Source organism: Methylovirgula sp., assembly GCF_037200945.1.
Classification (GTDB): Bacteria; Pseudomonadota; Alphaproteobacteria; order Rhizobiales; family Beijerinckiaceae; genus Methylovirgula.
Genome location: NZ_JBBCGP010000001.1, coordinates 2,647,484 through 2,705,154, shown reverse-complemented (window position 1 = coordinate 2,705,154; position 57,671 = coordinate 2,647,484). Strand labels below are relative to the sequence as shown.

Here is a 57,671-nt window from a genome sequence, read left to right as displayed (position 1 = left end):
CACGTCAAACTCAGCATCCAGCATCACGCCGGCAGCTGCGGCATCGACCATAGTCTCTAGTCTACGGTAGGCAGCGAACTCCTCAGATATGGGCTGCGCCTCGGAATACCCTTCAACTAGGGCGCCCAAGCCAGCAGAGGAACTACATTGCGCCATCGTCGCCAGAAAATTTGGCATGTAGAACGTGTCCGCGTCGGCCTGGACGAGTAAAGTTTGGTCCTCCGACATACCCCGTTGCGCCGCTACGCGCCGCGCTTCAAGGGCACCCCGATGCCTCGCGGGCACAAACCCCCTGCATGGCTCTCGGACCACAAGGACCGACCCTTTTGGCGAGCCTATGGCGATGCGTTCCATGGACGAAACAGTTCCGTCTCGAGAACCATTATCCACCAGCACTAATACCGATTCCACGTCGGGCAAATCGGCGCCGGCACCGAAACCGAGCGAACGGCAGACCCCTTCTACACTTTCTTCCTCGTTAAGGCATGGCACGGCAACGATTACGAACATAGGACCCACCGTAGTTCTTGCCCTCGCACGGGTCAACAAAGTAATAACGTATAATTATCCACCAATACGATTATATTACATAGCCATATTTGTCTGACCGCCGCAGAAATCATACTATAATCTAAAATTACTTCGATTATCGAGGTAAAAACCTGAATATTTTCGCGCTTGTGTAAAATACAGATAAGGTCTATCTTAAATCTTGGAAAAATAACGAATCGAGGAGTCAAGTTTATGGATACGAACTTAGGCTTGGATGTAGCGGCGAAGGAAAGCGTTGCCCCGGATATCCACGACAGAGAACGCTTAGAGGTGCTGGACAGCGTCACCCTTTCTCGCTTGATGGAGGAGGTCCGCAACTCTCCCGTCGAGCCGTCCGCGTACAATCGAACTCACAACCGCCACAACCGCACCTAAGGGCTCGGGATCGACCGAATGCTTCGTGTCGGAACCGTCATCGTGAAGTTGGCTAGTAGGTGCAATTTAGGTTGCTCCTACTGCTACATATACGAGATGGCGGATTCGGGGTGGATGCATCAACCAAAAATAATGTCTGCTGAAACTGTCCGATTGTTGTCACGGCAATTATCGGCGGTCGCAGAAAAGCAGCAAGAGCCCTTCGAGGTTATATTCCACGGTGGCGAACCACTTTTGGTTGGCCCCGTGCGATTCGAGAGCATTTGCCATGAGCTGCGCGGGGCGCTGCCTTCACAGGTTAGCCTAGGATTGCAGACCAATGGCGTGCTTCTCTCAGAGCAGATCATCGGCACTTGCGTCCGATACGGGATCTCGGTCTCCGTGAGCATCGATGGGCCCGCTGCCGTGCACGACCGGCACCGGCCTAACCGACGCGGATATCCAAGCCACTCATCTGTGTTAACGGGGATTAAGCGTCTCCAAAGCTTTCCTGGGTCTCAAGGCTTGCTGACGGGATTGCTCGCGGTGGTCGACCGGGATAGCGACCCGATCGAGGTTTACGAGTTTCTTAAGTCGCTTAAACCGAACGGCATCGATTTGCTCTTGCGGGATGGGAACCACGACGTTCTCCCGCCGGGCAAATCAAGTATCCACTCGACAGAATACGGAAGTTGGATGGCCAGGCTGCTGGACCATTACTTGCGCGATACGGCGCCAGTTCCCGTTCGGGTACTTGATGAAATGCTCAAGTTGTTAATGGCCCCACCTGGACGTTTCAACGGTCGTAAAGAACCTGAGGACGCCGTCCTCGTCATCGAAACGGACGGCAGCTTGAGCAAAAACGATACCTTGAAGTGTGCATACGAGGGGGCTGACCGATTCGCAAAGGCCCGGTCTGTCCATAACGACTGCTTGGTCGATGTCTTATGCTCCGCAGAGTTCGAGGAGTATTGTCTCGCACAACCTCCTAGCAGCCAGACGTGTCTTGCCTGCCCAGATTTTGGACCGTGCGGAGGAGGCACGCCAGCCCATCGCTGGGCCAGCGAAAACGGATTCGACAATCCGAGCGTCTTCTGTGCCGACCAGCGATATCTTGTTGCCGCGATGCGGCGGCACTTGGCTGTCTTCGGGAGCACGGCCTGATGGTTCCGCATTTCACGCAGGCCTCGCTGCGAACCGAACCATTTCCGCATGCTCCAGTGCCGGGGATACTGACGCCCGCACTTGCAGACAGAGTTCTGGCTTGGCTAAGGGATGAAGCACCGTGGAAGCTCAGAGTCGAGAGCTTCTATCAGCAGCATGAAATTTGTCTTGAGGAAGCCGCCCTGCCGCCCTCGCTCTCCTGTTTGTCGTCGAATGAGTTCATATCGGCGGCGGAGGACGGGCTAGCCCGCCTTTTCGGTGAAACACATGGCTTGGTCTTGGCGAACGCCAGTGCGCACCGACTCAGTGGCGGCCAGACGATAAAAATACATAATGACTTTATCGGCGACGAGGAGAGTCACCGCCTGCTTATACAGGTCAACGCCGGGTGGAAGCTCGAGCACGGCGGATTACTCATGCTATTTGCCGGTAGCGACCCATCGGACCTCCGCGACGTCTACATTCCGGTCCACGGAAGCGGCTTTGCATTCGAAATCAGTGAATGTTCCCACCACGCGGTGTCGTCGACGGTCGCGGGTGAACGCTTTACTCTCGTGTACACGTTCCGTCGGGGCTCCAGCCGGGGCCAGAAATGACGGTCCCCGTGTCCGGGTCCTTCGCGGCTGCCGGCGCGGCCCCTTGGATGCCCGGCCTCGCGGCTCGTCTGGCGGCGGCAGAATGGATACGGATAGAGAGTGCGCTTGGACTCGACCGCGGCTCTTACGGGACCGCAAGATACGTTCGGGCCGATCGATCGGCTGCTAGGCACGTGCTCAATGATATTGTTCCGCCCGCGGAGTTTGGCACGCGTGGCCGGGTCGTGGTGGAAGAACTCGATTTGGATATCTCGGCGCCATATCGCGCAATGGGGCTCGACTTCGTCACCTCGGATGACGTCGTTCGTACAGGTGTAGTTCCCAGGCTAAATGCCGCGCTGTCGATTATCTCGTCGATCCCGGACTTAGCATCTGCGCTTGGCGACCTTCTTTGGGCCATCCACGTTCTGAAGACTCCGGACGCAGATTACGATGTTAGCCACAGCGACCCAGGCATTCCGTTTTCGGTGTTTATCGGCGTATCGGCCGAGCCGGGACCGCTAGACCGAATCAGGCTCGCAGAAGAGCTCGTGCATGAATGTATGCATCTTCAGCTCACCCTGCTGGAGGCTCAGCACATCCTCGTCTGTGCGAGCGAGGAGCGGCTCCCATCTCCTTGGCAGGGTCGCCTGCGCCCAACGCGAGGCGTCCTCCACGGATTCTACGTATTTTCAGTGCTCGACGCCTTTTTCTCTCGTCTCGCGGCGGCAAGCGCCGTGAATCCGATAGAAGCGGCTCACGTTAGGGCGCGGCGTCACGAAATCGGGGCCGAACTCGACGTTGCGGCTAATGCTCTCGCGACCTCATATGAGCTAACCGAAGACGGCAGGATCCTAGTATCAGAGCTTACTTACCCGGATGCGATGACCGCGCGGCACGAACGGCGGAAATGAGCCTGCTGCGTTGCGCGGCCTCATGCGGTCGCTTTAGGGCGCGCTGCTATCTCTCCCGCGGCTGTCCAGTGCGCCTTAATCGCAAGACGGATAGGGCAACGAGATATTCACGAGTCATCCCACGTCTCCTGGAGAGCATGCCTAAAAATCCCACGCGCTTCCCTCTGACACTGCTCATAACCTAGATCAAACATCCTGACGGAATGCGCCAAAAAGTCGTCCTGATACTCGTCGAAAATGTGCGCGCAATAATACCGCACAGATGCTTTTGCGAAGTCCAGCAACGGAATAGTCATCCTCCGCTCATAATCTAAGTGCGCAACAAATTTATCGCGATATGCAAGCATGTCTTGGCAATATGTGACGTACTTTTCCTCCGATAGCTCTGACCCAGGGATTGCCAACAAAGGGACGGCTTCTGCCGCGCCCGATCTGGACATCAGCTCCGAGTGCGGGCGCCGTCGTCCGCGATCAACTGCAAATTTTGCCGCTAAAAACCGGAGGCTCGGTTGAACCGATTGGACGGCGCTCCCGTGCGCGCCTCCTGGTTCCTAGAATCAGTTCTGATCCGCAGTAAAATTAGGATATCTGAAAGAAAGAAACCATGGACTTTTCAAAGACGTCTTATAACAATTTCACGGGAATTAGGGGGCGAGATTGAGTCCTTACAGGCAAAACAATCTGGGTAGATACGACACTCCTGCCTGGCTGTCGTCGGCCGTCGTGGCGGCCCTTCCGAAAAAGACACCCAACAAGGTCATCGACATCGGCTCCGGAAGCGGATCTCTCTCCATCGCCGCTTCGCAACGCTGGAAGAAAACGCAACTCCTGACCGTCGACATCGACCACCGCTCGGAAAATGAAATCATACGCGTCTTGGCCAAAGGCAATAATCATCGGCACGTCTTAGCTGACGCGCTTTGCCCAGAATTGCATCGGGCCGTTGGTGTCGATGCGGGGACAGTCGACGTCATCCTTTCTAATCCACCTTACCAACTAGCCCGCTGGAGACCCGAATTTGAAAGCATCCTCAATCGGGCTGGCCTCAGCAAACAGGCAACTTCGGCCAAGGAAGTCACGCTCGATCTAATATTCCTTGCGCAGGCTCTTTACCTTGTACGTCCAGGTGGCCATCTAGGCCTCATCGTGCCAGATACTTTCGTTAGCGGCAGCCGAACCGCCGGAACACGAAGAGCCATAGCCGAAACCCATTCAATCGAACGCGTTATCCAGCTTCCCCGAGGCGCGTTTCGTCGGACCGACGCCCAAGCCTATATTTTGATTTTGACGAGCGGCAAACCGACCAATTCCATCGTTTTGGAGCGTGTTTCGCCTGAGGGGTACTGGGATCAACCCATCACGGTCGCGGCATCAACTGCCGAAGATCGACTCGATTACACCTTCCATTTATACAATATTGTGCCGAAATCCGGACGCGAGACGTCGCTGAAGGACCTCGGAGTAAGCGTGACGCGTGGTAGACGGTCATCGAGCGAGGTCCGCTTGTCGAATGGAATCATTTTCCACACCAGCAGTTTTCCGACCCTTCCGGGCGGGACGGTCCACCTGAACCAACCCAAAAACAAAAACGTCAGCGAGGTGACGGCGAAGCGCGGGGATATTCTGGTTGCGAGGGTCGATCGAAAGCTCGAAACAAAAGTTGCAATCGTCGAAAGCGGGGAAGCACCGATATCTGACTGCGTTTTTCGACTCCGCTGCAATTTGCGTCTAAGGCAACGTATTCTCGACGGTCTATCCTCAGACTCCGGACGATCACAAATGATTGCACGGTCGCGGGGTGTCGGCGCACGTAATTTATCTGCGACAGAACTTCTCCGGATACGGGTATAACTTCGAGGCGTCTCCCAAGAAAGCGTACCCGAAATGAACGAGCAAGACCAAGAACTAACCGCTCAGTTGGAGGAGCGAGCCGACTACATTCCTTTAGATCGGCTCGAACAGGAAACCGTCGTCACTGACTTTTATGAAACTGTCCACCGAAAGCTCATTCACACCGGCACGAAACTTTTAAGCGGGCCACGAGGTTGCGGAAAAACGCATCTCATGCGTTACACTTACCTGCGGTGTCAAAAGCAAAGCACCCTACCCTTTGCAGTCTATGCGTCTTTTAATCGTTATTACCGGCTCGAACCCCTTCTTCAACGAAAGCCGTCGGCGGTCGCAACATTTCATACTTGGGTTTTAGCTGTCATTTTGCGAGCTCTGGCAGAGAGTGTCCGAGACTTCGACATACCGAGTCGCGAAACGACGTTTGAACAAGTCGTGGGCATGTCTGCCGATGAGCTCCGCAATATCATCAGCAAAATCGAGCGCGGCCAGCAGCTCGAAGAATTCGAAGCTGCTGATGCAAGACAGATCAGCATTCCATTCGTGCAAGACGCTCTCCGTTATTTCACGGAAAAGGCCGGACGTACCCGCGTTATCCTTCTTCTGGACGATGCCGCGCTGACATTGACGCGGGAATATTTGCACGACTTTTTTGATTTAGTGAGATCCATAAAAACGAGTTCCATTACACCAAAGGCCTCTGTTTACCCCGGCACGACGGAATACGGACCTAACTTTCACGCCGCTCAGGAAGCCGAGACAGTTAATGTCTGGCTCTCTCCAGACGACCAAAGCTACGCTTCGACGATGCAGCAAATCGCGCAGTTGCGTATTTCTGGCTTCAGCAGCATTCCAGTCGATGTCGCCAAGTACCTGATGTACGCAGCATTTGGCGTGCCTCGTGCCTTTTTAATGCTCTTGAGAGGGTTTCAACAATCATCCGGAGGCACGACCCAGGCAATCGTAAACAGACTGATCCAAGAGCATGCGACTGCTCGAGTTTCCGAATATTCGTCCCTTCGCCTGAAAATGCCAAAGCTCGCTTCGATAATTGAAGCCGGTGGCACAATCTTCTCACGCCTCGTCAGCGCGCTGAAGGACTTCAATGACAACGTTGATGCGAACGGCGGCAAAATGACGATGGTAGTCGGCGTTCAAGGAACCGAGGACAACGCTCCCGTAGAGCGCATTTTTAGCCTCTTGATTGAAGCCGGCCTTCTTCACGAATTACCGTCTGTTTCTCACGGCGAAGGCCGAATATATAGGCGCTTCATCATCAATCTCGCGGTTCTCCTCAATGACCGCGTTTTCTCGACCAAAACCCGGGGCACCTCTTTCAAAGCAATCGTTGAAGTAATTGAGTCCGATCAAACTTCGAAGCATCCGGTGCGCCGCTCAGTGAGCACGTTAGTCGGTAAGGAACTCCAGGATAAGCTCCACCCCGATTTACCTGCATGTACGAGATGCCATACCGAGCGACTGTCGACGAACCAAAAGTTCTGTCACAATTGTGGGGCTGAGCTCGTCGACGTCTCTGCATTCGACGAGTGCATGAAGATTCGTGTCGCCGAGGTCCCCGGACTAACCGGATGGACGAAGGAGCGTCTCGAAGAAATCGAGCGATTCAACACGATCGGCGACTTCCTCGCCGAGCAAAATCCGGTCTCCAAACTCCGGCAAATTCGTGGAGTCGGGAAACAACGCGCTAACAGGATAATCCAACTTATCACTGGATACGTGGACGAGTACCTGTCGTGAGAACTCCACGAACCACGACTATTACACCACCGCCCCCGATGATACATCGGCTAATAACGCCTCCTGGTGCACCCCTTCCGCCGCTCGATACGACGACGTGGTTCGCCGGAGGCGGCGCTCCCGACAAAAGCAGCCCAATCGATCATTTTTATAAAAACTGCGACGGCATAAATAAGCTCGTGATACTCCAGCCGTACCTGAACAAGACCACGCCACTGCCGAGCGAGTTAGCCACTATTTCCATTCTCGGATACATGTCAGCCTTCGAGAGCTACCTTCGCACAATGCTATCTCGCCTCATATCCTTCGATGAGTATGCGCGGTTTGTCGTTGAGCGGAAGACCGTCACGTTTGGCGCCGCTATGCACCACAAAGCCGATCAACTTCCCGACGCTCTGTTAGAGGGAACATCCTTCGCGAGCCGAGATAATATCAAAGACGCGCTCAAGGAATACTTGCGACTTAAGCCACAAGACGTTCCAGACATTGACAAGCCGCTAAAGGACTTTCAGCGGATATGTGAAATGAGGCACTGCTGCGTGCATCGCTTTGGTCGTCTTGGCTCCAATAACGCAATTACTCTTGGGCTGGCGAACCACAGCAATTTGCTTGACGCAAGCATCCTGCTCGACATCGATCAGTTGCAGGCTATTCTATTGTCCCTTCGGATACTAGTTCGTACAATCAATACGAACTTGTTCACCGCCATTATTGAAAGAACCACCATCTCCGAAATAAAGGATGAAAGATTTCCGTTTTCATACCCGGTCAAATGGACTTGGCGCTGGCCCAGCGATCGTGCCAGGTTTCGTAGGTATTACGCGCTCTTCTCTAGCAATGATGTAGCAAGTCCTTCGCCTGATGAGCAGCTCGTTTATAAAAGCTTTAGAGATGAGTCTCTGCGCCGACTTAGACCGAGCCGTGCCAGCAGGACCCCATGAGTTTTGCTCCCTACTATTGCCGCTCGGCCTAAGACCTCCTCTGAAGCGGGAGCTTGCCATGGGGTTCGGTGACGACCGTCAGATCGCGTGAATGAAGGTCTTCAAGGAGAGCGCGGCAAGCGCGCGCATTGGCTATTGCCTCGTCGAGGGCAAAAACTCTGGCGAGAACGTCGTTCGCCCGATCAATAATTCTGAGGCCCGCGACGCTGATCGGCATTCCTTCATCAGAATTAAGCTTGTGATTTCGCCTCGACAACCGCGATGACCCCGGTGGGTAAGGGGTGCAAAAAATATTTTTTGGAGCTCAAAAAGAGGCATCAAAAAGCCGCTCGAAAGCGGCGCCAAAAGCGCAAATTTAGCAAATTCAAGCGCGGAAGCCGCCTCGCGGCGGATCACCGCAGATACAAATCTTCCCAAAAAGAGTCAACCCCAGTGCGGAAGCCACTGAATTCATGAGCCTTTCCGTATCGATAGGCTCTGGACTCTGCGGCTCATGTCAGGAATTGTCTGGTTGCAAATCCATCAGGAGCAACTGACCACCCCGCTTCAATTTCCAAACGCCAAATGAAAAAGACGCCTCCGGAGGGAATCCGAAAGCGTCTTTTAATTCCGCCGCTCGACCAAAGCCCACGAAGCCCATCGAGCAACTAGCCCTCCGGCGAGCCGCCAGAGAACGGGAAAACTTTGCCTGCTTTCCCTCGGAAATGCAAGCGCAACGTCGCCCCGGCTCTGGGCTCGTCAGCATCGAGCCAAACCAAACCATGACCGATATTCTTAGTTCGACAAGTTGGACGCCGCCGTATTCCACCAGTTGGACGCCGCCGTCCGCATCAACCGCCAGCCGTCTCCCTCCCGTCCGCTCTCGCGGCTCCAGCCGCGGAACCGTACTCAACTTCAAAGCCAATCGGACCCTCTGGTACGAAAGCTCGCTCGAACGCAAGACCATTTATGTTTCCCTGACGCGTCCCGACGTCGTCAACATGTGGGATCAGCCACCCCAAGTTACCTACGTCGACGCCGAGGGAAACACTCGCCACCATACCTTCGATTTTCTCGTCCAAATGGCCAGCGGGACGCGTATCGCGGTCGCCGTCAAACCATCCGAACGGGCGGAACATGTGACCGACATCCTGGAGCGCATTGCTTCACAGGGCGCAGTTACTTATGCCGACCGCGTCACCCTCATCACCGAACGCGACCTGCCGAAATGGCGCGTATGGAACGCGCAATTCCTGCATTCTGCCATGTGTGAACGTGCCGACGCCGACGACAACGTCGTGAGAGAGATCCTCGCCGATGTCATCGGCGATGTGAAGATCGGCGACATCATCAATCGTACCGACCTCGGCGGCCGCGGCCTGCGCGCTGTTGCGCGCCTCCTCGGCGCCGGCGAACTCAGATTGACCCTGCCCGGCCGCATCAACCGGCGGGCTCTCGTGACCAAGGTCTCCCTCCACGCCGAAACCCGGGAGGCCCGCTGATGTCCACGCCACGTCCCCACAAGCTGCGCTTCAGCCACTTCGACCGGATCGTTATCGCGGACAAGGATTACCGTTACGTCGAGGCTGTCACCGACGGCTATCTCTTCCGCCGCAACGACACCGACCTTGTCGAAACTTTCTCTCGTGATCAGATCGCCCAGCTCAGACTGGAGAAGAAATTTGGTGTCGACCGCGACTTCTACTCCATTGAGAAGGCACGCGCTCGCGGCGAAAGCGATCTCCAGTTCCTGAAGGATCTCCCGCTCGAAAAACAAAACCTCATTCTTTGCCGTAAGGACTGTGTCGACGCTTTCTTGGAGCTTGAGAAAACAGACCCATCGGTCACTCGGTCAGATGCTGCGATGCCGGCAGCCATCGATCGGATTATCGTAACCTTGCAGCCAAAATGGGCAGTTATGATGGCCCAAGAACGAAAACCAAGAACCGGCACAATTGCCAAAACATTCGATCCGCCCCGCGGCGCAAAAGCATGGCGGACGTGGCTAACGCGCTACGAGAACTCCGGCGGTGATGCTCGCGCTTTGCATCCGCGTTATCACCAATGCGGCGATCGGACACCGAAAGTCGCCGCCGAAACCCGCCCGATTATGAATAAGCATGTCCATTCGTATATGGATGAGCGGCGCCCGTCTAAAAGGAAGTGCTTCACAGGCTTCCTCCAGGCAATCAAGGATATCAACGAACAACGCCGGATCGCAGACCTGGAGCCGATTCCAACGGTTTCGAAGAATACGTTTTTCGCAGCCATCGACCGGCTTTCTAAATTCCACGTCTATGCCGCCCGTTACACTCTAGAGGCCGCCAAGCGCAAGTTCCACATGTCCTCCGGCGGCATCGAAGCTCGGCGCCCGTTGGAGCGCGTCGAAACCGACGAATGGCATATCCATCTCCATACCCTGTTCGACGAATTAGATCTGATCCAATATCTTGAACCGGATGAAATCGCGCGTCTGAAACGCTGCCGTTGGCACCTGTGCATTGTAATCGATTGCGCCACGCGCTGTATTCTCGGTGCCTCGATTGCCGCGACCGCCACGCCTGAGAATGCGTTGCGTGCACTTCACCTCGCATGCATCGATAAAACCAAGATAGCCATCGCCGCTGGCGCGGTCACTCCTTGGGACATGCACGGAACCCCTGATTGCGTCAGCGCGGATAACGGCAGCTCGTTCGTTAGCACGAAATATCGCATCGCGGTCAGCGACCTCGGGTCAAACCCTGACTATCCTCCTGCCGGCTTTCCGGAGTTACGCCCTAAGGTGGAGCGTTTTATCCGGACAATCGACACCAAAGCTGCGTCGGATTTCACCGGACGCACTTTCTCGAACATCGTTGAGCTCGGTGACTATCCGGCCGAACAGCGCGCCGCCATTACCGTCGAGGAATTGTGGGACGTTTTCCTCCGGTATTTGGTCGACGAATATCATAACGAGCCGCATGACGGACTTTTCGGCGAAACGCCGAGGAATGCCTGGCTTCGCCTGACTGAAGACTATGGTGCTTCGCCTCCGCCAACGGCAAATATGCTGCGTGTTACTTTTGGTACCGCGCTTACGCGGACCATTGGCGATTACGGCATTCGCGTGCTCGGGCTCTGGTACCAATCTGAGGAACTTCAAACATGGCGGCGGCAATACGGCGACGTCAAGATCGATATTCGCGTAGACCCGGAAGACCTCGGTGCCATCTCCACTAAGCTCGGCAATTCTTGGATTCCGATCAACTGCCTCGCCGACTGGGCTTCGGGCCTTGATGTCAGGACATGGATCGGTGTCTGCGCGGATCTCCGCGCCCGCTTCGCACGCGAGGCTGAAGTCGCAAGTCACGTTGTCCATGACGCCGTTTGTGCTCGACAGGCACTCAGTCAGAAGGCGATCAAGCGCGCGGCCTTGGGTCCGACAACGCTGTCGAGTGAGGAAATCGAACTCGCGGAACGCAACCTCACCCTGAGTTTTCGCTGGAAGGCGAATGTCCCCGATCCGAGCATCGATGCGGATCGTGATCCCCTGCATGACGCCACGATGCCCGTCGCAACCGCCGCGCCGTCGGTACCGCCCACCGCAGCGGCGCCTGAGTTGAATAATCCCCCCGTTAAAAATTACCAGATTGAGGACTAGAAGTCGTGACCAGCAATACTCCTGATGATGTCGATACCATCGTCGACGCACTGCGGAATAAATTCGTGAGCATGCCCCGCGACGCCCAGCTTCGCGACGCATTCGAGCTCTTTAATTCGCATAATCGGAAAATACACGAAATCGACCGGCCGCTTCAAAACAGGGAAGCCAAGCTTCTCGTCGTGACAGGGCGCAGCGGCGCAGGAAAGACAACCTCCCTTACACGGTTGTTGTCAAATCATCCCGATTTTCCAGATTACGCTGAACAGCATTCGATTCGTAAGGACAGCGATTCCCCCAACCAATATGCCCTCTGGCCGCTGTTGACGGTCACAGCGCCGTCGCCCTGTGTGCTGGTTGAACTCGCTCGGACGGTATTGACCCCTCTTGGCTACCCGCTTGCTCGGAGCACACAAGGCGCTGCCGCGTGGGCGCACACGCGGGCCCACCTGCGCATGAAGGGGACGAGGATTCTTCATATCGATGAGATGCAGCACGCGACGGAAACCAAAAACGTAACTCAAATGCGGGAAATTGCTAACACTATCAAAAGGCTTCTCGTCGATCCTCAGTGGCCTGTGTCTGTCATGATTTCAGGCATTGAAGACCTCAACGATTTCCTGAATTTTGATTTTCAGCTCGCCGGCCGCGTTTTGCAGACCATTCGTTTTGAGTCGATATCACCAATTGACGATGCTCGAGAGATCGCCGCTATCGCCAGCGACCTTTGTTCTCGTACACGTCTATCTCTGGTCGCGCCAGACCAGGACCAGCAATTCTGGTCTCGTTTGATTCATGCGGCAAACTGCCAATTTGGGAAATCCGTCGAGTTTTTTATTGATACCATCGAACATGTTCTCAAGCGAAATTCCCTTAATGGCGATCACCGAATGATGATGGAGGATTTTGCCACGGTATACGTGCGAAAGCGTGCGTGCAGACCCGCGGCCAATCCTTTTATCGCCCCGGATTGGAGCCTGATTGACACTTCGAAAATTCTACAAAAGGCGCCGTCACGGCCTGATGATGACCCGTCGCCCACGTCGCCTGCCAAACGGCCGCGTCGCAGCAAACGGAAATAACCAAGACCGAGCCAGGGTCACCTTCGCCTCCAATCAAACTAAACAACGACCGATATCGTCACGCCATGCACTTCGCGCCCCGTCTTAATCCCACCCTCCCCTTGATGCCTGGCGAATCTCCCGCGAGCTTCGCCTCGCGCCTCGCGAACATCCATGGCATAGGCAGCGCGCGCGAATTTTGCCTAGACATGGGATTTCAGTTCCAAGGCGTTGTCGACGGAGCAGAAGAGGCACTCACGGCGCTGAGCGAACTATCGGGCGCATCCCTGGATAGTCTCAGAATAAACGCCATCCGCCGCGCCGGTGGGGTGTTTTCCATCGGCACTCAGCGGTTAAACAAGGCCTCTTTGCGCCGAGAACGTCTTCACGTTTGCCCGTTATGCCTCAAGGACGACATCGAGACATCCGCGGTACCGGCAGCCTTTGCGGTTTATGGCCGCACGATATGGTTGCTCAACCATATCAGGACGTGTCCTCTCCATCACTTTCCTCTCGTCAAAGTATCCGAAAACACGCTAGGGCGCCTCCACGAGTTCTCATTCTCCATTCAGCAAATGTGGCCTGATCTCGAAATGATCATTCCGCGTTTTCACGAGCGCCGCCGGTCTGAACTTGAAACTTATCTTCTAAACCGAATTCTTGGTCTTAAAAGCCGGGCGGAATGGCTCGACAACCTCGAGTGGTTTGCCGCGGCAAGGACATGCGAGATGATCGGCGTGGTCGTTGAGTTCGGGCGCACCCCAAACCTGAACAGCTTCACCGACGATGATTGGCACCGCGCTGGCATCACGGGTTTCGACATAGCCGCTGGGGGCGAGGCAAGCGTTTGGTCGCTTCTGAGTGACCTTCAAACGTCCTATAACTACAAAGACGCCCACGAAGGACCGCAGGCATATTTCGGACGATTGTTTCAGTGGCTCGCTTTCGGCACTCAGTATCCGGAATACAGTCCTGTACGCGATCTCATGCGACGCCATATTATCGAGAGCAGCCCTGTCGGACCTGGCGACATCATTCTCGGCAAGCCCGTCGAAAAACGCGTGATCCATTCGGTGATCACCGCATCGCAGGAGAGCGGGGCTCACCCTAAGCGGCTTCGAAAACTGTTGGTCGCGGCCGGTATCATTCCTCCTGGACTTGATCAATATCCGTCCGGCCGCGTTTTGTTTAATGCATCCTCGGCTGAAGGATTTATCGCCCGCGCCGTCACCTCCCTCAATCTCAAAGAGGTTGAGGCTCATCTCGGTGTCGGCCGCGCCCAAGCCAAACTGCTTTATCAGAATGGCTTTATCCTTCCTTGCGTCCCCGAAGGAGCGGAGGGGCTTGGCGATCTCGCTTTCGCTCGCGACGACCTTGACGCGTTCCTGCGACAGCTATTGGAAGGCGCGGTTCCCTTCAGCGATCCTCAACCACCAATTTGCTCCATCGAAAAGGCGGTAAAGAGAGTTAACTGCAGTATCGCTGAAATTGTTCAGCTCATTCTTGGGAAGAAGCTACGATGGCTGGGATTAGATCCAGCACAACACGGCTTCGCCGCATTGCTGGTCGACGTCGAAGAGATCAAAGAACTTGTCCGGGGCGAATATCCGGGCGGCGTCCCGATTTATGTGGCTCTCGAAAAGCTAAAGACGACCGAACGTGTAGCCAAATTGCTTATAGCCGGCGGTCATCTAATTACCGTAGCGGCCATAAGCCCTCTAAATAGATGTCCCGTTCGACTGATCCCGAACGATAGTCTGGAGGGATTTCGCGATCGTTATATTTCACTTTATGAGCTGACCTTGGTGACGGGTTATCACCACACCAAGGTCAAGAGGCTGCTTGATGCGCGTGGGCTTGAACCCGCCCTCACCTCAGACAGGTTTGGCGCGACATTCTACTTTAAAAGCGATGTCGCTTACCTGGCGAGATAAAACCGGAGCTGCCGATGCGGACGCGAGTCGACATGGAGGTCGCCAGCTTGTGACGCGACGAACATCATGCGGCCCTACGTCATTCCGGCTCGGGTTCTGTTGGCCCGCTCTTTGCCGCGCTGGAAAACGGATCCATTTGATCTGCTTCTTCCAGAGCCCAACGCGCCCATTCTTCGAATTCTGGGATCTGTGAAACTTGTAAAGCGCATCTTGCTTTCACGTATTCGCGTACGAGACTCGCCTGTCGCCAGTTCGTAGCCTCGATTAGCAGTCCATCGCGCCTCGCCTTCTTCTCGGCGGCAATCCGTTCACGCTCCTGGCGTTCGGCCCTCTCCTGCGCTTTACGTCGGGCCTCAGATTCTTCTGCTTCGCGTTTTCGCTGCCATTCGGCTCTTTGAGCCTGCCATCGTCGCGATTCCCGCTCACTTACAACCGCGAGACCGATCACGATTTCGGTCAGCTTCTCTTCTAGTTTACCGTTATCGTCATCCTTCCAAACCGAGACGATATCAGGATGATGCTGGCCGCCTTCTGCACGCAATTCTAGCTGACCTTCCTCGTCCTCTGCCTGTCGATTACGTCCCATGCGCTTCTTGAAAGAATCCAAAGTGATGCTGACGGCAGTAGGGCCATGAATTGATATCTCGCGCGCCTCCCTATCTCCTATATGAGCATTTCCACCGCCGGTGCGCGCGAAAGCGCGAAAGATTGAGTCTAGAATGCGGAGGCGTCGTCGTTCATAAGAGGAGTCAAAGAGCGGCTTATCCCAATGAAACGAGCTCGACGCCATTTTTTGACGAGTCGCCTCATCGCGCTTCAGCAGTTTGGCGATAGCTGGATCCGCGCGTGTTAGGTCGCGCGATAAGACCACTTTGCCGAGTCGGCGACGGAACCGCTCGGTCAGCACATCTATGCTCTCTTCTTCGCCATCGACGCCTGGCTCTCCGCTGATGCGTGCTCTCAGCTCGGGTGTCAACACACCAGTCATATCAATGACGTTGACCGTGGAAAGATCGCGCGGAGTAAGAGGTGTTCGTGCAACCTTTTGACCAGCGCGCAGCTTGTTCCAATATCCACGCTCCGGAATTGGTATGCCCGCATTGCGGCAGTGTTTGGCTATCGCCACGTCAGAGATGCCGATCGACTTGCAAAGACGACTTATGGCCTCCGACCAAACTAAATCATAGAGTTGCTCTCGTGTTAAGCGTAACATAGCTTATCAGCTTCCCGGGAATAGATCGCGTTTACACGAGTTTGACTTGTCGACGATGCACGAGATTCTCTCTCTGGGTGACCCTGCCCCCCTCCGCGACATCAAAACAAACTCCACACTATTTTTCTTTCCTGCCTTTGTGTGAGCTCAAAGGAACGCCTGGCTGTCTACATCGATCAAGCAGAAGCTATGACCTTGAGCGGCCGAAACCCACCCCGTATTAAGTGATCGCTTGCGGCTGCCAAAACATTGGCAAGTGCGTTGGGTAGATTTTGCTTCTGAAGTCCGGGCTGCACGGCGATAAATTCAAACTCGATCTGCGCTGCCGCTGCGTCAGTGAGTATCTGCTCCATGGCATCGAGATCGCCTCGGATAAATCTATGGCTTCCAATGCGACTGTTGAATCTCCGACGGACGTGGGTAAGAATCTTTTGTTTAAGAGCCCAAGGCACCGACTTAACCGCTTGTGCTGTGACTTCATAAATGTCCGCCACGCGATGACCCGCTAGACTGCCCGTTGCGCCTTTGCAATGATAAAATTTTATAATGAGCCTATTGGCCTGTTGTTCTATAGCGATGAAGTCGGCAATCTCCCCTGTGCCGTGATCATAATAGACAACTGAATTTACAGAAGTGTTCAGCTGGTTTTCGAGGCCGGCATGGATAGATATCAGACCATCGCCAGCAACTCCAAATTCCCGTTGGATGTCAATATTTGCTGCAGCCCAATCGAGCGTTTCTATGAGCGAGTCATCAAATGGCGGCAATGCATCTGTCGGAGCGCGAAGCAAACTATACCCATCAACGAGCGATAGGTCTTCCGTGTAGAAAATCGGCATTTCACTATTTAAAAAATCTATTAGGGACAAGGTTTCCCGCTCACGCTCGATCTGGACGTCCGGCTCGTTGGGCGTGAGAGGCTCAACGAACCGATTCGTTTCAAAAGAATAAGTAGCTTTGTATTCCAGCCCGCTGCCATGGCTCAACACGATGACGATCGCATCTTCCGTGGAGGCCGACACATCAACTGTCAGGTCGCAATCAAGGAGCTGAGTGACCATTTCACCCGACGGCAAATCATACCGGAGCTGTGGCGGACTTTTGTAGACGCTATGGCGCCAATCGACCGCAATAATGCCTTCGGGCAGAGTATCAATCTCCTCGCCAACATCCAGCAGATCGAGACCAGAACCCGTAACGGGGGTACGATCGCTGCTGATTCGGCTCGCCAGTTTTTCACACCATTCGATAAGATCTGGAAGTTTGGCGCTTTTGTTGCTCCAAATCTTTGATGCGCTGCTCAAGCCAATTGTGACAAGTTCGCCGTCATCCGACCCGCGGCCAAAGGCATGGCCGCGGTGATAAAGTCGCGCGTCGCTTCGCCCGATCACCTTATCCGCGTTGGACCCAGCAACAATTCGATATGACTCAGTTGTATTCGAAGCGACGCGATTACGCATCCCGACATTGAAAAACTCGGGCGCGGTAATATCGTTAAGCGCGCGATTTAATCGAACGAGCGGCAATGCTTTTGGATCACCGGCAAAGGATTCTACCAGAAATCTATACAGGCCTTCGCTGCGGCGGGAGGCGCAAATGAACAAGAGATTAGACTGCGGATCTTGGAAGAAAATGAAAAGATCTGGCTGAACGCACGAAAGACGATCGTCCGTAGTCCAACGCGGAAGCGTCATTTCGCGGGTTACGTATATCGAAGCGTTATGCGCTTCGCTGATCGCCTGATAGACGATCTGGAATGCTTCGGGGAACTCAACGGGTGTTCTGATGTCGATGCTCTGATCGAGCTGATAGATTTTCACATGATAATATGGCTCAAGAACATAAAGGGATAAGTCGGATAGGTCTGGCGTGCTCAGGTCGGTCGGCGCAAAGGACTCCAGCACCTCCCGCGTCTGCGCCTCCTGATGAACCCTAGTTGCGCTGAGATTTTGCACCATCTCCTGCCAGACGGCACGATTGTCATAGAGCCGCTCGGCTTCGATCTCGATCTCGGATGGTATAGCCAAAAAGGTTGCTGGGCCGAGATTTTGCCCCGCCGTGCGAGCAAAGCGGCCAATAAATTGCAGAGTAACGCTGAGCGAGCGGTGCGGCGAGTGGATGGCGGCGATCTTCAAACTCGGAAAATTAAAACCCTCGCCGAGCATGTTCACGCAGATAATGCCGTCGAGCTCCCCTGACTCCAACTCCTCTATAACGGCTTTGACATATCTCAGCGACTTGTCGCCGGTGACAATCTTCAAACGCAGGCTGGTATGATCTCGGTAGATGCTGAACAGTTCGATCGCCCTCCGACGGCTGTCGGTGCGAACCATAACCCTGTGCTGGTAGCTTGCCGCTTGGTCGGCCCTATATTGCCGCTCTGCAGCCACGGCGATCGCCGCATCATTCGTTTGACTCGGTTCAGGCGTGACCGGCTGATATCTTATTTCTCCAAAGACGCCGTCCTCAAAGGCTTTACGAAGATCATAAGTGAAAATAAAGCGACCTTTGATTTCCCGCTGATCTTGCCGAAATGGCGTTGCGGTGAACAGTAGTCGCTGAGCAGAGCTAAAATGGTCGAGCACGGCCTGCCATGTGCGGGCCGGACTGTGATGGGCTTCATCTACCAGAACTAAGTCGAACAGATCGGCGGGGGGAGTTGCGATGTCCTCGTATCCGGGACTGATGCTTTGAACCGTTGCGACCACGACGTCGTAAGCACGCATCGCCTCCCAAGCTTCGAGAGTTTTCACTCGCTTTTTGACGCTGTAAACCTTTGGTGAGGAGACTTCATCGCCAAGGGCTTCCGCTGCGCGCAATGTCACGAGTGAGGCGATTTCTTCCGCTATCTGTTCGCGGACAAGCCGGCTCGGCGCAATGACGAGCACCCGCCGCGCACGCAACACGAACGCCGCCGCGATCAGAACTGCGGTTTTGCCGGAGCCAGTAGGCATCGTGACGATGCCGGGATCGGAGCGGTTGGCAAAATGCGCAGCGGAAGCATGAATCGCTCCCAGTTGCGCGAGGCGGAAACCTGGCGTGTCGTTCGCCTGCAAAGGGTAACGAAAAGAAGCGTAGTTATCGGCGAAATACGACATGGCATAACCAAATTTGATATATGCCAAGTATAGCTCAGCTTTAGATCAAGGTGCAGGGTCCTAGGCCCCTGTAACCACAGGTATTTCTAAAGCCACGGCCGGGGTCGGAATTGCCCCGTCGTCCAAGGCCGAGCGGAGCTTCGAATTTCTCGTAGAAGCCCCCGTCCCATTGGCAGGCGGGGGTCCCCAAAACTCGATAATGAGATTTCCAGCCCGCGAGTTGGCCTGGAACCCTTATCCGTCAGGAATGGCGCCCCGTCGCAGCCAAACACATGAACGTCGGCAATGTCGTCCCAGACACCCGGGCCGCCATACCGTTTTCAATTCGCCGAGGCCGCCGACCGCCATCCCGCTCATTTCCCCAGGGTCATCGAGCCCCTTGCGGCAATACTTTCATTGTATTTGCGGTAACACCGGACGAACGATCGAAATTTTTACTCTGATAATTCAATGACTTAAAAATTCTGGTGCGGACAAACTTCGGTGGTCGTTACAAGTGTAGCGGATACCAAAGATTGTCCGCTGTGAACGTATGTGTGTCCGCAAATCCAAGGACAGTTTGTCCGCAAAGCAAAAACGCCCCGGAATCCGGGGCGTTTTCAACTTGAACCGCTCAAGGATGTGATCGTTCAGCGCTGCTCGGCCTCCAGCGCGGCGTCATAGAGATTGATCCGTTGCCAGAAGCCTGTTTCCGAGTTTTGGGAATCCAAAGGATATCCGGAGGCAAGCTCCGTGCTGCGGAGAATCACCCTACGCTCGGCCACCGGCAAGTCGGGACGGAGTGTTTCGAGCAGGACCTCGACGCCATCCGGCACCAGCATCGCCGCGTCCTTTGTTCCGATCTGGGGCAAATCATAGGTCAAGGTGAAGCGATAAAAGATGCGCTGAGCTGGGGCTCCCCAGGGATCCGATTTGGCGTCACTCGGCTTCGCGCACGCCGCGAGCTTCTCGCCGCATTCCTTCTCGAGCGCTCCGCGTAGCTCGTCACGCGCTTCGACGAACAACGCATGATATTTTGGATCATTAAGGTAATGCGCCACATTGCGTTCGGCGATCATCCGGCTGCCGATCACGTCGAGAGGATAATGGACGCCCAATACGATGCGGGAATAGCCATAACCGGCAGCGCGGGCGATCAGCGGCAGAAAACGCTCCGGGAGCATTTCGGCGAGAAGCAGACCGTCAGTGTAACCGGTATTGGTGTGGCCGCTCGGGAAGGCTCCGCCGGTCGCGCCATAAGGAGCGCCATCCTTGGCGACATAGGCGTCCTTGACCAGAACGATGGAATTGCCGTCGATCAGGAACGGCCGTGGATAGTTGAAATAGCTCTTGGCGGCGCCGGTGCTCACCTCCGTCGCCTTGATCAGGGCAGCGGCCTTTTTAATTTCACCCTTTTCATAAGCCCGGAGAAACGCGTCACCCAGTCTCGCCCCCAAGGCTTCCGCCGGGAAGAATAGAAATGGAACTTCATCGGCGTCGAAAAGGGCATGCTCTTGCTGAGCCGCGATGGCGTCATGATTGATCTCAGTGGCGATGATGTCATTTTGATCCAAGATCCAGCGCGGCAAGGTGATGAACGGCGATAGGATCTTGATGCCGTCGGCTTGAGCGGCCTTGGTTGCGAAATCATAGCCGCTCGCCTTGAGCCATTCGAGGTCGGCTAATGCGGAACTCTGCCGCGCTTTATCGATGACCTGCTGCGATAATGTCTCGCCCTTGGTCTGAAGCGCACGGACGAAATCTCCGTGCTCACGTTTCAAGAGCGCGTTATAGGTGGGATCTGTATCAGCCGCTGTAACAGAATCCGCAATTGCGCCGGCGGCGATCAGCGTTGTCGCCTGCTCCTGTGCCGGTGATATTGAGACCAGAATGATACTGAAAAGCAGCGCGACGCTGCTTGCTTTTGCTAATTGCATGGACGTCTCCAACCAATCCTCGAAACCGGCTCGCACAGTTCCCAGGGCAAGTTAGACGTACAGTTTGACAGTTATATTTGCAGGAACTTGGCCACGGCTCTGGATGTGTCGCACCCGCGCCCTGCAAAACACGCGATTGGGATTGCGATAGCAACTCGAATGAGGCTCAAAAGGAATTGTTCCGGCTTATGTTCCACCTTAACCTCGATAGTTCGCACTCGGCGCGGGAAGGGCCGTCTTAAATGTGAATTCGTATTTATTTGATAAAAACGGCACGAGGCCGATATCTGCAAAATCTTTGATAGCCGTGTTGGTTGAAGGAGGGAAGCTTCGCGAAGGGTCTCGCAGAATACGAATTCTCGCTGCAGCGGAACGTGGACGACACAAAGAGCATTACAAGGTAATCGCCGAAAAGAGGTCAGGATGCGCATGAACAAGTCAGCTTTCGGAATTGCCGTGTCAGCGCTCTCGATCGGCCTCGGTGCGACGGCATATGCTCGGGACATGGCGAGCGACCATTATCATGCTAGGCATTTGACGGGTTTCTCTCGGGCAAGTGGCGTGCGCGGGTATTACGCCGAGCCCGCCGCCAGCTACGCTCAACCCTGGTGGTTCGGTCGCACAGGCGCAACCGACGTGGGCTATTGGGGCGGCAGTTCAGGCGGGATTCCCGGCACGGGCGCCGCCGCACACGGCGACTATGGTGAACAGCATCAGCCTGGCATTCTTCCGCAAGATCGCCCCTACCCGCTCTGGAGCCTTTCCGGCAATCCATATCGCTAGCCCGTATCTTTATAATCCCTTGGAAACCATGAGCTTTATCGTGCTCGTCGGCTGTAACGACGAAGTACGTCGCTACTTCGTTCTTTCGTGGAGACCGATATGCGCCGATGGAGATTTCGCACGTTGAACGAGATCGATCCACAGGCTTGGCTCGCCGACCGCCTAGCGCGCAGGCCAAACCACCGGAAGCAGACCACTCAATTATTGTCATGAGCTTGGATAAAGAGTCCGCCAATCTGCACAAGCCGCGGCTAACTAACGAATGCGTTCGTTAATCTTGCTTTGCCAAAGCTTTTCCTTTTGATTGGGATCAGAAGGGAAAGCTTTATGGTAAGGGAGGATTTTGCGCTCGCCCCTACGAGCAAGGCCTCGATCGTCGCGACGATCGGCCTGCATGGTAGCGCATCGACCTGGGTTTACAATATCGTCCGCGAGCTTTTGCTCGCAACCCACGGCGTCGATGCCGCCAAGGCCTGTTACGCCGATCGGGTCGAGGATTTGCCGAGTGATTTCGGCCCAGAGACGCCGGTTGTGATCAAATCGCATCATGGCAGTCCGGAATTTGACGCTTTTTTGCGGGCACATGAAGCCACGAAGATCCTTAGTCTGCGCGATCCGCGTGACGCCGCTCTGTCCATGGCGCAAAGATTTCGTACGCCCCTGCAACATACGGTGCACTGGTTGCTGCGCGACTGCCGCCGCATGGCAGGCGTGTTGAACGACGCCGATCTCGTGCTGAAATATGAAGATCGGTTTTTTGATCAGCGCGCAGCGGTGGACAAGATCGCCTTGTGCCTCGGCGTGACCGTCGATGCCGCTAAAACATCCAAACTCTTCGATGAATATCGCACTGAAGCGGTGCGCGCCTTCGCCGCATGCGTTTCCGACCTCTCCCCGGAACGCATCGACGAGACCAACGCATCGAAATATGATCGTATCACCCATATTCACAATATCCACGTCGGCGACGCGCAAAGCGGCAAATGGCGCCGCCTGCCGCGCAAAACCCGGGACGATATGACCAAGGTTTTTTCGCCCTATCTGCGTCAGTTTGGGTATACGTTGTGATGGACCTGTGAATCGGCGCTGGATCCAACGGGAGCTGACACCCGTTCATCGAGGAATGGGTTGGTATTACGGGATAACGCGTCACAAAGGGGCATTCGTCGTCGCAGCGCGGTCCCCTCCGTTCCTTGAGATCAGCGCGGCAGCGCCATACCTCGACTTAAAATCCTAGATCACAGCTACACCGAAATAGACCATGTGGAATTGCCTGAAGAAGGCATGGTTTTAGATATCATGGCGTTGACAGACGACGAGTGCCGATCTTTGCACGCCAGACAAACATCCCGGCTTTGATATAATCCTCGTGAGTTGATAAAACCTATCGTGAAGAAGACGAAAAAGATGACGGAGATTCTGCGAGAAAAACATGCTTTGCGGCGGCAAGAGCGGCGTAACGCCGCCGAGCGCCTACATAAACGCCCTAACTTGGAGCGCCGCCGTTGCTTCTAACGGTCCTAGCTCCGCCTTCGCGATTTGCCGCTTGGGCGCTTTCTGCGATCCGATCGCTTGCCGAAGCCGCGCTCGGCGAGCTGGATTACATTCGCGTCACGACGATGGATCAATTTCGTCTGGACTGGCATCAGCGGAAAACAAAAAATGTGATGCTGTTCGCGGATTTCCCCGATGTCGATCTTGCGCGCGTTCTTGCCAAGAATAAAGGGCCGACGATCTTTCTGCACGAAGACCCCGTCGCCGTCGCGATCCATTGCATAGCCTTCTCGGCCCAGACGCCGATATCAGCTGCCAGAATGGTATCGGCCAGCTTCTCGACGTTGCATGACATCGCGCTCGCCTGTCCCAGCCTGATCATTTTGTCCCGGGATCAACCCCCCGACGCACTACTTCGCAGAGCCGCCGAGTTCTTCTCTCTGCCCGTTGATGACGAGCAAATTGCCGGAATTCTGGCAAACGTGCCGTTTCCGGCGGAGATTCCGGCAAGGCCTTCAGCTACGAGCGCAGCGAACGCTTTTACGGTGCTACCGCTCTCCGATGATCTCGTCTGCTCATTGGCCCCCTTCGCCTCGATTTATGACGGCAGTGCGGTCAAATCATTCATCTGGCCGCGATCTTTGTTCCTAGGCGTCGACCAACTCGGCGCGCCAACGGATATTTCGCTTGCTGACGAAATCAAGCTCACAGGCCCGGCACGCATCCTCTTCTACGGACCCTATTTTCATCTGCCGACCGGCGAGTGGATTCTTGCGGCGCAATTCCGTGTTTTCGAGAATTCTTCTGGCAACCAACTCAATATCGAGGTCATGGCCGGCCTCAACGTCGTCGTCCAAAGAAGGACTAGGCTGCCCGCACGAGGCTCGTATGAATTCAAACTTTCTTTCGCGGTCACCGAACCGCGCGATCCAATCCAGCTTCGGATCGCGATCATGGAAGGTGCAATCGAGGGGATATTGATCCTGGATCAAGTGACGATATCCAGACCGGAACCTGTCGCCGCCGATCTCAGTCCGGCCGTTTCAATACCACCCCTGCTCGATAAGGCAACTGCGAGAGCTCTTCAAACGACAGCGCCTTGAGGCTACCGTCTGGTTCGATATCAAACGGCATCAACCCCATCGATTCCAAACTTGAAAGATAGCTCGAAACTTCGAAGCCCGCTGCGATAAGCTGACCTGGCGACCACTCGACCACAATTCTAATCTGGGGGTTAGCCGCAATAGTCTTCTCGGCGCCTTCGAAAACGAGCGGCTCCGCACCTTCGACATCGATCTTCATAAAATCGACGCGGCCGCCCAGCCTCGGCAAAAGATCATCGATTGGAATACATTTTACTGTGAAGGGCTCGCTTGGCGCCTCGCCCATACTCTCGATGAATTCAGCGGGAAGCTTCGCTATGCTGGTATTGGCAGACCGCGTGTTGCGCCGGTGTAATGTCAGTTCAAAGTCGTGCTTTCCGGCAGCCGCATGAATGACTTCGGCATGACCGAATCCGTTGATAAAAATATTGTCGCGAGCAAGCTCGAAAACATGAGCGTCGGGCTCAATACCTATGACGCGACCCTGGGGGCAAAAACGCGCCATCAGGCCGGTGAAATAACCAAAGTTGGCACCGACATCTATGCAATGGCTGCCCGGCTTAAGAGCCGAAACGAAAAAATTCGTCAGTTCCGTCTCATAACCTCCCGCAACAATAAACCAGGGGCTTAGAAGTCGATCATCGGCTTCCACGAGATAGGCAATCTGACGATCGGCAACGACTGTCTTCGTGAGGACCCGATTGCCACCGACATAGGTTGCCCGGGCACCATGGCTGAATATTTCTAAACGATCGAGTTTCAGTTCGACTGCCGCGAGCCTCGCCCGGACTTCGTCGAGGGCAGCCAGACGCGCCGCGATCTCGTCGAGCTTTCTGCCGAGAAAGCTATTTTTGAGGAGATTATTCAGAAAACTCATTTGACCTGACGGCGGACCGACCAATGGTTTATTAGACATTAGAGCTGAAGACAGACCTTGATAAACAGCGACCAGCAGCTTACTAAGGACGCCATTTCCTTCTCAGTTAGCTTCCGCCGCCCGGTTAACAACATCAACCGGCATGACGACTAAAGCGTCTCATAAATTTTAATTGCCAAGTCAATATCATCAAAGACGCGCCCGCGTCCCGATTTCAGAATGAGGGCTTTAGAGCAAAAGCGTCTGATCGTCTCCAGATCGTGACTAATTAGAATCATGGAACGATGTAGCCTTTGAACAAAGAGAGCATCGTAACATCTGCGATGGAATCGCTGATCGCCAACAGCGAGCACCTCGTCGATGAGAAAGCATTCAAAATCTACCGCCAAAGTCAAAGCAAAGGCGAGTCGCATCCTCATTCCGGAAGAATAATTTCTAACAGGCAGCGACAGGCTTCTTCCGAGTTCGGCAAAATCATCCACAAACGCGATCATATCGTTCACGTCACAGCGATAGAGTCGCGCGATAAAGCGAACATTATCGAGCCCGCTCATGTTGCCTTCAACGCCGCCAGCGAAAGCGAGGGGCCAAGACGTGAAAAGACCCCTATGCAGACGGCCCGAAGTTGGAGGTTCGACACCACCGATGATTTTCATCAGGGTCGATTTGCCCGCCCCATTCTTGCCGAGGATTGCGATCTTCTCTCCGGAGCCGATGCCAAAGCTAATTCCATCGAGAACGCGGCGTACGCCTATGGGCGTCTCATATTCTTTCACCACGTTTTCTACGATAAAGCGTCGCGCACCAGATTTGCTTGACGGATTTGGCCGCTGTTCCTCGCCGTGCTGCACCGCGGATGGTAGTGACAAGTCTTGCGCGACCAAGTGGCCCGCGCCTTGACGGTGGCCTAAAGACACACCGTTCGTCCTTACGGTCACGACGCCGAGTGCTCCGTTGCGCTACGCCGCAGCGAGCGTTGCACGGACCAAATCCCAACCGAAACGGCGACAATTCCCAGAAACCACAAAGACCGCTCGCGTCGTTCCGGCGTATCTGGAAGGTTTGGCTCGCTGATTGTCTCCAAATAAAGATGTTGCTGCTCCGCTCCCTGGTCCGCGTTGTTGAGATTGCTCTGAGCGGCCTCCAGAGACTTTGCAGCAAGATCCCGTTCAAGCACCAAACTCTCGAACTTAGCCAGATTTGCCGCCGTGGCTCCCGACCCGGCGCCGATTCGATTTCGCAATTGGTCGATTTCGTCTCGATAGGATTTTATTTTGAGCTTCAAATCTATTGCACCGGGGCTCGAAGGCATCATCGCGGTCTGTTGCTGGAACTGAGCCTCAAGTTTAGCGACCTGCGTCTCAAGTTGCCCAATCGTCTCTATTGCGACCAGCGACTCTTTAGAAGGATCTATGGATCCACTGGCATTTCGAAACTGCGTCAGACGCGCCTCGACATTGGCGACTTTTTGACGCTCCTCATCAACGAAAAGATTCGCATACCGTACGGCATCCTGCTGCGCCCGAACGTTCAATCGATTGATGAATTGCTCGGCATGCCGAAGTATCGCGGAAAGCAACGTGCGCGCATCCTGTGGTCGATAGGCATCGGCACGAACTGTCGTAATAGCCGTTCCTTCGTTAAGGTCGACGTGAGTCCAATTCTGGTAGTGCCGATAGAGCCGATCGAAATCGTTCCGTGTATAGAAATTAGGGAAGCGCGTAATTATGTCGCTCTCCGGCCGATTGAAGATTTCCAGGAGATGATCATCCCTAACGAGTTGACGGACCATATCACGCGTATCGAGAAATTCATCGACGACATAGGTCTCGTCGCTCGATCGAGACATGCCTTGGCTCTGAACCAGTGATTCGAGACCTTGTAGATTGCCGCCATTAGTCCGCACAACGAACTTGGCCTCCGAGACATAATAGTTTGCAGCGACGATAAAAAAATAGAAGAACGCCACCGCTGCGGGAAGTCCAACAAAGAATAGAATATCGTGGAGGCCACGCAGGAAGGCTGGTTTTCGCGGCTTGTGTGGCCCCTCGAAAAATTCGACAAGCGCGCCACGAGACTCGAGCGGGGTAAGCTCGATTTCCTCGATCAAGGGCGGGGAAAACTGGGACGCCTGCGACAAATCAGAGCCTATACGATGCTGCAGTAAGATCGGAAATCACTGTTCGTGCTCCCTGACGCCGACAGATAGAATCCAAAGCACGCTGAACACCGAGAAGGTAAGGACGAATACGGTCGCTATCGCCCGCAACCGCTCCGGTTCCGTCGACTCGTCGGGACTGTTCGGCGTCGAAACCTCTTCGATATAAAGCTCTTGTCTTCTTGCTTCCTGCCTTGCGAGCTCAAGCGAGTCGATAGCCGCCGCAAGGCTCTTATCGGCAAGGCCGCGAGTAAGAGTGAGACTCTCATAATCGGAGACGTTCTTACCAAGCGCTTCACCGCCGCCTCTTACTCTCTCGCGCTCCGCCGCGATCCGGTCGCGTAAAGCGTCAACTCTGGCCGTGAGGACGGATTCCTCAGGCGCCGCTGGAGAAACCAAAGAGTCCTCGCGAATCTGTGCGAGGGTTTGCGTCAGGTCGCCCCAAAGTTGGGCAGTCGTCCATAGCTCCGAATCCGACTTGCGCGTCGGATCAATGAGGAGCGTGCGATTTCGGAATTCCGTCAGTGCTGCTTGCGCCGCAATCACCTTCGTCTCGGCGTCGTCGACATCCTTTTGCGTTTCGGCGATCGTGTCCCGCTGCGCCCGTAAATTCATGCGATTGGCAACATCTTCGGCAAGCGAAATGAGTTCTCTGTCGACTCGAACAGAATCTTCAGGCCGAAAGGTCGCAACGCGCAGGGTCGATATGCCTTTGGAGCTATCCTCAACCAAAGTCACCCGCTGCAGATAAAATCTGTAGAGCGATTCAAAATCGTCACGTTCCCACAATCGCGGGAATTTTGCGAAATAATCTCCTTCGGGCCGTGCGAAAATCTCGCGCAACGGAACGCGAGCCAAGAGAGCTTTGACAGCGTCTCGCGACAGAATATAGGTACCAACGATATTCGTGTCGTCCACCGCACGCGAGATCCCAAAAACATTGAAAAAAGCATCAAGCCCGGAGACTCGTGAACTCGACACGCCGCGAACGATAAATTTCGCCTCCGAAACATACTGGGGCGACGCAAGCACGAGGTAATAAAAGCTTGCGCAGACATTGGGAATTAACACGACGAAGAGAAACGCGGCGCGGACAAAAAAGTCCCGTCTCCGCGCCTTCGCGACAGCCGGAGCAAGCGCCCCTAGGCCGCCCGAGTTCCATCGCCCCCAGGTCCGTCCAGAGAATGTTTGAAAGCTTTGCCAAGCCACAGCGGTTTACTCAATAAGCAATGTATATAGCGAAAACGATAAGCGCATTTTTGAAGTCACATTTCCTTCATACTTGCCTGCAGCTTAATCTTTCCCGTCGCATAAGCTTATATTTATATTTGCCTTAACTAGCAATTAGCTTAGCCTGTTTGTCTTGGTTCCGGATGTTCCATGCTTCGGCCGTTTTGGGCCGCGGCAGTTCTGAGGAGACCGGTGAGCGATCCGGTCGGAGCGTCGGTGCAGGATGCACTTTCACGCAAGTGCGATCAATGGAAGCGGGGTCAGCGCCGGCATTGATGCCCTTTCCCGCTCAATTGGCATGAGGTCACAGTGAAGCCGCGTGTGCCACGAATATTCGAGTTCGCCCGCTGTTCGCGGTCGAAATTCCAATGCTACGGCCCGCAATGTGCTTTCAAGTTTTGACCGGAGTGCGCGCGGGCATTAACGTCGCGCGATCTCTCCTTTCAGCGTCGCAGCCGCAATGGCACCTGTAAAAAAAGGCCGCTTTCCATTCGGACGGCGCGTCAAAGAACTCTTTTGGCTAATCAGTGCCCCGCCCAGGTCGAGGCTGGATGTCAGTCCCGCGAGCACGCAACTGCGCGATGTGCACAATCTTGCACTTAACATCAAATTCTTTGGCTATGAGCTTGCCAAGCAAGTTGCAGAGGCGATACCGCCGCGCACCAACTTACAGCCGATTCATAAGGACCTTCCCTCCAAACCATCGACCCAAACCGATTTGGAGAGTGAATGGGCCGCGTATTGGTTTCAGGAGCTTAGGATCCCGGTAATATTCCATCGTAAATTGTGGGAGTTCGCCTACGTTCTACAGGCACTTCACGATACCGATATGCTGCGCGCCGGACGACACGGGCTCGGCTTTGGCTGCGGGGCCGAACCGATCGCCAGTTATCTTGCCGCCCGCAATGTGGATGTCATCGCAACAGATTTGCCGCCGCAAAGCAGAGTGGCGCGCGGCTGGCTTGAGAGCGGGCAGCATGCCTCCACGCTCGATTCAATGTTCCAGCCCCACTTGCTAAACCGCGAGACCTTTGAAGCAAGGGTAAGCCTGCGCTTCGTCGATATGAATGACATGCCAGACGATCTACGCAATTTCGACTTCTGTTGGTCAATTTGCGCTTTGGAACATTTGGGATCAATCGAAAAAGGCCTTGATTTTATCGTCGGGTCAATCGAGACGCTGCGGCCAGGCGGCGTCGCCGTTCACACGACCGAGTTCAATTTTCTTGACGATGAACGCACTCTGGACAATTGGCCGACCGTCCTCTTCCAACGCCGCCATTTCGAGGCTTTAGCAGCAAGATTGCACGCTCTCGGTCATAAGATTGCGCCATTGGATTTCAATGTTGGAACGAAACCACTCGATCGTTTCATCGATCTGCCGCCTTTTGCCCATGATTGGCCAGACCGTCTACGTGAATGGGCCGGCGAGCCGGCCCATCTCAAATTAAGTATAGATGGCTTTGCCTCGACCTGTTTCGGGTTCGTCATAACCAAATCGTCTTGATATGGCCGGCCCTTTTCGGGTCATCTCAAGGATGGGCGCAACCTGACGGGCATCCAAATGCGGGATCATCAAATGTGATCACAGGGACCAGCGACGTCGTGCGAATGAAATCGGCAACGCCTCGGCTTTTTGGTATTCAGTGAGCACCGAGCACAATTTCAAATTGATCGACTTCGACGAAGGGCCATGAATAATGACAAATAATTTCCGCTCTCAGCTCGGTGTCATCCATGCGCTTCTGGTTCGCGATGCGTTGAAAAGATATGGGCACGAAAACCTGGGCTTCTTCTGGGTCGTCGCCGAACCGCTGGCCTTCACGATCGCCATTATGATCCTCTGGAACCTCCAAAGCCACGAGCACAGCAATTTGTCGATCACAGCCTTTGCGCTCAGTGCCTATTCCATGTTGACGATGTTCCGGCATCTGAGCCAGGGCTTTGTTCACGTCTTGCACCACAACATGAATGTATTGTTTCACAGTACCGTCAAGGCCTTTGACTTGTTCATGGCGCACGGCGTGCTTGAGACGATCTCATGCCTCTCGACCTTTTTCATCGCCTATGTTCCGTTGGCGCTCCTTGGCATAATCGACCCTATACGCGATCCCCTGCTCGTTTTTGGCGCATGGTTTCTTACGGCATGGTTTAGCTTCGCATTCGGCATCACGGCAGCGGGCCTTACCGCTCTCAACGATGTTGTCGAACGGCTTTTCCCAGCGTTCATGTATGTCACGCTTCCTCTCACGGGTGCGTTTACGATGCAGGACTGGCTGCCGCCGAGAGCGCGCGAAATCCTTCAATACTCGCCGCTCGTCAATTTGATGGAAATGTTTCGCTGCGGGCTCTTCAGCGAAGATGTCATGACCTATTGGAACCTGCCTTACGTCCTCTGCTGGTGTCTCGGGCTCACGGTGATCGGTCTTTTGCTGATCGAAAAAGCCCGTAATTCAATCGAAATGAGCTGATCACTTCGTCAGCTATTTCGATCGTCGGATACCGCTCGCGCGCTGTATCAATTCGCAAAACCGATATTGTAAGCTCGCCTCTTCAGAAGAGCCCGAGGACGCGTTCTCGACCTGGACGCTGTCGTCTTTGGTCGTGCGTCCATCAAGCGCTTTCCACTGGTCCGGCTTCTCCCATTGCGTTCCTGGCATTCGGCGAACGTTAAAGTGTCTCTATCCAAAAAGAAACGGGGGGAATGTTGCCGTGGTTATTGTAGTAAAGCGGAACCGGCGCAGGGCATTTTGATAAAACGGCATTGGCTAGCTCTCGAAAAGTTGGCCGAGTGGCGACATAGTAATTAGGCAAAACAATTTTGAATGGAAGCGACGGGCATAATAGCATAGCCGCCAGGACATATTGCTCAGAGTAAAGTCGATACTTCCAAACAGGCGGATAGTCATCGGGCAGGCATATATCGTGTATGTGAACTAACACGCCAGGCTTGAGCCGTGGCAGTATTTCAAGAAAGAAGACGGTTACATCAGAGTTTTCGAACGCACGGTGGGAGCCATCAAAGAAAAGAATATCCCCGCCATGCAATTGGTCAAAGAGGGTTACGTCGCAGGTTTCTAAGGAAGACCGAACCGTTTCGTCGCAGATGGCGTCGATTTCTGCGCGCGGATACGGATCGACAGAAACCAGCCGCGTGGCTAGTCCAAGAGAGCTTATTGCGTATCGCGCGAAACGCGTTGAGAACCCTGACCCAATCTCAACGTAGAGTTTGGGCTTTCGAAGGGAAATAAATCCAACTAACGACGCTGCGTCCAAGGTAGAAAACCAGTGATTATTCCAATTTGGCAGCTCAGGCCTGGCCACGTCCACATCGATCGGGACACCGTTCAGAAGATCACCACATGACGCAAGCTCTTCCAGGGTATTCCGGTACGTCTCGTCGAATTTTTGCATCGCTTTAAGCAAGCGCTCATTCTCGGGCAATCCGTGCCCCCATCTCGGAGTCGGCTCAATCGGATAATAATCCTCTACCGTGCTACTCCAAGCGAATGACATCGATTGATCTCCTGGGGTGTACTTGAGTGTCCCATGCCGCGTGGCGCAACGCTACCGGATGACGCGCGGACCTTTTGCGAAAACGATGCCCGAAGGTTTAAGCTGCCGGCTTGGTGATGCGACACTTATTAGACCCGCTGGGCGAACATTCAAATGGATAGAGGCCGAGCGGTTCGAAGAAGTCGTCAAAAGCCCGGCGCACCTCCACCCAACCGCCTTCTTTCTGATAATCGTCACCAATGAGAATTCCACCCGGCCGTAAAATTGACCACCACATCTCCAAATCATTGCTAACCGCTCTGTAATCGTGCCCCGCATCGATGTGAACACAATCAGGCACAATTCCATGGCGCCGGATAACCTCGAATGCGTTAATCGAATCCAGAGGAAGAGGAACAACATAATCCGTCAGCTTGTTCGCGCAGATATTTTGCATAAACGTCCGCATCAGCTGAGACTGACCATTGACAAAGTTTAAGTTGTCGAACCATTCCCTGATCGTCCAATGGTCCCAGGATCCAAGCCAAGTATCAACGGATATGACGCAACCATCTATCTCGGAGGCCCGTAGAGCCTTTGCAAGGCTTATCGTCGAGCCGCCCTTCCAGACGCCCACTTCGACAATAATGTTTGGCCGAAGGGTTTTCACGGCTTCGTCGAGATAGTGATGTTGGCTTCCCCATCCCTGGGGATCGTCCGCATATAGCCCCACCGGAAATCCCTGATAGGGATCTACCCCATGCCAGATCTTCTCAATAAGACTCTTTCCGATGGTGGGCTTCGCCGGAGAGCTTAGCACTTCGTCGACTGTAATTGACATCATTGCGCCCCGTTCCTCTTCTGCAGCTTCAACGTGCGGTCATAAAATGACCGCAAGACACCTTGCGATTGTTCTCGAACCTCAACGCTAACGAGCGAACCGGAGACTCTGGTATGTTTAGACTCGACGATTGTCCTAAGTAGAGTGGAGGTCATGCGGCCATGAACGAAATTCGTCGTATCCTGACGCCAAGCGGTCGCGCGTCTTCGTTACCGCTTATCATCGAAGCTGGGCTACGTGCCTCCGGCAGGCTTATCCTCAAAGTGATCGAACTGGCCTCTGAGTGAAACCGGGTCGGAACGTTGACCGTAACCACTCGCGGGTCGAAATCCTTAATTTCAACCGTGGCCAGTGTCTCCGCTCCGAGCCAAAAAAACATCCGTTGGACGGGAACCGTTTCACCGAGATTCGCCCCTACGATACTTAACCGTAAATTGATTCCATTCGTTCTTGGAGGAACCGGAATGTCGATCACCACCTCGGGCCCAATCGTCCAAGAAAAGTTGGCGTCCGGCCCTGAGAAGCCGGATTTAACGCAGTCAACCCGATGCAGTTCATCGTAGCTCAACACCAAGTATGGAGGAGCTCGCTCGGGGTCAACTTCAGGGCCAATCTCTGACAAGGAAATTTTAGATTGTGTCAAAGGAAAGCTCAGCCCATCGCCAAGGCGAGCTGAGAGACCTAACAGACCGGCACCAAGCCAACTCGCAAATCGCGCAGGGAGATTAAATTCGCCGGATATTATTGGCGTCCACGCAACGGAACGCTGAAGGCTTAAGTCTGGTTCAGATCGTCCCGGCCGCGAAGATTCAATTATCAAAGGCCGCTCGCCGTCAAATTTTCTCAACGCGAGCGCAAATTGCACTGTGTTTTTAAGTATGTCGAAATTAGCTTGAGAGATCGAAGGAGGTTTCGTGACCTTTTGCGCCGGAGGCGTGAATGGCCGGCATTCAGTCATCAAATCGTAGAGCTTTGTGTAGAGGCCACTATCCTCGTCATTCGAAGCGGCATCAGAAATGCTCGCATCGTTTTCGGGATAGGAAATGCTTCCCACCCAATGCATTTCGCAATGCTTTACGGTCGCAAAAATTGATAAGGAAACCACTTCATAAGCCAGACCCGCAAAGATGTGTCTGAGATCCAAATGGTATGCGCCCCGCAGGCTGGCGACCAAATCGCCATCCTTGTCGGGAGGACTTTTCTCTGCGAAGGCATCGATCCTCACTCGCCGAGTCAATTTCTCGCCGGTGGATGTTTGTGCGACTAATTGAAAGCCAATTTCGTTGTCGGGTTCACTGAAGCTGAGTCCTTGAGGGAAATTCAGCAACGAAGTGACCTTGATGGTTCGGCCCGGGGTTTCAACAGTAGGCGCGTTCCAAATTCTGACACCGGATAAATGATCAATCGATATTTGAAAAAACTGGTCCCTCATTTTAACGCGGGGCAGTTGCGACGCGTCACTTGTGAATCCGTCGTGATTTTGTTCACCAACGAATTGCCAGATTTTATCGCGGTCGCCGACTCGCATTTTGCGCCCGAAGATCAGATCACTGCTGTCGTCGGCAAAATGCTTCTGTACAAGATCGAAGCCGACCGCACCTGGCTCGCCCTCCCACAGCCGGAGGTTTGTTTCGGCAACCTCCTGTTCTTGCCCCTTAAGCAAATGCAGAAGGACGGTTTGGAAGAAACTCTCGTCGGGGGACAAGGTGGATGAAAACAGATTGACTGCGTCGAAGTAAATATCGGATGCAAAAAGCGCCCTTACATGGTCACGGCCGAGTGTGAACCATGAGCGGTGACCACGCAAATTGACCTTCCCAAAGAAGCGCCTTCGGGCGAGCGCTTCCTCCAGATTGAGTGGTCGAATTGCAAGTCCCCTCGTACTTGGGATTTCCGCCGAGCCAAGACCCTGCCGCGTCCCCCATCCGAAGAGCGGCATAGCAGTTAGCGACGTGGCTTTTGGATTACTCACAAGCCAATCGTTGGTGCAATCGACGATGCACGGCCCGCGCTCCTGCATAACCAATTGCCACCCGTCTGCCTGACGCAAGGTTTCCAATTGGACACGCGGCGCCAGCGGGAATGTGACGGCACCGGCAGAATTCTTTAGTGAGACCATGGAATGGACGCCACGATCACGAAAGCCTTTGAAAATTGCCTCAATCCTGTCGGACGATTTCAACGGCACACAGACTTCGCTGAGATTAACGTACCAGTCACAGTCGGTACTCTCGATAAAGAACCGCATGCCGTTCGCGGTGGCGGCAATCTGACTGAATGCTGCCCAAACGACTCGGTGCAATTGTGAGATTGAAACGTTTACTATGCCACGGAAATGCCGCGCGAGGTCATCGATAATATCTCGATCCTCTGAATCTACTGTTATGTAATAAAAATCTGAGTCTCGATAAATTGCTTTTATTAGATTTTTGACGTTATCAAACTCGTGATAACAGACGATGTGATAGAAAATCATATTGGCCGCTCACCTTGCGAACTGTAACTAATTTCTCTGGTTTTTGCAGCCGCTTTATCCGAAGCAATCGAGTAAGCCGGTTTAGCACGCAAAATCACCGGCACTCGCGACCAGGCTTTAGAACTCACCCATTTCGCTCATAGCACTTTCTTACCTTGAACATCATTCTCCGGATCGCTCGCCCGAACGAAGCGATCGTTCGATTGTTGGCGCGAGAGACCAGAACGAATCTCGGCCGACGTCATCCAGGAGGGTGGGATCGCGTTGATATCAACCGGCGCGCCGGTTCGAAATCTCTACCCCGCCAGATGGCTGCAATCCGATGTCGGGGTCGGGCATCTCCCCAGCTGCCGCGGAAGTGTTAGCCGCTTCAACATCTCCCGCGTCCGTTTGCGCCAAGATTGCGTCCTGCGCTGCCTTGGACGCCTCCCTTTCGGTCTCCTTGGTCCATGCACCGGACGTGAGAATGCCGCCGGCAAGCGCTTCGGCGAAATTGAGCCGAGCCTTGATATCGGCAGCCGCGCACGCATAGAAGCCCCGCAGACCGAGGCCGACTGTGCGGCTATCGCCTCCATCGGTGATCGAGCCCAGGTTCTGGATGCGGTCCGAGCTTACTGTCATCGACACAACGCCGTCGCCTTCCGGGACGAAAGTCGCAGGAAGCCACTTGGTTTCTGCGGCGGCGATACGAACGTCGAAATACTCGCGGCCATTGATCGTGACACTGGCATAAGTTGGCGCACCGGGGACACCGCTGATGCCGATATGAACCCTGACTGGCGTGCCCGTGGGAAACCGGCCCCGGATTTCGACCGCAGCGCTTTTTGCCCAGACGCCCCAGTCTTCGGGTGTGTGCCATTCCGTCCCGGCGCGCAGAGCCTCACCCGAGACCAGCCCGGGCCGCAACCGGCGCGTGGTGTTACGGCCGAACGAGTAGAAGCTGCCTAGTTCGATATGGGCGATTCCAGTCTTGTCATCAGCGGGGTCGCTCCCAGCGAAGCGTTGCACGATTGCGGCACTGATTTGGTCTCCCACCTCGCGCCACGATCTTGGCCTGAACTCGGAAGTGATCTTGCGTTCCAGGCCAAGGCGCTGGTCCGCGTTCGTGATCAAATCCCGCAATGCCTCGACGAGCGCCGGCTGCGAGCCAGCCTCGAAATAGACCGCAAAGGGACCACCAGCCTCGGGTAAGGACGAACTGTCGGAGAGCACCGGAACCTTGCCATGGCAAAGCGACTCTGTAACTGGAAGGCCCCAGCCCTCATAATGGCTCGGGAACAGCGTAAAGAGGCAGCCTTCATAGCAGGCTGCAAGTTCGGCATCGGACAAGCCATGCAAAAACAGGACGTGACGAGCAAGTTCCTCGTCGGCGGCGACGCGCTGAAACACGTCGTCATTCATCCAGCCGCGTCCGCCGACGCAGACTAGTTTCGGCAGCCGCGCCCCGAGTTCGGATAGTAGTCCGGCCCAGGCATTGATCGCGGCCAGATGATTTTTGCGCGGCTCGATTGTCGAAACAAAGAGAGCGAAGGGCTGCCCGTACAAGCCTCTGGCCCGCAGCAGGTCCTGAGTGATTTCCCGGGTATCGGCAGGCCTGCTGAATTTAGCATCGAGCGGGATGACGACGACGTCGTCCTCGCGCAATGAATGCCCAAGTCTGGCGGCCGCAGCGATGAGATCCGCCCGCGTCGAATTGGAATTGGTTAGAAATAAATCGGCATGATCAAAAATGGCCAGGAGCCAGCCGATGTAATCTCGTGTCAGTTCCCCGACCACGAATTGCGGCGCCACGATGGGTATGAGATCGTGGACGAATGGGATGAAGCGGATGTGATGATCTCGCTTCGCATTCCGGATTTTCAGCAAGTGATCGACTTGCCAAGACGTGCCAAGGCTGATGAGACAGGCACCCAACGGGAATTGATACTTACGATCAGACGCGAGCGCTATTTCCAGCTGCGACGTGGCGAGACGCCATTCTGGTGCGCCGCTGTCGCTGCCGGAAGTCGCAAGGTTGATGAGCGCAAGGAAAAGCCGGGTCGGAATATGGGCCCAGCGTTCGTGAAACGCCGTGCAGATTTCGACCCGGCCTTGTTCGCGATAGGCGATGGCACGGATGATCTCCAACTGCACGCGCTGGATTCCCGTCGGGATCCGGCTATGTCGAAAATGATGGACGAGATCAGAGGCATCGAAAACCAGCGCCAGGCCAGAATCAGGAATCTCCGCCGAAATGGATTCAGTTTTGGGCGGCAAGGCACGTAAGAGCGAGATAGAACGATCCAGGACCGCGACATCTTCCGGCTTTAAATCTGTTTTCCGCAGCCTCTCGAATACGGCAGCGACAGCTTCCGCATCGAAGGACGCCCCAGAATCGGGCTTGATGGTTTCGGGGCCGAGGTTTGCGAGGCGATCCATCACCGATTCCAGCCGATGGGCGGGCACCGATATGCCGCGAGACGCGAGACCCTGGATTTCTCGTAAGGCGTCCGTTTGAAGATGATCGAGTTCCAGTGCTCTCATATACGCATCGGTGGCCTCGCCCCAACGGTTCGTGATCTTGAGCAGATGGCCAAGCTGGAGATGACTATCAGCCATACCCTCGTCGATATCGATCGCACGCCGGTAGGCCGCCTCCGCGGCTTTGACGTCGCCGCTTTCCTTGAGAGCATGACCATATTGCACCCATATAGGCGCGCGATTCGGGGCCAGGCCGACGGCCTTCGCGTAGGCCGCGGCGGCGTTGGGCCAGTCGCGTTCATCCCTGAGCGCGTCCGCACGCGAGATTAATTCGTCGATGCTGGAGGGAGAACCACTTCTGACCAGACGCGACATTTTCTCCAACATCCGCTCTACCTTTTCGACACTCCTGGCGAATAACACGCGCCCGATATTCGCCCGACCGCCCGCTACACGCCGACGAAACCGAGTTTCTGAAGCATTTATGACGCTTCCCGGAGCCTGTTCTGCGAGAGATGCAGCCTCTGGTCCGGCCAGCGTGCCTGCGAGCAGCAGTCATCGTCCTGGCTTGCGCCCGGGCCTAATCAAAAGACGACTGAGCGCGGACAAACGCGAAGACAGAAAGCACCTTTTCTATTTTAAATGCGTGGCCGCTTTCGCCGCGGGCCAGCGCCCTGTATTTCTAAGGCCCCGCCGGGGGCCCGCTCTTGATTTGGCTATGCAACCTGCGAAACCGAACGATGACACGCGCGATCGCTTTTGATGTGACCCACTTGACGCACCGCGTCCACTACCCGGCTCCCGCAGGTATCGAAAAGGTGGACATGGCCTATGCGCGATATTTCTCCGATAATCCTGGCGCCCTTACCGCGGCCGTCCACTATGGTCTTGGAGAGCCTGTTCTTTTTGGTCCGGGGCACGTTGGAAAAATAGTGGCCGCAATTGGCGGTCGCTGGCAGGAAAATCTACCGGTCGAGGACGATGAGAAATATCAGCGCATCCGCTCGTGGCTCCTAGGTCTGACGAATGTTTTGCCGCGCGAAAAAAAACGCGAAACCATTCGACTTTCCCTCACCGCGAACGGTCTGTCCCTGCTCAGAATGGCAAAACAGTCACTTCTACGTGACCGAGCGCAAAGCCTTCCCGAAGGCGCAATTTATCTCAATATCGCGCAGCACGGGCTGGAATTCGATCTGTTCTTCGAGTGGCTCACGCGGCGCCGCGATCTGCAGAAGGTATTCTTCATTCACGACCTTTTGCCGCTGGATCATCCGGAGTTTTGGCCGAGCGGTCATAAGGCAATTTTTCAGAAACGGATCGATTGCGCCTTAAAACATGGAACCGGTTTTCTCACGTCGAGCTTCAGCGTGAGGAATCGTCTGCAGAAAGAACTTTCGCTACACGGTCGCCGGCATGTGCCTATTTTTGCGCATCCATTGCTTCCAACGCTGAACGCCCTGGGCACACCGGATCTCTCTGATGGCGATTTGCGTGATATTCCATATTTCTTGATGATAGCGACGATCGAGCCGCGTAAAAATCACCTTTTAATTCTGAACATTTGGCGGGAACTTGCCGCGCGGGGTGGCGCCGTACCAAAACTAATATTGGTTGGTAAGCGCGGCTGGATGAACGAGCATATCTTGCACGTCCTCGACCAGGCGAGCACGCTCTCCGCTCATGTTGCAGAGGTCTCTGGCCTCGGCAACGCGGCGTTGAAAAAACTAATCGTCAATGCGCGCGCCGTTTTGATGCCATCCCACGCTGAGGGCTTCGGCCTCCCAGTTGTAGATGCCTTGAGCGCCGGTACACCTGTCGTCGCCTCTGATATCCCGGCGCTGCGAGAAGCCTCCAATGGCAACGCCATTTTTCGTCATCCAATCGACGCGGCGGGTTGGCTGTCGGCAATTGAGCAGCTCAGCGATAGTGCGAACGCTTTTGCTGGCGACGCGCGCGCCGGGGCCGCTGCATTTCAAACCACGAGTGCGCCTGAATATTTCGCCGAGGTGAAGTCTTTTCTTTATGCTCTCAATCGGACGTAATTCAGAATTCATGCCCTACATTTCGCCGGCCAGCCGCAACAAAAGGACCATAACTGCCGATGCATCTCTGGCTGTTGTCGGAAGCGCCAAGCCAGCCGGTCCTATCGGTCATTGAGATAGAACAAGCGCCGCTGCTGGCGGCCCATGCTCTCCTCCGCAGCAGCCTTCATCATGGGCAGCTGCTTTCTTCGGCCACATTCAGGAAATCGGTCGCTACAAGTCATTGCCCTTGTCTGCTGGCCTCTGCGTATGGCCGATAAGCTCTATAAGTTGCCCAAACGCACTGAGCCTGCCAGATTGGCGTTTTTGATATATGACCGATGCAGCAAGATGGCGATTGACCAACTCCTCCGCAATCTTAGATGCGATGCAAAAGAAAAGGCGCTCATGAAAGCTGCTTATGAAAGGGCGCTGGCGGCCGCCCGCCTACATCCCGACGATGCGGAAACAGACCTGATCGCGTCTCGTATTGTACATATCGTCCAACGCGGCGAATTGAATCTTTGGCGTATAGTCGATTTTGCGCTTCAAGGCCTACGTAAGTCCTGACTTTGTGATCTTGCCTCAAAGTGCGTCTAGGGTTCGCTCATTTCTGGTGAAGCACCTCACGAAAATTGGATCATGTTTAGAGATTTTCGGGCATGGATTCCTCAAGTGGGGGACCGGGAGTCGGACGAGGCCTTAAGGTTTTCGGAGGCGCAGAAGCCATTCATTCTGAGGAAGACGGAGCCGCGCTCACACTCACGCCTAGAGACTTATAAACTGCAGCCAACCTTCTTTGGTGTTCCTTGGGCGAAAATTGGGCGGCGCGCACTTTTCCTTTGCGCGTCAACTCCTCTCGCAGATCTTGATCTTGATCGAGCCGCCGAATCCCTTTCGCGATATTGTCCACATCGTGCGGCTTAACCAATACGGCAGCGTCACCGGCGACTTCCTCCAATGCTGCGACGTCGGACGTGAGAACCGGTGTCCCGAGCAGCATCGACTCGATAACCGGGAGCCCAAAGCCCTCATATAGCGAGGGGAAGACGACCGCTTTCGCGCCCCGGATGAGTGCCACCAATTGGGGAAGAGACAAATAGCCCAGACGCTGAATCCGGCGCTCCCGTAGGATACGACCCTTCCGGACACGATAATTATCGCCTTGCGCTTCCTCTATTCGCGCAAGGTCGGATTCGTATTCCCAGGCAGGGCTTCCGGCTATTACCAACGGGCACGACGTTCCTGACGCGAGGTGGCCATCAATAAGCCGAGCGATATTTTTCTTCGGCTCAAGAGCTCCGTAAAACAGGAAATAGCCGCGATACTCGAGATCGAACGCCTGCTGGACAAAATTCGCGATCTCATCATCGCTCGGTGCAAGCACCGCCTCGGGAAATGCAACTGATTGATAAGTATTGGTGATCCTGTCCTTAGGAACTCCACAGATCTCGATCAGATCACGGCGCGACGCCTCAGAAACCGTAATGATATGATCGGCGGTGCGGCCCAGATGACGCACCATGTTGAGGAAGAACTTCTTATGGTCGAGCGTCGAATACGGCATGCGCAACGGAACGATGTCATGGATCGTATAAACATTGGCGGCGCCCCGGACCCTTAGTGGAATTGCTTGGGTTGTATGAAAAACAGTCGGTATCGCCTTGGTATGAACAACCGCGCAGCTGCCGTAGCGCAGAAAATGATAGCGGGCGATATCGTTAAATAGGCGCAGTGCGTACGCATTGCGGAAGTTTGCAAAATCGCTTTCGGAGCCGCGCGCATCTATTACAACGCCGGAGAGCGGCAGGCGCCCAGGACGAAAGCCTCGCGGTGCGCCAATCATCCATCGCCAGTTCAATTCGATATATTTGGCGAATGGCGAAATCTTTCGGTTTCTGGCATCGAAGAAGCCAACCTCCGCCAGAATATCATCTCGCCGGTCTAATTTCGAATAGGTGTGAAACAAGCCGTCGACAGCAAAACCGAGCTCGCGCGCAGCGCGAACTACGTGACGCGAATAAGTCGCAATCCCGGTCGGTGCGGGAACAGTCATATTGAATAGTTCGAAGAGAATTGACGCGGACATAGGTTCAGCCTTCAGCCACGGCCCTAGATATCGCGAAAGCGGACCTCTATAAACCAGCGAGAAAATTCTCGATCGTCGCGAAATATTCTTGCCAGGTTGCACCGACGGCATCGCCACCGGCGATACCGTGTGAACCGCCGATATGATGGGCGCTCATATAGCTTTCGATCGTTGCGCGCCATTCATCGCCCGCGTGCGGGCTGATCAGTTTCACCCTGCCCCGTCCGATCTCGCGAAAAACCGGAATGTCCGAGGCGACTACCGGCACGTTAGCCGTCAACGCCTCGACAACCGGGAGACCGTAGCCCTCCGCGAACGATGGCATCAGCAAGGCGACCGCACCATCAAAGAGGCGTTTGAGTCCGGCCGTCGAGAGGCCAGCGACATGCCGGACGTGGCCGCGAATAATCTCGGAGTGTTGGAGGAGGTCCGCGACACGCTCGTTTTTCCAGCCGTCGGCGCCTACCAGAATGAGTTTGGGCGCGGCAGCGCCCCAGCGATGGATGAGTTCCTGCCAGACCTGTAGCAGCAGCAAATGGTTCTTGCGCGGCTCAAGCGTGCCGCAGGCCACGAAATATTTCGCATTTGCAAGATCTGGATCGCGCGCAGATCGACGTGAAAATACCCGGGAGGCGGGAATTGGCGCAACCAGGATCGGCAGATTGCGCCCCAACTTGGCGAGATGACGGTCGAGCGAAACCCTTACAGCCTCGGTCGCGACAATCGCGGCGGCGCCGAAGGTGGCGATGTTCTGCAACCGCAACTGATGGCGTTGGTATTCGCCTTCGCGAAAATATTCCGGTGTCTCGATCGGCAGAAGATCATGGATAAAAAAAACCGGCTTGATGTCCGGACGCCGCTTAAGCCACGCTAAATAGCTGGTGATCCAGATCGGAAACTGGCTGACGTTCAGATAAATCGCCTTCTCGGGCACCGACCGGATCGGATCGCGGCCGGAAGGGGACACGAACCGCCGCGCCAATCGAGCCGGTGCTCGTAAAACGCCGTTTCGGCGCCCGATCCCGACGGCCGAGCCAGAATCGGCGGTGGGCATGCCACGCAGCCATTGTACGACGCTTTTATAAGAGATGTCTCCGTTGCGCACTTCGCGGTCTTCGCGCCAGTGGCAGGAAATTTCAGCGACGAGCTTGCGTGCATCAAGCGCCGTAATGGCGCGTGGCCCAAACAACGTCATCATCAGCCCCGACGCCTCAGGCAGCCGAGTGAAATAACGCGCATAGGCCAAGTCGACGCGATCAATGCCATTCGGCGTTGATTTCAGAAAGCGCGCGGCAAGCCGCGTGACGTCATAGGTTACCGACATCGAGATATCGCTCTTGCGCGGCTTGAACGCATCGCAAAGATGCATCTAACGGCAACCTGCCTCGACGCAGACCTGGGCGGCGGAAAGCCCAGGCGACATCGTACCGCTGGCGATGCCCATGACTTTCTGCATGTCGGTGAGCGGCGCGTTCGAGACATACACCAAATCCCGATTGCGCAATTGAAAGCTCTGCATCGCGAAGAGGCTGTTGGGATCGCGCATATTCAGCCGATAGACGACAGGGATCTGCGGCCCCGGCAGGGATAGGTCTGGGTGCAACAGTCGCACCACGCTTTCCGGCTCGTGACGTACGACGAAGATGCCTGTGGCGTCCGAGCGGGTATCAACCAGCCCCCCGGCCTTGGCCACGGCCTGGGCCAGAGTGATCCCTTCGGCATCGAAGGGAATTTCATCATTCTTTCCGGTCGCGCCATAAGCGATGAAGGTCTGAGGGTCGTGAATGAGTGTCAGGACGTCGTCCGGCCGCAGATAGATGTCCTCGCGCGCGTCAGAAGCAACTCGGCTCAGAGGAACGCGCGCTGTAACGGTGCCCCGGGACAGCTGGACGTAGGTTTCGTCAACAGGCGCCCGAACCCCGCCAGCCTCGGCGATGACATCCATGATCCGATCGCCGCGAACGCTGAGCGGGACCCGGGATCCGTTCGTCACCTCGCCGGTGACGGTCACCGTTGTGCTCACCGCATGAGTCACGTTGACCACAACCTGCGGCTGGATCGCTTTGCCCTTCAGCGCGTCTTCTATGATCTTCTGGACGCCGCGCGTCGTCCGGCCGACGACGGGAACACGCCCGGCATACGGCACGGAGATCGCGCCGTCGCGTCCAACGACCTGGCTCGGAATGACGGTATCGCGTGATCCCGTCGAAAGGCTTTCGGCATCGGAGGTCGCCGCCGCCGAGAAGAGACCGTTGGGGCTCGCCTCCCAGATCAAGACCTCGACACTGTCACCGACCCCGATGCGTGGCTCCTGCGACGGCCGATAATCGCCAAATCGCGCTTCAAAACTCTCGCGATTCTGGCCCCGCAAAATGCCGATCACCTGCGGTGTGATGTCGACGAGTTCATATTGCGGCGCGCCGGAGGTTCCCTTCTTGTCGACGATATCTCCGGTGCTTGGTCCAGAATTGGGAATCATGGCGCAGGCGCCAAGCCAAGATGTCAGGCTGACGATCAAAGCGGCGCGCGCTATCATGCGTGACAAGGTACCATCCAAAACAAGGGCTTGTTGAAATCCGTCGTCGAACTCCCTTAGTGTTCAGTCGCAACCCCGCGCCTCGGCCAGCACTATTTGATTCGCGACCGGCGCCGGATCCTGCACACTCAATTGCTCAATCCCTTTCATCATCAGGCTGAGGAAAACCCCGATCGACAGCAGGCCATTGGCAATCAGCGCCAAGTCATAGATCGACAGCGCATGGCCGAAGACGAGGAGATGCGAGGGACCGTAAATCAGCATGAGGCCCGTCAGAGCGATGAGACTCAACCGCGTCTCGGTCGGGCCGCAGCCGAGAAACGAAAGCTTGTGCACGCCGTTCACATGGTGATTGAGGAACACGAAGATGCACAGCATGAAATAGCCGGCAAGCGAGAACAGCGCAGCTTCCATGTGGACATAGGGACTGAGGCCGAGCCCGATCATGATCATCAGGCAGCAAAAGGCGTCGCTCATACAATCGAGGAAATAGCCGTAGCGCGCCCTGGCTTGACCACGATAGCGGGCAAGACTTCCATCGAGCGAATCACCAAACCAGTTGGTGACAAGGCCGAGGCCCGCAACCCAGAGGAACCCAGGATTGTAGCCACTGGCGGCGAAACCGCAGAACGTGATGAAGGCCCCCGCAAGCGCCACCACCGTCAAATGATCAGGCACAACAAACGCCGGCATTCGTGCGCAGAGCCAAGTCAGCACCTGCGCCTCGCGCGCCGCCAGATAGCCGGTATTCGACCTACGGCCCAAAGAACTTTCCATAACGACCCCCGTTTAGATCTCGTAGCCGAGACGGCTGATTTCGGACTGAAGCACTTCAATTGCAGGATCCAGATGCTTCAGATAATTGCGGTAGCGGTACTTCGACTTGTTGTTGATCTTCTCGCGTGCCTGCTAGCATACGCCCGCGCCCGGATATTTTGTTCGCGCGAGGCCGTCGAGACGTAGTTCCGCGGCACGGGAGTTCCGCTCATTGCTCTCGAAGGAAGCAACGTTCCGCACGAGCCGCGCGCAAGTAACAAGCTGTCGCTTGCGTAGATCGAGCGAAGCGAGAGAACGGCCATCGGCGTTGCCCGCGGGAGGTTGGGCCGGCAATATAGCGGAGATCCGCACCGGGAAGCCGCGGCGCGCCGCACGGTGAAAACACGCCCCCTCCCAGATTTGCATATACGACGCCACCGCGGCTCACTTTCGAGACAATCGAAAGATTCCGCGGCGCAGGACACCGCGGAAACAAAACATAAGGGCGCATTGCAAACGCCCCCTCAGCCATCAAGACGATTGTGGCGGAGGGAACCCGCAGAAGATTCTCTAAAATGGGAGCGTTGTCGGCACGCAGGCGCACCTTCGGCTATTGGCCGCCTCAACCGAGGAGCACGATCCCGCCAGGCAAATCCGTCGCACGAGCGCCGAACAATTGTTCGACCTGGGCGATGAAGCTGTCGAGTCTGCCGATTGCAAAAGTGCCGTTGACAATGCGGCGCGCTAGGTCGCCGTTGGTGATGACGATCAACCCCGGCCGATAGCGGTTGACCTCTTCGACGGCCTCGGCGAGCGAGCGGTTACTGATGACTAGCAATCCACGCTCCCAGGCGGTCGCCTGCGCAGGATCGATCGCAGCCGGAGCGTCGGGCCCTGTGCGGGCCGAATAGGAAACCTGCCGGTTTTGTGAGACCTGGACGCGATGGCTGTCCCACTCGATGGAGGCGGAGCCTCTGAGGCACGCGACCGAGACGGTGCCGTCGATACAGCGAATATCAAGGCTCGCATCCGCAGCAGTTACTCGCCCCGTCGCGGCGGTCACGATAAGCGGCGCGTTGGTGCCCGTCTGCACTCCGACCGCGACCTCGCCGGAGATCAATTCGATTTGCGGCATGCCGGACGTAGCGCGCACGGCAATGCTCGTAAGCGTGTTCAATTTAAGCGACACGTCGCGTGTCAGCGCGACCTCGCGCTGCTCACCCTTGCCGGTCCGATAATCCGCCGAAAGCTCTCTGAGGGAAGGCCATAACCCAAAGGGCGGCTGAAAAGCGGAATAACCGGCGACTCCGGCAGCCGATGCCGCCAAAGCCCCGCCGATTGCAACGCGGCGCGTTAAAGTAACTCGCGCCGGATTTAAATGGCGGAATGTAACGACGCCGCTTGTCCCCTTTTCGGCAAGCTCCGTAGACGCCGCGCGCATGTCACGCCAAAGGCGAAGCGCCGATTGAAACGCTTGCTCATGAGCTGGGCTTTGGCTGCGCCAGGCCTGAAGAGCCTCGATGTCGGCTCTCGTCGGCTCGCCCCCCTTCAAGTGGGCGATCCATTCGAGAGCTTGATCGAGAAGCGGAACAGTTTCGCGCTCGTTTGGGGGATCGGTCACAGTGAAAAATCCCCCCGTCGTGGAAACCGCACGATCTCTCTCCGTCAGGTCCAAGGTACGGAAGCCAACGTCAGCGGTAAAAGATTCGTCTCAAAAATCGACAGTCCGTCGGAAGTTCTGCACAGTCTTGGTGCCCCATTTCCGGGACATGCAGTCCCGGCCGATTCGATTTTGAAGGCCAAGGGGCAGAATAACAGCCAAAGCGAAAGCATATGTTATTGAAACTTCTTTTATTCATCCTGCTCCCCTGCTACGTCCCTTCCCTTAGCAAGACGATTCATACTCCCCAATCCTGCAACGGGATGTCGGAAAATAATCGCAAAAATATCGCGCGCGTCACAACACATACTAAAATCTACTGGTGGAAGGCCCGAGCTGGGCAGAGATCGAGATCAGCAAGCGCGGATTGATTCAATATTTTGGCCGCGGGCCACCGAGACGTTGGACAAGATCGCGACCGAGGCTCTCGGCGCAATACTTCAACGCACGTTTGAAATCCGTTTCGACAGTCCGAAGACTGACCCCCAATCGCTTGGCGACGTCTTTCGGTGGCAAGCCTTCAATCGAAATAAAATGCATAATTTCCCGTTGGCGCGGTGGCAACGTCAAAAGCGCGCGCTTCAACGCCTCAATCTCGGAACGCGATTCCGCGATCTGGGCCGGATCCGGCGACTCATCCCGAACCTCAAGTAATGTATCGATTTCGGACGGACTTACGCGATATTTTTGCGCTTTGCGCCGGTCCTTCGCGACATTGACTGCGACGCGAAATATGAAATCTTTCGGGCTGCGAATGGGCGGGGTGTCGACCACGCGATCTATTCTTAGAAAGGTTTCATGAAGAGCTTCATAGGCGAAGTCCTGGGAGCCCAACCGCCATGTAAGTTGCCTGACAAGATCTTCATAATCTTCAATGAGTTGCGCAAGTAATCGCGATCTGTTGGACTTTGAAGCGTCCCGCCCCCACATGTACTGCCCCGAACAACAACTTTTACTGCGCCGAACAAGCTCTAGCGGGGCGAAACAACAGATTTGTGACAATTGCATCGAGGTTAAGTTTTATACGGCTTTCGACAACTGAGATTGTATTTTTGCACCGAACGCTTGAGGATCATGAGGGTGAAAAAGCGATTCCAAGCCGGACGCCGAGCCGGTCTGGGAGCCCGGCCGGAATCGATGGAAATGGCTGCGCCCGCCGGATCGCCTGAATCGCCGCGTCGTCGAGCAATAGCTGGCCGGAACTAGACTGCACCCTGGCATCAAGCAATGTCCCATCCCGCCGAACGACAAAATAAGTCTCGACGGTCCCCTTTAGCCCCCCGTGCCGTGCCGCCTCGGGGTAGCGCTGATAGCGTCGTATCTGCCGCAATAATGCTTGCTGAAAATTTGCGATTGCACTGTTCGGCTGCAAACTCAACGGCGTCGGCGCGTCGTCAACCGCGGGGATCACGACTGTATCCACAGCCGGGGCCGATGTGTCGATGCTATCAGTTTCGGTTGTGGAAGCAGTCTTGACATTGGTCTCGTGCCGAAAAGACAGCTTTTCGGTCGTTATAGCCGAATCCGCGGTTGGCGAGGGAACACGGGTAGGAATTGGTTCGGGATCCGGGCGCCGCAAAAGCTGAACTTGCACGGTTGCCGGCTCACCCGGCGACTCCATGTCTGAGGGCAGTTGAGCCCGGATCCAGAGGACACCGCCAGCAAGGACGAGCGAAACCGCGGCCGGTATAATGATAAACCGAACAAATTGCGGGGACGTCCAAAACCGATTTTGATCGCCATCGTCCCAGCGCGCCGGCACGATTGGCTCAGCATCCGTCTGTGGATCCGATGTCGTCGGCTTATTCATTATAAGGTTTCACGCTGACGGCCACCCGCACCGGTTCTGGGGCGCCAGCTGGCGGCCTCGCGCTTAATTTGAAATTTTGCAGTGCTGAAATCACGGCGTCGTCCCTTTCCTGGTCGCCCGTCGACTGGGAGAGGTCCGCACGCGCGATGCGGTTATCTGGATCAATCCATAAATTGGCGACAAAATGATAGGCACCAATACGAGTCGACGGATTTTCTTGCAGGGCACTCTGAACATCGAGTTTTATTATTTCACTATAATTGCGAAGTTTCGAACCATCGTCACTTTCTGCCGTACCGCGCACCGACAGAGTGCCCAAATTTAAATCTGCCTTGATAGGCGCGCTCGCGAATGAAGGTTCCTCTGCGTCAGATTGGGGGAAAGAAATGGTAATCGCGTGCACGCCAGTATGGTGCACTTGCAAGCCAGTTCCCGCCAAAAGACGAATAAGCGCGGCATCTGCCGGAAATTTCCCGGTCACATTGACGGACCGTCGGCCTAGAGCCGATTGGCTCTCATAAAGGATTTGCTCACCAGTTGCCTCGCCATAGGCCTGCAGGGCGGACGCCAAGGGTTGCGCCGGAATTTCAAAATTCATCAAACGCACCCGGGCGAGACCTCCGTTTTCCTTTCCCTCAACGAAACCGGCAAACGACAGGAGGCAACTCACGATAAGCTGCAGTCCGAGGTACTTGACGCGCGAGTGATTTCTATCTGCACTTAAAAGGAGATTGCACACGTCCATATGTCTCAAGGATCTGCCGGGAATTCTTCCGCCTAGCAATTCGCAATAAATATTACTTCCATATGACGACAGCTCAACAATCGAATTGTAACAAATACCGATTCTAATGATGTCCGAGGGCCGGCGCGAAGACGGGCGGTGGCGACCGGAAGGGGATGACAGACTTCCCGTAGTTCTGGCCGTATTGCTGCTGCACGGCCGGCAGGTTGACGATCCCGATTTTTGTATCTGGAGAATTGGCGCCGAGCGGCGCAGAAATTGCCGGCGGATTGATGTGGTCGACTTGGTGTTCCATCTTGCGGTTTAGACAATTTAGCCGCTGATCCCCGCTTTCTGATCCGCACGCGTTGGCCTTGGGAGGACGATGCCCCAACACATCAATCGGCGGCAGGTCATTCGGCGGCTGTTTCTGTGCCAGGGCTGGAGCGATCGCGATCGCCGGAATGGCAATGGCAATGATGAAAATAGCACGCCGCATCTGATTTTTCCCCATCGCTGCCGCCTTCGACTCTCGGTTTCGAATATCATCCTTGTGGCCAAAAGTCGGCTTAACACTCAAACCATGATCCTGTTCAGATAATCTATTTCCCGAAGTGTATTTGCGCGACGAGCGCGCTCAGCCTTGTGTTCAGGGCCGCGAGATCGACATGTGCCACCGCTCCGCCGAGGCAGTGGCGGCGGCAGCCCTCGCCCGCGACCAATGATCCCGGCTCGCCGAAGGTCGCGACCGGAACGTCTCCTGTGACTGGATAATTTCGGGCGCTCAGTTTGCCGCGAACCGCAACACAATAATCGACGGAACGATAAGAAAAGCGGGTCTCGCCATAGCCGGCGCGATATTTCATCACCGCGGTGCAGATGTCGCTCGCCGCCAGCCGCCAGGCGCCCGCGAGATACGCGACGCCATAGTGGATGTTCGTCTCGGGAATCGCGAGATCGAGGTTCGATCCGGCAAATCCCATCATCCGTGCGGTCGTGGGCAGGATTTGCATCAGGCCGATTTCGCCGGAGGTGCCGATGGCAGCGGGATTATAGCCACTCTCGACCGCCATGACGGAATCGGCGATTTCCGATGGCAGGCCTTCCTGCTTGGCCTCCGCCTTGACCAGTTTCAAATAACCCGCCCGGTCGCCTGACGCGTTCGAATCCGGTGCCGGTGTTTCACTTTGTGGAATTCCGCGGGCCGCGGAGCGTAAATCTTGCGCAGCCGAAATTGTCGGCGCCAGACTCACGCTTGCGAAGAGTAGGGTGGCAATGACTTCGCGCCTCACTATTTTCGTTCTCCTCGCCGCCCTATCCCCTCGATTTAGAGGATCATGATCGACGGCTGCGAGGAACTACTCGGCTGCACCGTTGACGTAACAGAGGATTTCGTCCTTGCACGCGCCATTCAATCGACGTCCCAAGGAAACGTCCATAACAGCCCCCCTTAGATTTCGTAGCCCAGACGGCTGATTTCGGACTGAAGCACCTCGATCGCAGGATTCAGATGCTTCAGGTAATTGCGATAGCGGTACTTCGACCTATTGTTGATCTGCTCGCGTACCTGATGCTGACTCACAGTGCGGCCGTAGCGCTTGTTCTCGTGAAAGCGCAGGCAGGCCTCGTCGAACGGTTCGCCGACAAAATCGAGCATCTTCCGCGTCCAGCCTTCCTGATCTTCAAGAATGTCCTCGTAGCGGACTTCCAGGATATTGATGTCCGGATTGCGCTGGCGCGTCGCTTCCGCTGTTTCAAGCAGCAGTTTGCAATAGTCCGCCGTGTCCCTCACGCCGCCTTTGAAGCCGCCATGCGGCAGGGCGTTGGCGTAGTTCGAAACCACCACATCCAGCGGATGACGGACAATGCGAATGATCGGCGATTGCGGAAACAACAGATGAATGAAACCCAGATAAAGCTCGTGCGTCAGAGCCTTGTCCGTAAACCAGGGCGCTGTGAGGTCAGATAATTTCGCTTTGGCGCTGTTCAGGTAATGATCACGAAGAAGACTTAACTGCTCGCGGCCATCGGCAATCCAAAGTTCGGTCAAAGACAGCGGATAGCGCGCCGGGCTGCCAAGAAGCCGGGCAGAAGCTGCAGCGGCGTGCATGAGGCTGCTCAACTCGCCGCCGCCGATGATATTCGGATGCATCGACAGGCTTTGTTCAAGCATGGTCGTTCCGGAACGCGGCGAGCCGACGATGAACAAGGGTTGCGAGCCAAACGCCTTCCCTATCGCGGGCAGCCCGTTGTTACCTTCATCGGCGACAAAGAGACGCGAGGTGCGGGCGATCGCTCGCGGTCTAGCAGCATTGAACGACTGGCCAGCCATCGTAACATGCTCGGCATTGGCTGAGCCAAACGCCGCGAACGCTTCGTCATAACGAGCAAGCTTGTCTAGAGCCTGACCGCGCAAATAATGCCGCTCTGCCCCAGCGACTTGCGAGACCCGCGCCAGAAGCTCAAGGGCGTCTTGTGGTCTACCTGATGCAAGCGCGATCTGCGCCTTCAGGCTAATAACCGCGGGCGGAACATTTTCGCCGGGCGGCGTTAGGCGATTCAATAGCTCTTCCGCAGCCGCAGAGTTCCCTGCAACATGCTCGGTCTGCGCGCGCCCCAGCAGGGCGCGCGGAGCGCTTGGCGCGCGCGCCAACACTTCGTCAAAGAGGTCCCGGGCCTCATCGAACTTGCCCTGTATCCGCAAATTTCCGGCAAGTGTCATCAAAGTTTCAGGCGCACGTACCTCACCGAGCGCGAGCGCGCGACGCACATGGAATTCACCTTCCTCGTACCTGAACAATTGCGTGAAAACCTGGCCGAGAAGAAGGTGCGCCAAAGCACTATTTGGGTTGAGGCGCACAGTCCGGCGCGCTGAAGCCTCAGCTTGACGCCAGGCCTTTTGCTCGCCCAGCTCCTCAATCAGATATTTGGCATAGCGCGGTTCTCGCGGCGCAAGTGCCGCTGCGCGTCGGATAAGGGCCAGCGCTGCGGTACGATTTGCCTGATCCCTGCGGATGAGAAAGAGCGTGGAGAGCGCGTCGAGCAGCGTCGGCTGTTCGGTGAGAATGACGATCGAAAGATCGGTCGCAGCCGCCTGATTGGCTTGCTTGCGGGCATCCCGCAGTGCCTCGAGCCGCGTCTGGTTTTCCGGCGTCGGCTCCGCCGGCCGAAGGCCCGCCATCTTCAGGCTACAACAGGCGACCGAGGGTAATCCGCTGCCGCAGGAACAGAGAGAATTCTCCGCTCCCGTTGCCATCGCCGTAGACACAGCCAACTCTACTTTCTCATCCACTACGACATGATTCAACACGACTGACCCCGAGCATTCGCGAACGCCTTGGCGGCGAAAAGATGCTCGCCGCCAGTTCTGTGCGTCTTAGCCATTGGCTGCTTGAACCAAACGCAACGCCGGGGCGCGACGCTTCCAGGTCGGCGCGACCATGTGGAGATCGATCTCAACCAATGCAGGCCGGTCCGAGACCAACCCAAGCGCCGCGGCCCCGTCCATCCAGCGCCAGGCGCGATCCTTGTGCGTCTCGACCTCGTAGAAGCCAGCGCCGAATATCTCCCCATCGCTCAGAGCCACTGCCGTGCCGTTGACGCGCAGATCGCTCACGGCAACGCCGAGGCGGCGGCCATCACCGGCACCCGGCACCACATGCGTCAACACATCCGCATGAGATCCCAGTTCAATGCCCTTAGAGGCCGGAACCTGGAACCAGAAGCGATTGTCAATGGTGTGGAATGGCTCTAGCCGCGCGCCGTCGACGACGAAATGCAGGCCGGGCTCAACCGACACTTCGAAGCCCGTCGCCTCGGCACGGGCATGCAGACGGCTGCGAAGCGCCTCAAGCTGCGCCCCTTCGTCGATCCATGGCGCGCAGGCCTTTTCCCAACCGATCGGATCGACCCGGCCGTAAAGCAGAATGGCCTCGTCGCGATTGGCGAAGGAGGAACGGTTGCCATCATCAAGATAGCTCTCGCAAGGCAGACCTTCGGCGAGCAAAACATCATGGCTTTCGAGCTCGACATGGAAATAGCGAATGCGCTCGACCTCTTCCTGCACGATAGTCGCGTTATTGACGAGCTGTAGTGCGCGTACCAGCGCGCCATCGACGTAAAGCGCATGACCGGGCGAGACTCGCAGATCACGCACTGGCAGGCCGTCGCCGAAGGCGCCTGCGCGGATGCAGACCGGATTGACTTCATGGGGACGCGGATGCTTCGTCGGCCGTGCCAGCATCTCGCCGACCCAGACAACGCGCCGTGCCTTGCCCGAAACCGTCAGGACTTCATCGCCAGCCTTCATATCTTCGACCGCGATACCACCTGAGGGCGTACCGACCGACGTCCCGTCAGCAAAGCAGAGGGCGGCAAAACCCGCGGGAACGTCGCCGAGACTTTGATTGAATATAGCGTTTGTAGGAAGACCATCCGGCTGCAAAGCCGCACTCGGTTCACCCAGAAAAGCATATTCTAACTTCGGTCCTCCGACCGACTGGCCTACATAGCTAAACAATAAACCTTCCGAATTCCAGCCCACGAGATGAGGACTTTGGCCGTGACCGCTAACAAACCCTCCGCCAATGCCAATACCGTTTACCGAGGCGCCGTTGTGGAGTATTTCACCAAAGGAAAACGATTGATTGGCGTTATTCGCGTTAAACGCTGAAAACGAGATCGACGTCCCAGCCGGAAGATTACCCGGAACACCTGTCACGGGATCGGTGGCGGAATCCAGAGTAATAGTTCCATCGCCGTTGTTGGTAACCACGCCCTGATCTAGAAAATCTTCAGCTTTCGTCTGAAATCCGCTCAATTCAGTAAGATCCAAGCCGACAGCCATCGTGCGCTCCTTCAAACTTCCAAAGTGAAAACAGGGCGAAATGCCCCACCGAAATGCCGCCGCCGCGATTGACGATTGCGCAACACGAATTCTGGGCGTTCGCCTCGAGCCGACCCGAAAGCACGAAACAATGATAGAGGTCGAAGCGCACTCCCCCGCCGCCCTTCGGCCGAAGGGGCTGCCGCCGAGATACGACGCTCGCTCAGAAATCTGGGGCGGCTAGCGCACTGAAGGGTCGCGCGGGCCGCACGTCGCATCGGACCGCCCCTTTCGGCAGAAACACATACACCCTGCCCCGCCACTGCTCACGTCCTCGTCAAAAATCAGCCGGAGGCAGACAAGGAATCGAAGAACTGCAAATCCTTCGTCGCCCCCTCATTTTCAAAGACGACCGGAACGTCCAAAACCCGCAGAAATCTTTGCTCAGGAGCCAAGATTCTTAAAAAATGGTGAGAGATCGACCAACAATGGCGTTGCTTCGGATTTAGCGCCGAACGCTTCGGATTTTAGCCCAGCAGGGCAATGCCGCCCGGCAACGAGGTCGCTCGTGCACCGAACATTGCTCCACCTGCGGAACAAAATCTTTGAGATTATCGATTTCAAACGTCCCGTTTACGACGCGCCGTGCAAGATCGCCATTGGTGACGATGATCATGCCGGGCCTGTAGCGATTGACCTCTTCGACTCGAATACTGGTTTCGGGAACCGCAAGGTCCAGGTCCGCGCCGGGAAAGCCCATCAAACGCGCCGTCGACGGCAGGATTTGCATCAGCCCAATTTCGCCCGAGGTGCCTATAGCACCGGGATTATACCCACTTTCAACCGCCATGACGGCGTCGGTAATCTCCGGAGGAGGCCCCTCTCGCTTCGCGGCGACGTTTATCAAGCTTCGATAGTTCGCACGATCGTCCGCAGCGGCGTCTAACTTAGGCGTTGCAGTCACCCCCGACGTGTGTCCGAGGCGCCGTTCGGCGGCGCAGCCGCAGGCGCGGCGATGAGCAACGTCGGCCATAGAGTTGCCGCCGCTTTCACGGGGTGAGAAATAATCTGCAAAGTTCGACAAACCCTCGACGATTTCGTTTTCAAACGGCGTGGCCGAGGTGTACTGGATCCGCGCATTCAGGGGCAATGGCAGAGTAGTCGCTCATCAATGTTGCTTTGATCCAGACTTCTGCGGCGTCGAAACTGAGTTGTCGAGGCTGCTGCCGCCTTGGTCATCGGGATTTTCCCCGCCCCCATAACCCAACACATCAACCAGGATGATCGACGCAATATTGTTGGATTGATTCGTCGACGGATTGGAGATCGAAGCTTGCGCCGCACCTGCCGCACTTGAGGCACTGCTCAAGGCTCCAATGTTCGGCGCTGCGACGGTTGGGATACCTGTCACTATCCCTTGGACATCAATATTTGCGGCGTTCTCGACGTGGAGCGCGGCAACGTTGAAATCGCCCGACGCGCGAATGCCCGCCTCGCCCGCATTGACGGTCCCGAACGGCGCCACCAGATTGACGTTGCCGGGGGGAACCTGCGGAATTGGATTTAAAGTTCCAATTCCCGCGCCGGTCGAGGGGACTGTCGGCGACAGCGTCACATCGCCAAAGTTATCGTAAAGTCTTTGGGGCGGCGTGAAGACTAGCGTCGTCTTGCTCCCGAGGCCTGCGTCGATGTTACCCTGCGCCGACCAGATGACGATGTTGCCGCCAAACGTCGTTAGGATGCGACTTTCGCCGAGGGCAACATCGTCGAGAGAATACATATCGATGTCGCCCGTGCCCTGTGTAATAATGCCGGCATTGCCGGGCGGGATCGGTCCTTCGACGCCGACGGTCGTGTTCCCTCCTGGCGTGAAAGTTTGAATGTTTCCACCCGAGAGCGTTCGTATTCCCGTGTCGCCGAAGAAGGTGATGTTGCCCGAATAAGTGATCGGATTACCTTGCTTATCCTCGCTCGGGAAGAGGATCGCAGCTGCATCTTGACCAACGATGTAGCTTTTGAAATGAAGATTGGTCGATTCGTTAAACTCGAGGCCGCTCGTATTCAGTTCCTGGAAGAATATCTGTCTGTCGAAGATGTCCTGCTGTTGCGCAGGTAGGGACTGGAAGAATGTGAATACGGCTTCAGCGTCGCCGCCTTTGAAGTCGAAATTCTGCGCGAGCCAGCTTTCTAGCGCGACGTCGTTTTGCTGAACTATCTGACTATAGTCGCTTAGCCCTGACAACAGCGTCGACGGATCACTTGGATTGAGAAAGTCATTGGCAAAATCCGTATAATCCGGACCGGCAGATCCGATACCCGCCAGGAGCGTAATTCCAGCGCCATTGCTTCTGTCAGATGCGTTAACGTTGAAGACGGGCCCGACGCTTTGGAAAGCGCCTTTGTTTTCTTCAAAGACGTCATGCGCGGCGCTGACCTCAAGCAATCCCGGACCGCCCACTTGCAGGCTTGAGAATATAATTTCGTTACCGGCCGAAAGCGTAGATACATCCGTAGACTTGTCGTTCAGAATGAATCCAGGGATTGTATTGGAATTCGTCAGTTCGAAATCGCTCCCTGTCGTCTGTGTATAAGGCACACCACTGGATATGACGTCATTGCCCGCCTGGATTTCGGCCGACTTCGCGCCAATAAACCAGGTTGATGGGGTCACAACCGGAGCGATGAGCGGATTGAAGGTGAGTATCTCACCAAATTGGAGACCGAGAATGTCACCTGTCTCTGCGTAGATGTGTATCGGCTGGCTGTCGTCCGCATGCAAATCTGCTGTCGGCGTGTCTGGGCCGAACGCGAAAAGTGCACTTACAGCACTTCCGGTGTTGGAGTTATTGTAAATGTTCGTGCTCGCATTTGAGGTGCTGAAGCTGACGATGCCGCTCCGGTTTCGGACGGTGGCAATACCAGGTTCGCTTGGCGTCGCTAACGCAGACTGATCGGCACCCGACATGTCGATCTCGGCATCGTAAATTGAGCCTTCGGCCAGAATGTTCAGCTGCCCGGTCGGGGCGGGGGCCAATTCAAGCGGCAGTGGTCCTGAATTGTTACTGACGGGGCTCGCATCCGAAAAATACATATTGCCGGAGGCCGCAATCAGATCAAGCGTTGGCGGAAGGAATATGCGTCCCGTATCGGTCGATTCATCGTTTGCACCGGGATTGGGGGCTGCGGTATTTGGCGCGAGGTTGCCGCCAGCCGAGAACAAGTCTACCGCGGTCGCGTCCTTCCATAGCGAAAACCAGCTCATAAACGCGGTCGGACTGTTGGGTTCGGATGTGAAGTTCGGTTCACCGATCCGCGTCGCGTCGCCAACACCGCCAAGTACCAAATCGCCTCTTGTGTCGATATCGACGGAACCGTCGCCGAGAACG

Annotated in this window: 43 protein-coding genes (1 of these 43 cut by a window edge); 18 read left to right on the top strand and 25 right to left on the bottom strand. The window is 55.5% G+C overall.

What is annotated here, in order from left to right:
* Positions 1-744 precede the first annotated feature (744 nt).
* The 11 genes from yhhA to WDN02_RS13090 all read left to right on the top strand — a co-directional run bounded on the left by yhhA (position 745) and on the right by WDN02_RS13090 (position 14,720).
* Complete coding sequence (gene yhhA, locus WDN02_RS13140) at positions 745-927, top strand: YhhA family cyclophane-containing RiPP (RefSeq protein ID WP_337293925.1); 183 nt, start codon at positions 745-747, stop codon at positions 925-927.
* Between the two features lie 18 nt (positions 928-945).
* The gene (locus WDN02_RS13135) at positions 946-2,070 is read left to right on the top strand and encodes a radical SAM protein (protein WP_337293924.1); all 1,125 of its coding nucleotides are present in this window, start codon (positions 946-948) and stop codon (positions 2,068-2,070) included.
* A complete protein-coding gene (gene yhhC / locus WDN02_RS13130; protein ID WP_337293923.1) occupies positions 2,070-2,666 on the top strand; it encodes a cyclophane-containing peptide 2OG-Fe(II) oxygenase YhhC in 597 nt (198 codons plus the stop codon). Before WDN02_RS13135 ends, yhhC begins: the two co-directional genes overlap by 1 nt.
* Positions 2,667-2,839: 173 nt before the next feature.
* Positions 2,840-3,559: an HEXXH motif-containing putative peptide modification protein gene (locus WDN02_RS13125; RefSeq protein WP_337293922.1), complete on the top strand. Its 720-nt coding sequence runs from the start codon at positions 2,840-2,842 to the stop codon at positions 3,557-3,559.
* Between the two features lie 657 nt (positions 3,560-4,216).
* Positions 4,217-5,410, top strand: coding sequence for an N-6 DNA methylase (locus WDN02_RS13120; protein WP_337293921.1), 1,194 nt, complete (start codon positions 4,217-4,219; stop codon positions 5,408-5,410).
* A gap of 33 nt (positions 5,411-5,443) precedes the next feature.
* Positions 5,444-7,165 (top strand): zinc ribbon domain-containing protein, encoded by a 1,722-nt coding sequence (locus WDN02_RS13115; protein ID WP_337293920.1) that lies wholly within the window; start codon positions 5,444-5,446, stop codon positions 7,163-7,165.
* Between the two features lie 254 nt (positions 7,166-7,419).
* Positions 7,420-8,106, top strand: a complete 687-nt coding sequence (locus WDN02_RS13110; RefSeq protein ID WP_337293919.1) for a hypothetical protein — start codon at positions 7,420-7,422, stop codon at positions 8,104-8,106.
* 761 nt (positions 8,107-8,867) lie between these two features.
* Positions 8,868-9,587, top strand: coding sequence for a TnsA endonuclease N-terminal domain-containing protein (locus WDN02_RS13105; RefSeq protein ID WP_337293918.1), 720 nt, complete (start codon positions 8,868-8,870; stop codon positions 9,585-9,587).
* Positions 9,587-11,725, top strand: coding sequence for a Mu transposase C-terminal domain-containing protein (locus tag WDN02_RS13100; protein ID WP_337293917.1), 2,139 nt, complete (start codon positions 9,587-9,589; stop codon positions 11,723-11,725). Before WDN02_RS13105 ends, WDN02_RS13100 begins: the two co-directional genes overlap by 1 nt.
* A gap of 5 nt (positions 11,726-11,730) precedes the next feature.
* Positions 11,731-12,807 carry a TniB family NTP-binding protein gene (locus WDN02_RS13095; protein WP_337293916.1) on the top strand — a complete coding sequence of 359 codons (1,077 nt, stop codon included), beginning with the start codon at positions 11,731-11,733 and terminating at the stop codon, positions 12,805-12,807.
* Positions 12,808-12,872: 65 nt separating this feature from the next.
* Positions 12,873-14,720 carry a TniQ family protein gene (locus WDN02_RS13090; protein ID WP_337293915.1) on the top strand — a complete coding sequence of 616 codons (1,848 nt, stop codon included), beginning with the start codon at positions 12,873-12,875 and terminating at the stop codon, positions 14,718-14,720.
* Between the two features lie 79 nt (positions 14,721-14,799).
* Here the strand turns inward: WDN02_RS13090 and WDN02_RS13085 are convergent, their stop codons facing one another.
* From WDN02_RS13085 to WDN02_RS13075, 3 genes are all read right to left on the bottom strand, one after another.
* Positions 14,800-15,846, bottom strand: coding sequence for a hypothetical protein (locus tag WDN02_RS13085; RefSeq protein ID WP_337293914.1), 1,047 nt, complete (start codon positions 15,844-15,846; stop codon positions 14,800-14,802).
* A 263-nt stretch (positions 15,847-16,109) separates the two neighbouring features.
* Positions 16,110-19,058 (bottom strand): DEAD/DEAH box helicase family protein, encoded by a 2,949-nt coding sequence (locus tag WDN02_RS13080; RefSeq protein WP_337293913.1) that lies wholly within the window; start codon positions 19,056-19,058, stop codon positions 16,110-16,112.
* 602 nt (positions 19,059-19,660) lie between these two features.
* Complete coding sequence (locus tag WDN02_RS13075) at positions 19,661-20,947, bottom strand: phosphatase PAP2 family protein (protein ID WP_337293912.1); 1,287 nt, start codon at positions 20,945-20,947, stop codon at positions 19,661-19,663.
* 429 nt (positions 20,948-21,376) lie between these two features.
* Between WDN02_RS13075 and WDN02_RS13070 the strand changes: the two genes are divergently transcribed.
* From WDN02_RS13070 to WDN02_RS13060, 3 genes are all read left to right on the top strand, one after another.
* Positions 21,377-21,730, top strand: coding sequence for a hypothetical protein (locus WDN02_RS13070; protein WP_337293911.1), 354 nt, complete (start codon positions 21,377-21,379; stop codon positions 21,728-21,730).
* 327 nt (positions 21,731-22,057) lie between these two features.
* Entirely contained in the window at positions 22,058-22,798 is a 741-nt protein-coding gene (locus WDN02_RS13065; RefSeq protein ID WP_337293910.1) for a hypothetical protein, read from the top strand.
* A gap of 437 nt (positions 22,799-23,235) precedes the next feature.
* Positions 23,236-24,327 (top strand): hypothetical protein, encoded by a 1,092-nt coding sequence (locus WDN02_RS13060; protein ID WP_337293909.1) that lies wholly within the window; start codon positions 23,236-23,238, stop codon positions 24,325-24,327.
* On the opposite strand, the gene WDN02_RS13055 is transcribed toward WDN02_RS13060, so the two are convergent.
* From WDN02_RS13055 to WDN02_RS13040, 4 genes are all read right to left on the bottom strand, one after another.
* Entirely contained in the window at positions 24,254-25,228 is a 975-nt protein-coding gene (locus tag WDN02_RS13055; protein WP_337293908.1) for an FkbM family methyltransferase, read from the bottom strand. The two genes, WDN02_RS13060 and WDN02_RS13055, sit on opposite strands and share 74 nt — an antisense overlap.
* Before the next feature lie 125 nt (positions 25,229-25,353).
* A complete protein-coding gene (locus tag WDN02_RS13050) occupies positions 25,354-26,088 on the bottom strand; it encodes an ABC transporter ATP-binding protein (RefSeq protein WP_337293907.1) in 735 nt (244 codons plus the stop codon).
* 50 nt (positions 26,089-26,138) lie between these two features.
* Entirely contained in the window at positions 26,139-27,314 is a 1,176-nt protein-coding gene (locus WDN02_RS13045) for a hypothetical protein (RefSeq protein WP_337293906.1), read from the bottom strand.
* Between the two features lie 66 nt (positions 27,315-27,380).
* A complete protein-coding gene (locus tag WDN02_RS13040) occupies positions 27,381-28,280 on the bottom strand; it encodes a hypothetical protein (RefSeq protein WP_337293905.1) in 900 nt (299 codons plus the stop codon).
* Positions 28,281-29,175: 895 nt separating this feature from the next.
* On the opposite strand from WDN02_RS13040, the gene WDN02_RS13035 reads away from it, so the two are divergent.
* Both WDN02_RS13035 and WDN02_RS13030 read left to right on the top strand, forming a co-directional pair.
* Complete coding sequence (locus WDN02_RS13035; RefSeq protein WP_337293904.1) at positions 29,176-30,099, top strand: hypothetical protein; 924 nt, start codon at positions 29,176-29,178, stop codon at positions 30,097-30,099.
* A gap of 193 nt (positions 30,100-30,292) precedes the next feature.
* Positions 30,293-31,063 carry an ABC transporter permease gene (locus WDN02_RS13030; RefSeq protein WP_337293903.1) on the top strand — a complete coding sequence of 257 codons (771 nt, stop codon included), beginning with the start codon at positions 30,293-30,295 and terminating at the stop codon, positions 31,061-31,063.
* Positions 31,064-31,262: 199 nt separating this feature from the next.
* Here the strand turns inward: WDN02_RS13030 and WDN02_RS13025 are convergent, their stop codons facing one another.
* From WDN02_RS13025 to WDN02_RS13010, 4 genes are all read right to left on the bottom strand, one after another.
* On the bottom strand, positions 31,263-32,108 hold the full coding sequence (locus WDN02_RS13025) for a class I SAM-dependent methyltransferase (RefSeq protein ID WP_337293902.1): 846 nt from the start codon (positions 32,106-32,108) through the stop codon (positions 31,263-31,265).
* A gap of 97 nt (positions 32,109-32,205) precedes the next feature.
* Entirely contained in the window at positions 32,206-32,931 is a 726-nt protein-coding gene (locus tag WDN02_RS13020) for a class I SAM-dependent methyltransferase (RefSeq protein WP_337293901.1), read from the bottom strand.
* Between the two features lie 148 nt (positions 32,932-33,079).
* Positions 33,080-35,404, bottom strand: coding sequence for a beta-1,6-N-acetylglucosaminyltransferase (locus WDN02_RS13015; protein WP_337293900.1), 2,325 nt, complete (start codon positions 35,402-35,404; stop codon positions 33,080-33,082).
* A 270-nt stretch (positions 35,405-35,674) separates the two neighbouring features.
* Positions 35,675-38,239, bottom strand: coding sequence for a glycosyltransferase (locus WDN02_RS13010; RefSeq protein WP_337293899.1), 2,565 nt, complete (start codon positions 38,237-38,239; stop codon positions 35,675-35,677).
* Between the two features lie 365 nt (positions 38,240-38,604).
* On the opposite strand from WDN02_RS13010, the gene WDN02_RS13005 reads away from it, so the two are divergent.
* Positions 38,605-39,906 (top strand): glycosyltransferase family 1 protein, encoded by a 1,302-nt coding sequence (locus tag WDN02_RS13005; RefSeq protein WP_337293898.1) that lies wholly within the window; start codon positions 38,605-38,607, stop codon positions 39,904-39,906.
* A 249-nt stretch (positions 39,907-40,155) separates the two neighbouring features.
* Entirely contained in the window at positions 40,156-40,455 is a 300-nt protein-coding gene (locus WDN02_RS13000) for a hypothetical protein (protein WP_337293897.1), read from the top strand.
* A 160-nt stretch (positions 40,456-40,615) separates the two neighbouring features.
* On the opposite strand, the gene WDN02_RS12995 is transcribed toward WDN02_RS13000, so the two are convergent.
* The 14 genes from WDN02_RS12995 to WDN02_RS12930 all read right to left on the bottom strand — a co-directional run.
* A complete protein-coding gene (locus WDN02_RS12995) occupies positions 40,616-41,974 on the bottom strand; it encodes a glycosyltransferase family 1 protein (protein ID WP_337293896.1) in 1,359 nt (452 codons plus the stop codon).
* Between the two features lie 46 nt (positions 41,975-42,020).
* Positions 42,021-43,343, bottom strand: coding sequence for a glycosyltransferase family 1 protein (locus tag WDN02_RS12990; protein ID WP_337293895.1), 1,323 nt, complete (start codon positions 43,341-43,343; stop codon positions 42,021-42,023).
* Positions 43,344-44,510: a polysaccharide biosynthesis/export family protein gene (locus WDN02_RS12985; RefSeq protein ID WP_337294939.1), complete on the bottom strand. Its 1,167-nt coding sequence runs from the start codon at positions 44,508-44,510 to the stop codon at positions 43,344-43,346. It abuts the gene before it with no gap.
* Positions 44,511-44,573: 63 nt separating this feature from the next.
* Entirely contained in the window at positions 44,574-45,287 is a 714-nt protein-coding gene (locus WDN02_RS12980; protein ID WP_337293894.1) for a CDP-alcohol phosphatidyltransferase family protein, read from the bottom strand.
* Positions 45,288-45,888: 601 nt separating this feature from the next.
* Positions 45,889-46,887, bottom strand: a complete 999-nt coding sequence (locus tag WDN02_RS12975; protein WP_337293893.1) for a FecR domain-containing protein — start codon at positions 46,885-46,887, stop codon at positions 45,889-45,891.
* 411 nt (positions 46,888-47,298) lie between these two features.
* Complete coding sequence (locus tag WDN02_RS12970; protein WP_337293892.1) at positions 47,299-47,934, bottom strand: RNA polymerase sigma factor; 636 nt, start codon at positions 47,932-47,934, stop codon at positions 47,299-47,301.
* Between the two features lie 64 nt (positions 47,935-47,998).
* Complete coding sequence (locus WDN02_RS12965) at positions 47,999-48,337, bottom strand: energy transducer TonB (protein ID WP_337293891.1); 339 nt, start codon at positions 48,335-48,337, stop codon at positions 47,999-48,001.
* A gap of 391 nt (positions 48,338-48,728) precedes the next feature.
* The gene (locus WDN02_RS12960) at positions 48,729-49,475 is read right to left on the bottom strand and encodes a secretin and TonB N-terminal domain-containing protein (protein ID WP_337293890.1); all 747 of its coding nucleotides are present in this window, start codon (positions 49,473-49,475) and stop codon (positions 48,729-48,731) included.
* Between the two features lie 109 nt (positions 49,476-49,584).
* Complete coding sequence (locus WDN02_RS12955) at positions 49,585-49,959, bottom strand: hypothetical protein (RefSeq protein ID WP_337293889.1); 375 nt, start codon at positions 49,957-49,959, stop codon at positions 49,585-49,587.
* 103 nt (positions 49,960-50,062) lie between these two features.
* A complete protein-coding gene (locus tag WDN02_RS12950; protein ID WP_337293888.1) occupies positions 50,063-50,752 on the bottom strand; it encodes a transglycosylase SLT domain-containing protein in 690 nt (229 codons plus the stop codon).
* A gap of 158 nt (positions 50,753-50,910) precedes the next feature.
* A complete protein-coding gene (locus tag WDN02_RS12945) occupies positions 50,911-52,641 on the bottom strand; it encodes a sulfotransferase (protein WP_337293887.1) in 1,731 nt (576 codons plus the stop codon).
* Positions 52,642-52,836: 195 nt separating this feature from the next.
* Positions 52,837-54,306 (bottom strand): Hint domain-containing protein, encoded by a 1,470-nt coding sequence (locus WDN02_RS12940; protein WP_337293886.1) that lies wholly within the window; start codon positions 54,304-54,306, stop codon positions 52,837-52,839.
* 484 nt (positions 54,307-54,790) lie between these two features.
* Complete coding sequence (locus WDN02_RS12935) at positions 54,791-55,435, bottom strand: transglycosylase SLT domain-containing protein (RefSeq protein ID WP_337293885.1); 645 nt, start codon at positions 55,433-55,435, stop codon at positions 54,791-54,793.
* A gap of 18 nt (positions 55,436-55,453) precedes the next feature.
* Positions 55,454-57,671 carry the 3' end of a filamentous haemagglutinin family protein gene (locus WDN02_RS12930; protein WP_337293884.1) on the bottom strand. Its footprint extends 10,775 nt past the window's final position, so only the last 2,218 of its 12,993 coding nucleotides appear in the window; the start codon falls outside the window, past its right edge; the stop codon is at positions 55,454-55,456.

Coding starts and splice junctions, on each gene's coding strand:
- WDN02_RS13065 (WP_337293910.1), top strand. CDS start 22,058: ATGGTAAGGGAGGATTTTGCGCTCGCCCCTACGAGCAAGGCCTCGATC.
- WDN02_RS13005 (WP_337293898.1), top strand. CDS start 38,605: ATGACACGCGCGATCGCTTTTGATGTGACCCACTTGACGCACCGCGTC.
- WDN02_RS13115 (WP_337293920.1), top strand. CDS start 5,444: ATGAACGAGCAAGACCAAGAACTAACCGCTCAGTTGGAGGAGCGAGCC.
- WDN02_RS12970 (WP_337293892.1), bottom strand. CDS start 47,934: ATGCAATTGTCACAAATCTGTTGTTTCGCCCCGCTAGAGCTTGTTCGG.
- WDN02_RS13070 (WP_337293911.1), top strand. CDS start 21,377: ATGAACAAGTCAGCTTTCGGAATTGCCGTGTCAGCGCTCTCGATCGGC.
- WDN02_RS13010 (WP_337293899.1), bottom strand. CDS start 38,239: ATGTCGCGTCTGGTCAGAAGTGGTTCTCCCTCCAGCATCGACGAATTA.
- WDN02_RS13135 (WP_337293924.1), top strand. CDS start 946: ATGCTTCGTGTCGGAACCGTCATCGTGAAGTTGGCTAGTAGGTGCAAT.
- WDN02_RS13000 (WP_337293897.1), top strand. CDS start 40,156: ATGGCCGATAAGCTCTATAAGTTGCCCAAACGCACTGAGCCTGCCAGA.
- WDN02_RS12985 (WP_337294939.1), bottom strand. CDS start 44,510: ATGATAGCGCGCGCCGCTTTGATCGTCAGCCTGACATCTTGGCTTGGC.
- WDN02_RS13090 (WP_337293915.1), top strand. CDS start 12,873: ATGCACTTCGCGCCCCGTCTTAATCCCACCCTCCCCTTGATGCCTGGC.
- WDN02_RS12980 (WP_337293894.1), bottom strand. CDS start 45,287: ATGGAAAGTTCTTTGGGCCGTAGGTCGAATACCGGCTATCTGGCGGCG.
- WDN02_RS13015 (WP_337293900.1), bottom strand. CDS start 35,404: ATGATTTTCTATCACATCGTCTGTTATCACGAGTTTGATAACGTCAAA.
- WDN02_RS12955 (WP_337293889.1), bottom strand. CDS start 49,959: ATGCGGCGTGCTATTTTCATCATTGCCATTGCCATTCCGGCGATCGCG.
- WDN02_RS12995 (WP_337293896.1), bottom strand. CDS start 41,974: ATGTCCGCGTCAATTCTCTTCGAACTATTCAATATGACTGTTCCCGCA.
- WDN02_RS12945 (WP_337293887.1), bottom strand. CDS start 52,641: ATGGCGGGCCTTCGGCCGGCGGAGCCGACGCCGGAAAACCAGACGCGG.
- yhhC (WP_337293923.1), top strand. CDS start 2,070: ATGGTTCCGCATTTCACGCAGGCCTCGCTGCGAACCGAACCATTTCCG.
- WDN02_RS13100 (WP_337293917.1), top strand. CDS start 9,587: ATGTCCACGCCACGTCCCCACAAGCTGCGCTTCAGCCACTTCGACCGG.
- WDN02_RS12940 (WP_337293886.1), bottom strand. CDS start 54,306: ATGGCTGTCGGCTTGGATCTTACTGAATTGAGCGGATTTCAGACGAAA.
- WDN02_RS13020 (WP_337293901.1), bottom strand. CDS start 32,931: ATGATGTCAATTACAGTCGACGAAGTGCTAAGCTCTCCGGCGAAGCCC.
- WDN02_RS13030 (WP_337293903.1), top strand. CDS start 30,293: ATGACAAATAATTTCCGCTCTCAGCTCGGTGTCATCCATGCGCTTCTG.
- WDN02_RS13105 (WP_337293918.1), top strand. CDS start 8,868: ATGACCGATATTCTTAGTTCGACAAGTTGGACGCCGCCGTATTCCACC.
- WDN02_RS13075 (WP_337293912.1), bottom strand. CDS start 20,947: ATGCAATTAGCAAAAGCAAGCAGCGTCGCGCTGCTTTTCAGTATCATT.
- WDN02_RS12990 (WP_337293895.1), bottom strand. CDS start 43,343: ATGCATCTTTGCGATGCGTTCAAGCCGCGCAAGAGCGATATCTCGATG.
- yhhA (WP_337293925.1), top strand. CDS start 745: ATGGATACGAACTTAGGCTTGGATGTAGCGGCGAAGGAAAGCGTTGCC.
- WDN02_RS13025 (WP_337293902.1), bottom strand. CDS start 32,108: ATGTCATTCGCTTGGAGTAGCACGGTAGAGGATTATTATCCGATTGAG.
- WDN02_RS13110 (WP_337293919.1), top strand. CDS start 7,420: ATGTCAGCCTTCGAGAGCTACCTTCGCACAATGCTATCTCGCCTCATA.